This window comes from Candidatus Avelusimicrobium sp. (genome assembly GCF_051874775.1).
GTDB lineage: Bacteria > Elusimicrobiota > Elusimicrobia > Elusimicrobiales > Elusimicrobiaceae > Avelusimicrobium.
This window is the reverse complement of the sequence record NZ_JBJEGE010000023.1, coordinates 1-48,350: the sequence shown is the minus strand read 5'-3', so window position 1 is coordinate 48,350 and position 48,350 is coordinate 1. Positions and strand designations below refer to the sequence as shown.

Below are 48,350 nucleotides of genomic sequence, written 5' to 3'. Positions count from 1 at the left end.
ATGGAATTGTTCGGATGAAAAGAAACCCCGGGCGTGAGCCCGGGGAGTTTCATTTATATTCGTTGTAACTGACGATTTCGTCAAACGTCTCGCGGGGCCGCGCGTTCGGTTCTTCGGCGGGATAGCCAAGCGCAATCAAGTGTTCAATTTTTTTGCCTTTGGGGAGTTTGAAAAACTTTTCGGCCTTGTCGGAATTTAACCACCCGATCCAGCAGGATCCCAAACCTAAATCCCACGCGCGCAGTACCAGATGTTCGCAGGCAATGCCTTGGTCCACCAAATAAAATTCCGTGCGGCGGAAAAAATTGCCGATGCGGCTGGTAAATGAGCCTTTGTCCGACACGGCGGCAATCAGGACGGGGGCTTTTTCGGCCCATTTGGTCATACTGTATACGCCGGAAAAGGCTTCTTTGCAAAACGCTTCTTTCACTTGCGGGTCGTCAATGACGATAAAATGCCACGGCTGCGAGTTGCACGCGGACGGCGCCAAACGTGCTGCCTCAAGGCAGTCGTTTATTTTTTCCCGCTCTACGGGTTTATCTTGGTATTTACGCACGCTTCTGCGCGTGGCGATGGCTTGCATAAGTTCCATAAAAGTCACTCCTTGTGAAGTATAAAAATATCTTACCAAATTGCTCTCCCGTTTTTATAAAATAAAAATATGCCCGCTTATGTGTATATTTTAGCCAGTCAAAAGAACGGTACGCTTTATGTGGGCGTGACGGCTGATTTGCTTAAACGCGTTTATGAGCATAAAACCAAGTTGGCGGACGGATTTACAAAACGCTATGGTGTTTCTCGTTTGGTTTATTATGAGGTTTTTGACCAAATGATTACCGCTATTGAACGCGAAAAGCAATTAAAACGCTAGCACCGTGCTTGGAAGATTAATTTAGTGGAAAGTAAAAATAAAAATTGGGATGATTTATATTCTGGTTTGTTATAAATTATTATTCTAAGGGAGTGTCATCCTGAACTTGTTTCAGGATCTAATTCGTAAAGAGGAATCTTTTTAAACGACTGGATACTGAAATAAATTCAGTATGACGACTTATAGACGCAGTATGTCATCCTGAACTTGTTTCAGGATCTAATTCGTAAAGAGGAATCTTTTTAAACGACTGGATACTGAAATAAATTCAGTATGACGACTTATAGACGCAGTATGTCATCCTGAACTTGTTTCAGGATCCAATTCATAAGGATTTACAACTATGCAATTTACCAAATACACGGGACTGGGCAACGATTTCGTCTTTTTAGACGGCGCGTCTGCCCTGTCCGTAAAAGACCCTTTTTTATTGGCTGTAAAAATGTGCGACCGCCGCTTCGGCGTGGGTGCGGACGGCCTTGTACTCCTCCTGCCTTCGGACAAGGCGGACGTGCGTATGCGTATCATCAATTCGGACGGTTCCGAAGCCGAAATGTGCGGCAACGCGTCTCGCTGTGTGGCGCTGCATTGGTTTACGCGTAAACGGGCGAATAAAAAACAGATTTCGCTTGATACGCTTGCCGGAATTATTCGTACGGATATTATCGATTTAGAAAAAGGACTTGTCCGCGTGGATATGGGGCAGCCTCGTTTGACGCGCAGCCAAATTCCGATGACAGGCGCAGCGGATGAACGCGCCGTCAATGTTTTGCTGGACGTTAACGGTATACAAGTGTACGGTACAGCCGTTTCGATGGGAAATCCGCATTTTGTGACGTTTGTGGAAAATGCCCAAACCGCTCCTGTGGTCGAGTTGGGACCGGTCTTAGAAAAACACTCCGCTTTCCCGCGCAAAACAAATGTGGAATTTGTGCAAGTTTTGGACGATAAAACCGTCCGTATGCGCGTGTGGGAGCGCGGCGCGGGCATTACGAGCGCCTGCGGAACGGGCGCGTGCGCGACGGCGGCCGCGTGCGTATTAAACGGAAAAACGGGGCCAAGCATAACCGTCAAACTGGACGGCGGAGATTTGTTTATTGAATGGCCGGAGCAAAAGAATATTTTTATGACGGGCCCCGCCCGCGAGGTTTTTACGGGTGAATGGCCGGAGAATTAAATGACGACGATTAATAACAATTATCTTAAACTGCAGGGCAGTTATTTATTTTCCACGGTAGCCAAACGCGTAGCCGCTTTCAAAGCGGCCAATCCGACGGAAACCGTCATCAGCTTAGGCATTGGCGACGTTTCGCGCCCGCTTGTGCCCGCCGTAGTGGAAGCAATGCATAAAGCGGTGGACGAAATGGGCGAGGCTGCCACGTTCCGCGGGTACGGGCCGGAACAGGGATATTCTTTTTTGCGTGAAGCCGTTTTGAAGGGGGATTATTTGTCCCGCGGAATTAATTTGTCGGCGGATGAAATTTTTATCAGTGACGGCGCAAAAAGCGACGTCGCCAACTTTCAGGAGCTTTTTTCATCCGAAAGTAAAGTGGCACTCCAAAATCCCGTTTATCCTGTTTATTTGGATACGAATGTGATGGCCGGCCGCACGGGCGCGTTTGAAAACGGCCGTTACGGCGGTATCGTTTATTTGCCGTGCGTAGAAGCAAATAATTTTGCGCCCGAACTGCCCAAAGAACACGCCGATATCGTGTATCTGTGCTCTCCCAACAATCCGACGGGCTCGGCCTTAACGCGCGCGGAACTGAAAAAATGGGTGGACTGGGCCCTTGAACATAACAGCGTCATTTTATTTGATTCCGCCTATGAAGCCTTTATTTCAGATGATGACATTCCTCATTCCATTTACGAAATTGAAGGGGCGGAAAAAGTGGCGGTGGAGTTCCGTTCGTTCTCCAAAACAGCTGGTTTTACGGGTACGCGCTGTGCGTATACCGTGGTGCCCAAAGCGCTGGAAATTTCGGACGTGCGCGGCGGAAAAGCGTCTTTAAATGCGCTGTGGCTGCGCCGCCAGACCACTAAATTTAACGGCGTGCCGTATATCGTGCAGCGCGGAGCGGAGGCGGTTTATTCACCTGAAGGGTTTAAACAAACGCGCGAAGTCATCGCAGGATATAAAGAGAATGCGCGCGTGATTTTGGACGCCTTGAAAAACGCCGGCATTACCGCGTACGGCGGGGACAACGCGCCGTACATTTGGCTTAAAACGCCGGCGGGGCTTGATTCGTGGGGCTTCTTCGATAAATTGTTGACCGAAGCCCGCGTGGTCGGCACCCCGGGCGTGGGATTTGGTTCGTGCGGCGAAGGGTTTTTCCGCCTGACGTCGTTTAACACGCCCGAGCTTACGCGCGAAGCCGCCGCCCGCGTGGCCGCTTTAAAATTTTGATTTTTGCTACAATACTAAATATAGGAGAAATTATGAACAGAAAGGGTTTTACCTTAATTGAATTGCTGACGGTCGTGCTCATTATCGGGGTGCTGACGGCGGTGGCGCTGCCGCAGTATATGCGTTCTATTGAACGCTCGCGCGCCACGGAAGCGATGGCCGCTATAAAAGCGCTTAATGATGCCGTGTACGCGTATGCGGCCGGACGAACGGGCGACAACGCGTGCCCCGTATCTTTTAAAAAATTGGCTACACAGCTGTCCGGAAATATGAGTGCCAACGGCAGTACGCTTACGACGAAGGATTTTGTCTATACAATTAATTCCGCCACAAATGCCGTTATCCCGGGGACGGACTGCGCCGGCGTAACGGCCCGGCGTAACGCCGCGCCTAAGTACGATTATATCTTGTGGAATCCGTACCAAAAAGGAACGGGCGGAAAAAGTTCTTCCTTGCGCTGCACGGCCGATACGGCGAAAAGTATTGCCGTGTGCGATTCGCTTGATTTATACGAGGAAGGCGACAAACCTTTCTAACTTTACTTGCTTTACAAAAAACCTCGCTTTTGCAGCGGGGTTTTCTTGTTTTCGCGCAACGTGGCGGGATAAATTTTGTAAAATATATTGAAAGATTTATTTTTCATAGGAGACCAGAATGAGCTGCGAAAAATGCACCCCTGAAGTACAGAATATGTGCTGCGTTTGCAAAGGCGCTAAGCACGATCCGGCCCCGATTCCCGAAGAAGGAAAATGGGTCAAAGCCAAACAGATTACCGACATCAGCGGCCTTACCCACGGCGTAGGCTGGTGCGCCCCGCAACAAGGCGCGTGCAAACTGACGCTGAACGTCAAAAACGGTATCATTAAAGAAGCGTTGGTGGAAACCTTGGGTTGTTCCGGTATGACGCACTCCGCCGCTATGGCTGCCGAAATTCTCCCCGGCAAAACCATTTTGGAAGCTTTAAATTCCGACCTCGTGTGCGATGCCATTAACACCGCTATGCGCGAACTGTTCCTGCAAATCGTTTACGGACGCACACAGAGCGCTTTCTCCGATGACGGTCTGCCGATCGGCGCGGGTATGGAAGACCTTGGTAAAGGCCATCGCAGCCAGATCGGTACGATGTACGGTACTGAAGCCAAAGGCGCACGCTATTTGGAAATGGCCGAAGGTTATGTGCTCGAAATCGGCCTCGATAAAAACAGTGAAATCATCGGATACAAATTCGTTAACTTGGGCAAAATGATGGATGCTATCAAGAAGGGTGAAGATCCGAAAACCGCGTTTGAGAAAAACGTCAGCAAATACGGCCGCTTTGACGAAGCCGTCAAGAAAATTGACCCCCGCAAAGAGTAAACCAAGGAGAACAATTAAATATGATTACGTTTGAAGGATACGAAAGAAGAATTGATAAAATCAATTCCGTTTTGAAAGAAAACGGCATTGCTTCCTTGGAAGAAGCCAAAGAAATTTGCACCAAAAAAGGTATCGACGTGGAAGCCATCGTAAAAGGCATCCAGCCCATCGCTTTTGAAAACGCCGTTTGGGCCTACACCGTGGGTGCCGCCATCGCTTTGAAATCCGGCGTGAAAACCGCCGCCGAAGCGGCCGAAAAAATCGGCGTGGGTCTGCAGAGCTTCTGCATTCCCGGTTCCGTCGCCGACCAGCGCGCCGTAGGCCTCGGCCACGGTAACCTGGGCGCCATGCTGCTGCGCGAAGAAACCAAATGCTTCTGCTTCCTGGCCGGCCACGAAAGCTTCGCCGCCGCCGAAGGCGCCATCGGTATCGCCCGCACCGCCAACAAAGTGCGCAAAGAACCCTTGCGCGTTATTTTGAACGGCCTCGGTAAAGACGCCGCTTACATCATCTCCCGCATCAACGGTTTTACCTCCGTGGAAACCGAATATAATTACAAAACGGGCGAACTGAAAATCGTCAGCGAAAAAGCGTTTTCTAGCGGCGACCGCGCCAAAGTAAAATGTTACGGCGCCGATGACGTCAACGAAGGCGTAGCCATTATGCGCCACGAAGGCGTGGATGTGTCCATTACGGGCAACTCCACCAACCCGACCCGCTTCCAGCACCCGGTAGCCGGCACCTATAAGAAATGGGCGACCGAAAACGGTAAAAAATATTTCTCCGTGGCTTCCGGCGGCGGCACGGGCCGCACGCTCCACCCGGACAACATGGCCGCCGGCCCTGCCTCTTACGGTATGACCGACACGATGGGTCGTATGCACGGCGACGCGCAGTTTGCGGGTTCTTCCTCCGTTCCGGCCCACGTGGAAATGATGGGCTTAATCGGTATGGGTAACAACCCGATGGTTGGCGCGACGGTAGCTGTTGCGGTGGCTGTAGCTGAAGCCAAATAACAGTTGTTTTTCAAAAACCCGCCTCTTGTAGGGGCGGGTTTTTGTATATGCTGCTCTAACTATATTGGGGCGATAAAAATTACACTGTTAAGGAAGATGGAAAAACTCCTTTTTATAATAAATTACCTGTGAAAGCAGGTAATTCAATCAAAGAAAGTCATTGTACAGATTCCTCACAAAATACTCCGTGCAGATGCAAGGGCATATACTAAAATAAATTTTCGTCCTACAGGGTTATTTTCCCCAAATCAGATGTGCGCGTTTGTCGTCTGGCTCTACAGTTCCTTCCGTTACGTTGACGTTCCATAATCCGCACGAGAAAGTGGACGCCCGCAGGTGTTGTACGTCAAGGCCCGTGCGCGCCTTGGCTTGGCAGGAGACGGCATACAAGTCCGGATCGGCGGTTTTGCGCGCGTGTAAAATGCGTTCGCTGAGCAAAAAAACCGCGCCCTGTTTTTTATAGCTTTTGTCCATCTGATAAAAATAGGTGTCGATTTTGGCTCCGGCTTGGCGTTGTACCAACGCTTTGGCCGTATCGGACTCTTTCGGTGTAGACGATTGCTTCGGTGTTTTAACGGCGCGGTTTTTTACGGTTTGGCGTTTCTCTGCGGGCGCGGCGGCAAGGCTGTTTGCCAACGCTTGGGCGTTTTTGGCAATTTGCGCCAAGCGCGCCGGATTTTCATATTCTTTGTAAGAAAGGTTTACAAGCCCGTTATTGGAAATAGCTCCTTTGGGGGAAACGGTTACTTTGGTGGTATTAAGTAAATTGGAGTGATCAATTTGCAGGGTAATGCGTTCGGGGGAATACTTGCGTGCGCGGCCGTGGATAAGCATATCTGCGTCAAAATTTCGGTTAAAGTCCAGCACGACTTCTTCCTTCTCCGACCGCCAACAGCAGGCGGAAATGCACGTTTCTTGCAGGTTAAGATTATCTGCGGCTTCCTGCGGCCAGAAACGCAGGTTGAAGCGGTAACAAGAATCGTATTGTTTCCCGTCAAATCCTATTTTTTTGCCGGAAACTTCCAGCCACGGCTTGGTGGTGGCCACGCCGGAGTTATTCATCGGTGTATAGCAGCCGCCGAGCAGAAAAATTAAAATTGCGCCGCAAAGAGTTTTTTTCATACACTTTATTATAGTAACTTTTTAAGGAGATGGATTATGAAACTTATTTTGTCTTACGTAGAGCAGATTTCCTGTATTCCGCAAACCTATCATACATTAATCGCTCAGACTGTGGCGGCAATTCTGTTTTTAGCAATTCTGTATGTTTCTGCGCGTGTTTTTACGTGGTTTTGTAATAAGTATCTAGCCTATCTTTTTGCTAAATTAAAAGCCGATAAATGGGTAAAGGCAATGACGGCGCACCGTTTTTTTACCGCGCTTGGTGTGGTGACCGCCGCTATGCTGGCCATCCATCTTCACCCCGTGTTTATTATGGAAAATGTGGGGTGGATCTCTACGCTGATGGGTAAAGTGACGGGATTGTTTGTGGTGCTCAGTTTTGCGTGGTTGATTAACTCGTTCTTGAATATGCTTAACCATTTATACGGACGCAACCCGAACATCCCCGTAAAAGGATTGGTGCAGGCCGTCAAAATTGTAGTATTTTTAATCACGGGGTTATTTGTGCTGTCCTTACTGCTCGGGCGCAAACCGATGTACATCATTACGGGCTTGTCCGCTTTGGCGGCAGTTTTTTCTTTAATTTTTAAAGATCCTATTTTAGGCTTTGCCGCCAGTATCCAGTTGACGACGAATAAACTTATTAAAATCGGCGACTGGATTACTGTAGACTCCGCCGGCGCGGACGGCAACATTATTGATATTTCGCTCACCAGCGTGCGCGTGCAGAATTTTGATATGACGATTGTCAGCGTGCCGACGTATGATATGATTTCCAAACCGTTTAAAAACTGGAGCGGTATGTATGCGGCCAAAGCGCGACGTATTCAGCGCAGTATCGTCATTGACGTGGACAGCGTAAAATTTTTGGACCGCCCGATGTTTGAGCGTCTTAAAAAAATCAAACTGTTAAAGAATTATCTGGAAATGAAAGAAGCCGAAATCAAAGCGTTTAATGCCGAGCGCGACGTAAAAGAAAACGTGCTGAACGGGCGCCATTTAACTAATATCGGTACGTTTCGGCACTATGCAGAGCTTTATTTGCAGTCGCGGCCGTTTGTGGTATCGGGCGACCCGAATTTTACGCTGATGGTGCGCCAGTTAAAGCCCGAGGCACAGGGGATTCCGCTGGAAGTGTATTGCTTTTTAAATACTACCGTGTGGACGGATTACGAAGCCTTGCAGAGCGATATTTTCGACCACTTGTTCTCCGTCTTGCACGAGTTTGGCCTTTACGCCTACCAACAGCCCAGCGGACGCAATATTGCGTACGGAATACGGGAAATTGCCAAGGCCGAAGAAAAAATAAAATAAAGCCGTTTTTTGAGAGAGGATAAGCCCTGCGGAATTTTTTGTTCCGCGGGGCTTTTTGCAGCCGGATGCGAAATGCGTTTATACGTGGGCAGCCCCCTCCATGCTGGTTTATGTAGAAGAGGGGCTATATCCAAAACAGTGTGGCTCAGTTAATCAGAGGAGCGCGGATAAGTTGCCCGACCCTGCTTGGGGGCTTGACCCGTTTTTTTTTTTTGATACGATAGGGGTATTCCGTGGTGTTCCTGTGAGGGGGTCTACCAATTGAGATTTATTTCGTCAAAATCGCTAGATCCTGAACAGAAGCGACTCTGGATGACTTTGTTTGATAGGAGAATGTGATATGAAGGGTTTTACGCTGATTGAATTGTTGGTTGTTGTATTAATCATTGGTATTTTGGCTTCGGTGGCACTGCCGCAGTATACCAAGGCGGTGGAAAAATCCCGCTTGGCTGAGGCTCGCACAATGTTAAAAACATTGTACGAGGCGGAACGGTCGAGAAATTTGGAAATGGGTACAGAAGGCGTCGTCTATCCCTTAGACGAGTTAAGTGTTTCGGTTTCGGGTGCGAACGGAACGGCTGCTGCGTTTCCCTTTACTACCAAAAATTTTAGATATTCCTTGGAGTCCGGAAATCCGGGAGGTGTCGGGGGATAATGGCTACTCGTTTAAATGCCTCTTCTTATATGCTAATAATCCTTGCTGATGACGGGCGCTTTTATTGTTCAGATCCGAGTAGTAGGGGGGAGTGTAAGCGTCTTGGCTTTTCTATTTCTCCTTCTGACTGCAACCGAGCCCCTGCTATTTCTATTGGAAATTGTTATACGGAATAGTTGTGTATTTTTAAAAACGCCTCCGGCTTTTTTCGGGGGCGTTTTTATATATTGTGAACTTTTCCGTGCAGAGGAATTATTTTACCCTTTCGTATTGTCAAAATGTTGTTTGTTGACAAACATTTCCGATTGGTCCGACGCCCAGTTTAGCTGTTCTTCCAACTCTTTGGCGGCGCGTTCCATATCGGCGTCGTCCTTTACGCGGACGGTTTTTCCGTACGTCAGCGCGGTTTTGCCAAACGGCAGCGGCACGCGCATTTTATCCCAAGAGCCCACTTTAATTTTGTGGCTGAGCGCGGTGCCTACGGGGATAATCGGAAATCCGGTTTTTTTAGCCAAAAATAAAATACCGGATTGTACTTTGTAAATCGGGCCGCGGGGACCATCGGGTGTGAGCATCGGGCGGTAGCCGTCGCGCGCGGCGTGCATTAAGTGGATCAGCGCGCGCGCACCGCCGCGGCTTGACGAACCGCGTACCGCCAACATTCCGAATTTAGGCAGACATCGTGCAATATATTCTCCGTCGCTGGACTGGCTGATGAGCGGAGCGATTTTCTGCCCTTTATAGGGATATAATAAAAAGAGCTGTTGGTTGTGCCAAACGGCATAAATGACGCCTTTTCCTTCCTCCTCTAACCGTTTGCCTTCTTCGGATTTAAACCAGTAGATACGGGTGGTCCAGCCCAAAAAAACGGTATACCAGTAGGCTAAAGTGGAGCCGGCGGCGTGTTTCCAGTCGGTATATTGGATATCGGGCATTATTTTTTTCCTTTTTTGCGTATTTTTTGCCACGGCACTAACAATACGGTCGTGTAAGCGGGCGATAAAACGCCGTCCGCCAGTGTTACCTCAATTTTGTCCGCATTGATTTTTTCCAAAATAAGCGGTAAAATTTTTTCTGCCAATGTTTTTTCCAGCCGGACGGATTCTCGCAGCAGTTTGGGCGGCGCATACAAACCGAAGGGGGGAAGATAAACAAATTGCGGATCTAATGTTTCGTATTCTTCTTTTTGCGCCTGTTCGCGTACCAAATCGGTTACAAAACTGATTGCGTTTTTTAAAAATTCCAAAATAATACTGCCCGCCACGATGTTTCTCGGTTCTCCGTGGGTTTGGGCTTCCCGTAAAAACGGTTCAATTTTATTCCCCAACGTAACGGCGCAGGCGGTAAACATTTCTTTATGGACGGCGCTTTCGTCGTCCAGTTCCCAGTGTGCGTCCTGATTAAATTCGTACACGACGCCAGGGTCCAGCAGGGTAAATGCGTTTAAAATATATTGAGTGACTTCCATTTCGCTTGTAAATCCCGCTTGGCGCAAGAGGCCGCCGCCGCGCAATAATTTGCGCAGAATTTCTTTTTGGCGGGGGGCGATTTTAAAGCGTTTGATTTTTCGCATACGGTTTTTTTTAACGGCTTAAATAAATACGGGGAACTTTTTTACGATTTGGAAGGTTGAAATTCTGCTCCCGCGTTTATTTAAACCGCCGGACGGAGTTTTTTATACTCCGTCCGGCAATAGAACTAATTCTTTCTGTTTCTGCGCGTGCGTTTAATTTTAGTTATAACCTTTTTGGGTTTGGCAGGCGCATAACCTTCGGCGGCGCTTTCTTCGCGCTTTACTTCCGCGGAGATTTTTTTAGCGGCCGGTTTGGCGGCTGACTTAACGGGATTGGATCCGTCGTTGAGTTGGCCGCGGCTCCACGTATACACGAGCGGCGTGGTCAGCGCGATGGTGCTGTACACACCGGAAATGCAGCCGATCAGCATCGCAAACGCAAACGAGTTAATCACTTCCCCGCCGAAGAAATACAATACCACGAGCGCAAACAATACCGTTAAGGTGGTGATAACCGTTCGGGATAAGGTTTCATTGATAGAGAGGTTGATTAATTCTCTAAACGACATTTTGGGGTGGAGGCGGATGTTCTCGCGCATACGGTCAAAGATAACAATCGTATCGTTAATGGAGAAACCGGCCACCGTTAAGAACGCGGCCACGACCACGAGGTCAATTTCGCGCTGCGTGAGCGAGAACGCCACCGCCATTGCGAACAAGTCGTGGAACAGGGCGACAACACCCGAAACGCCCCACAAAATGTTGCTGAATCGGAACGCCACGTAAATGATGATGAACACCAAAGACAGCAAAATCGCCCACAAGGCTCTTTCCGTCATACTTTCGCCGACGGCCGGCCCCACGGAGTTCGTTTGCAGTACGGTGTAGGGTACGTTCAGCGTATCCAACGCTTTTTCAATACGGGCCTGTACAACGCCGACTTCGTCGGCGGTGCTTTTTTCGCTGATGGCGTAGGAGTTGTCCCCGAAAGATTGGAGTTCGGAGTTTGCCCCCGTGGCGGACAGAGCGCTGCGTACTTGTTCCATTTCCACGGCGCCGTCAAACTTTACCTGCACCATAGTGCCGCCGGTAAAGTCAATGCCCATATTAAACCCTTTCGTGCAGAAGCTGATAATACCGCCCACCAAAAGCACGGCAAACAACGTGTAATATACTTTTCTGTATTTAAGGAAATCAATGTTTGTTTTGGGTAGTAAGTGCATCATAAGCTGATCTCCTTTGTGTTAGAAGTTAAAACCAGCTCGTAAATAGCGCGCGTAACGAATACGGCGGTAAACAAGCTGACCAAGAGGCCGATGATAAGCGTTACGGCAAAGCCTTTCACGGGGCCCGTTCCAAACTGCAGCAAACACGCGCCTACGATAATGGTAGTGATGTTGGAGTCAAAAATAGCCGACCACGCTTTATCGTACCCTAAGTTAATAATTTCGTACACCGGTTTGCCTAACAGTTTTTCTTCGCGCATACGTTCAATAATCAGTACGTTGGCGTCGATAGCCATCGCCAAGGACAGAATCATACCCGCGATACCGGGCAAGGTCAACGTAGCGGAAAAATAGCTCATAATCGCTACGGTAAGCACAAAGTTTAACGCCAAGGCAATATCGGCAATGAAACCGGCCGCTTTGTAGTAAACGAGCATAAACGCCAAGATGATGACGAACGCATAGAAAGAAGCGGACAGACCGGATTTAATGGAGTCTTCCCCCAAGGTCGGTCCGATGGTTTTCTTTTCGATTACTTTTACGGGAGCGGGCAGCGCACCGGCTTTAAGCACGATAGCCAAAGCGCGGGCTTCTTCGGCGGAAAAAGTACCGGAGATTCGCCCTTGTTTGGTGATACGGGCTTGAATGGTGGGCGCGGATTGGACGGTGTTATCTAGCACAATCGCCAGATTTTTGCCAATGTTGGCGCCGGTCAGCTGGCCGAATTTTTTGCTGCCTTCGGCGTTAAATTCAAAGGATACTTCGGGGTAACCGTTTTCGCCCATCATTACGACGCGGGCATTTTCAAGGTCCGCGCCCGTTACGGGAGCGGTATCAGTTAAAAGGGTATAACCGCCGTCTTTATTGCGCATAATTTGGTATCCGGCCGGCACCAGTTGGGCCACTTCGGGTACTAAATTACCATTTTCGTCAAACGGTTTGTCCATAGATTCCAGTTTTTCAAAGGCTTGTTGGGCAATGGAGGTATCGTTCTTTACGATGCGGAATTCCAGCATAGCGGTTTTGCCGATCAGTTCTTCCGCGCGCTGCGGGTTGGATACCCCGGGCAGCTGTACCATAATCCATTTGTCGCCCTGTTTTGTAATGGAGGTTTCCGCTACACCGTATTGGTCAATGCGGTTACGGATGATTTCAATCGCGCGGGCCATCGCTTCGTTAAGCGGTTCCTTGGCGTTTAATTTGGAAACTTCCAGTTCCAACAGCAGGCTGGATCCGCCTCTTAAGTCTAGGCCCAAGTTCAGCATACGTTTGGGGCGTTCGCCGAGCGCATCAAGCGTTTCGCGTTCGGTCAGTGGTTTGGAATACCACTTGTAGTTGGGGTAAATCAGATATAAGGATCCGAGTAAAATGGCAATGATGAGTCCCCACTTTACGGCTAGTTTGTTGGACATTACTTTGAGCCTCCTTCTTTGGCTGCAATTTCGTTTACAAATCCTACGACAGCGGTTTTCAGCACAGTCAGTTTAACAGACTCTGCGATTTTGATTTCAATCGCATTATCCTTAAAACCGGCCACAGTGCCGATAATTCCGCCGGAAATGATCACCTGATCGCCTTTTTGCAGCGCGTTGACTTTGTTTAAGAGTTCCTGCTCGCGTTTCTTTTGGCTGCGCGCGGGCAGTATAATCATAAATACAAAGACGAACGCCATCAAAAGCACCCAGAAGAACATTCCTCCTCCTTGGGCCGTCGTTTGCATAGTTAAATCCTCCGGTTAAGAATAGAAATACACAACTCTATTTTAGCATATTTCCGTCATAAAATCAGAGATAGTTTTTGGTTTGTTCGGTTGAGTATTTTAAAATCCTTGGCCGCGGCGCAAAGTGCGTATGTAATGGTGAACGGTACTCCGGCACATCTGCAAAATATTACTACTTGTATGGCTTGCGGGAAAGAAAATAACCGCGCCCATAAAGTTTGTATTTCTATCGGAGGCAAGTGGAGATCAAAGGGTAATTGTGATGTGTATAACTTGCCTTAGTTTTTGGTGCTTTTTTATGGAAACTCCCCTGCTATGCTGGGGCTGCTAAGATTTTACCGCGGGGCATAATTAAAATTAAATTACCTGCGACAGCTGGTAATTTAAAGAACAAGGATGTCATTACTATGACTAATGACATCAATAATTTATCACATACGACTTGGAACCGCAAGTATCACCTTAAATGAGAGCGTCTATGAACTCCCGCGTTGCGGGAGTCTTTTGTTCTAAAATTCCTGCAGCGATTGATTTTCCCGCCGTAAACAGACTAAAACACGCTGCTTTTTTGCAGCAGAATTTGCCTTTATTTCCGTGCGAGGCCCAAGGTGTTCGGTAAAATATGAAAAATCCGTATAGCTTTGGCTTCGCAAAGCTATACGGATTGAAAATCTCTTGTCTATCAGAGTTATACTCTTTATTTTTGGGGATGTGATTTACTGCAAATGTGTTTTGTACCGTGGTATTTTTCGTCAACCGTATATTTGTGCCCGCATTTGGAGCAGAAATTTTCTTGAGTATCTGGATTGTTATTTTCAACGGTCTGTTTTTGTTCGGAACAAATTCCCACTCCGTCTTGAGCAGAACAATGTTGGTACGATTCGATAATTTCTTCTCCGCAATAAGCGCACACTGGTTTCTGCTTTGTGCAGACGTGTCTTTCGCCGTGGTATTTTTCATCAACCGTATATTCGTGTCCGCAGGCGGGGCAGCAATCTGCTTGCACTTTATGGGGATCATTTTCCGTGGTCTTTTTTTCCTCGGAGCATATTCCTACGCCATTTTCAGCAAAACAATGTTGATAGGATTCAATAATTTCTTCTCCGCAATAAGCACATACTGGTTGCTGTTTTTTGCAGACGTGTTTTTCGCCGTGATATTTTTCGTCAACCGTATATTCGTGCCCGCATTTGGGGCAGAAATTTTCTTGAGTATCTGGGTTGTTATTTTCAACGGTCTGTTTTTGTTCGGAACAAATGCCCACTCCGTCTTGAGCAGAACAATGTTGGTATGGTTCAGTAATTTCTTCTCCGCAGTAAACACAAGAATGGTGCCGCCGCGTATCCGGTTGGTTCTTTTGAGATGTAGCGTCCGAATGTCTTTGCGCTGCAACAGTACGCTGGACTTTGTTGTAGAGCGTCTTGTTCTGGGCCGCCAAAGGTACAGCCGTACCAATGACTAATAAAGCAACGAGTAACATAGATATGTTTTTCATAATTCCTCAGCATTCCAAAAATATCCTTCTTATATTTATTATAATGGATTGTCCGTTGAGATAAAAGGGTCTTTAGACCTAGACTGGTTATAAAAAGGGCCTAAATTTTTATAGGCCCTCGCTGTGGTAGAAAAAATCCCCGTCCGTAGAAAGGACGGGGATAAAAGTGCTTATTCTTCTTCCGTGCCTGCTCCCAAAAAACCTGCCAGAATGATTTGAGCGGCTTGTTCGGAAATCAAGTCACATTGGACGGCGTACTGAAAGGCTAAAGAAAGCGTAATTAATTTTGCAACATCCAGATTAAGCATATTAGCCGGATAGAGATCTTGATAGGTCATCAGCGTTTGGGCTAAAGCAGTAACGGCATTTTCCATTTCAGTGCCTAATTCCTCACTGGGCTCCTCTACGCGGTTAAAGATACCCGGCAGCGTGGTATTTAAAGCGGTTTCGATGGCGCGGTCGGTATCGTTTAATTTATTTTGCGCTTTATGGGCGTCAAAAATCATCAGCGATTGCGTAATGGCCTGTTCGGTGTATTGGCGGGTTTTCTTGTCTATTTCTTGCGCGAGAGCTAGAGTAGAGCAAAAAAGTACGGCGGCCACTGCGGTAAAACATTTTTTCAGGTTCATAATATATCTCCTAATTAAGATTTCTATACATAGTGTAATAAATTGTGAGCGAAAAGCCATAGGTCCTTGGACCTATTTTTTATGGAAAATTGGCCCCCTTTTTTATAGGCCCTGTGTTTGAAAAAGCCAAAATATACTACAATATACTATATGATTATCCCTACTATTATTGAAAAAAACGTCGGTTACGACATTTTCTCGCGCTTGTTGAAAGACCGCATTATCTTCGTTGGAGGACGTGAAGGCGAAGTGGATACTGCCAGCGCCAATATGATTATCGCCCAGCTTTTGTATTTGGACGCGGATGATTCCAATCGGGAAATTAACCTCTACATTAATTCCCCGGGCGGAATGGTTACGGCGGGGCTTGCTATTTACGATACGATGCAGTTTATCAAAGCTCCGATTACCACTATCTGTATGGGACAGGCGATGAGCTTCGGCGCGGTATTATTGGCGGCCGGTTCCAAAGGCAAACGTTATGCGCTGCCTCATTCGCGCATTATGATCCACCAGCCTTTAATTTGGGGCGGCGGAATTTCCGGACAAGTGACAGATATTGAAATAGAAGCCCGCGAACTGCGCGACAATAAAGAACATCTGCTTGATATTTTGGCCAAACATACGGGCCAGCCGAAAGAAAAGGTTCGCCAAGACAGCGAACGCAACTATTATATGTCTGCTCAAGAAGCCAAAGAGTACGGCCTTATTGATGAAGTGCTGGAACTTACCAAATAGTTTTTTTCGTTAAGTACGAAACCGCTCCGTTCAAAACTGGGGCGGTTTTTTTGTGGTTTGCGCGGGAAACTTAATAGGGGTTGTATTGTTTTTTTTTTTTGATACCATGAGAATAAATCATGTATAAGGGGGGATATATCTCATGTATCAAAAAGATGTCATTCCGGCCGTGGAGCCAGAATCTAGGTTGTTAAATAGAAGTTGTAAACCTTATTGTAAACTGGATTCCCGGTTCACCGTGCGGTGCCCGGGAATGATAAACAGAGGTTTTACGCTTATAGAGTTGTTAGTTGTTGTTTTAATTATCGGTATTTTATCCGCCGTTGCGCTGCCTCAATATGAAAAAGCCGTTCTAAAAGCCCGTTTTTCTACAATGCAGCAGATAGCGGAGAGTATGAAAAAAGCTGAAGAAGCCTATTATATGGCAAATGGGAATTATATTGCCGATACGGATAGTTTGGATTTTGATTACAAAGGACGTTGCAACGGCAATGATTTTTTAAATTGCGGTTCCGGGATATTTGTGGATTTATTGGGGGGTAGTGATATTGTTACGATTAAAGGTGGATTATATATTAGTGCTTATTACTGTCCGGAATGTTCAGGTTGGAGTGAAGCCGGCTCAAAGAACATTTTTTCATATATTGTGTGGTTAGATTTTTCTGCGAATCCCGGGAAGAGGGCATGTACTTCAAAAACGGAGAAAGGAAAAGCTTTTTGTAAAACGCTGAAACTGTAACTATAAAGGACCCTGTAGCGGGCCTTTTTGTCGTTTTAAAATTAGCAGACTTATTAAATATTTGCTAATTTTAATACAATTTGCTACAATATCTTTGGATAGGAGCGGGGGAAAAGTATCAAATCGCTCCTTTTTATTGACCCATTAGGATGAATAGGGAGAATACAATGGAAGAAATTAAAAAAACAACACTTTCGTTACCGACGGTAGTGCCGGCAGTTGCCATACGCGATGTGGTGATGTTTCCGGGGATGAGCCTGCCGCTTTCGGTAGACAGGGAAAAGTCGGTTGCCGCGGTGGAATTGGCGCTTGACACATCCGGCAAATATATTTTAGCTGTATCGCAAAAAGAAGCCGAGGTGGAGAATCCCAAAGCTTCCGATATTTACCATTTCGGTGTGATTGCGCAGATTACACAGAACTTAAAAATGCCGGATGGTTCAATGAAAATTTTTCTTCAGGGGCTGGCCCGTGCGCGCGTGACGAAACTGGAACTTAACGAAGCGGCCGGAGCGTGGTTTGCCACGGTAGAATATATTGAGGAAGAGGATGACGACTCTCCCGTTGTGCAGGCGCTTATGCGCAAGGTGCTTGACGAGTTTGACCATTACGCCCGCGTGTCGCACCGGATTGCAGTAGAAGGGGTGTCGTTTTTGCGTCAAATTAACGACGCGTCCAAACTGGCCGATACGGTGGCGTCCAATATGCTTGTCAAAACGCCGCAGCGGCAGGAAATTTTGGAAGCCGTGCATATTAAGGACCGCTTAGAAAAGATTTTAAAATTAATCACGAGTGAAGTGGAAATCTTGGGATTGGAAGAAAAAATTCATTCCAAAGTGCGCGCGCAAATTGAGAAAAACCAAAAAGAGTACTATTTGAACGAGCAGATGAAAGCCATTCAAAAGGAGCTCAGCCAAAAGGACGATTTTCAAAAAGAATTGGACGCTATGCGTACCAAAATCAAGAAAAACGGTCTGCCCAAACACGCCAAAGAAGCGGCCGAAAAAGAATTGGACCGCTTGGCCAAAATGGCGCCGTTTTCACCGGAGGCTACGGTCTCGCGTACGTATTTGGATTGGCTGATTAATATGCCGTGGAATGTAACCACCGAAGACGTTTTGGATTTGAAAGAAGCTAAGAAAATTTTAGATGAGGATCATTTCGGCTTGGAAAAACCCAAAGAACGTATTTTGGAATATCTGGCTGTCAGCAAACTGACGCATTCTTTGCGCGGCCCCGTCTTGTGTTTTGCGGGCGCCCCGGGGGTGGGCAAAACGTCTTTAGCCAAATCCATTGCGCGCGCCATTGGACGTAAGTTTGTGCGGATGTCACTTGGGGGCGTGCGGGACGAAAGCGAAATCCGCGGCCACCGCAGAACCTACATTGGTTCTATGCCCGGGCGTATTATTCAAGGAATCAGCAAAGCCAAAAGTTCTAATCCTGTGTTTTTGCTCGATGAAATTGACAAAATGGGTTCGGACTGGCGCGGTGATCCGGCAGCGGCGCTGTTGGAGTTATTGGACCCCGAACAGAATAAAGAGTTTTCCGATCACTTTTTAGACGTTCCGTTTGACGTTTCCAAAGTGATGTTTATTACGACGGCCAACTCGCTTTCCAACATTCCGCGTACTTTGCGTGACCGTTTGGAAATTATTGATTTTGACGGGTATACAGAATACGAAAAGCACGACATTGCGGACAATTATTTACTTCCCAAACAGATGAAAATCCACGGGTTGAAAGAAGGCCAGCTCAGCGTATCGCGCGAGGCGGTAGCGCTCTTAATGCGCGATTATGTGCGCGAAGCGGGGGTGCGTAATTTAGACCGCGAAATCGGTTCTTTATGCCGCAAAGCCGCCAAAATGATTGTGGACGGCGCGAAAAAGGTGACCGTTACTAAAGAAAATCTGCACGAATTTTTAGGAGTGCCGAAGTATTCTAATTTCGCGGCGGAAGAAAACGGAGTGGGGATTGCGACGGGGCTCGCGTGGACGAGCGTCGGCGGTGAAACGCTGTCTATCGAAGCTACAAAGCTGCCCGGCAAAGGCCAGTTGATTTTAACGGGTATGCTGGGTAACGTGATGAAGGAATCCGTCCGTGCTGCACTGACGTATGCGCGCAGCCGCGGTTACGGTGAAGGCTTGGATTTTGATAAGACGGATTTTCACGTTCACTTTCCCGAAGGTGCCGTACCGAAAGACGGGCCGTCTGCCGGCAGCGTCATTACCACGGCGTTAACCAGTCTTTTGACGGGTCTTCCCGTTAAAAAACAGCTTGCGATGACGGGCGAAGTGACGATTACGGGCCGCGTGCTGCCGGTAGGGGGGATTAAAGAAAAGTTCTTGGCTGCGTACCGCGAAGGCGTAAAGACGATTCTTTACCCGCATACGAATGAAAAAGACGTGTCCGAAGTTCCACAGCGTGTGCGCCAAGAATTAAACTTGATTCCCGTCAAAAATATGGACGAGGTGCTGCCCTTGGCGTTGGAAGGCTGGGAAGAATTCGCGGCCCGATTGCAAAAAAAGATCGGGAAAAAGAAAGGAAAAGCCGCAAAATCTTCCGTCAAGCTGTCCGCTAAAAAAGCGGTTAAAACGGCTGTAGGTAAAAAAGCCATTGATAAAAAAACGCCGAAAGCGACGGCTAAAAGAAACGTTCGTTCATTAAAAAAAGCTGTAAAAGCAAAGAACGGAAAACGTAAATTTTGAAGGCAAATTCGGACAAGCCCCCTGCCTGAGCAGGGGGTATTTTTTTTGCATATATTGAAATTATCTCCAAGATTTTATCCCGCAAGATTGTATTGGTAGGGTTAAAGAGGAACTCGCCGTACGCAGATCCGTACAAAAGCAAAAGAACTACTTACCCGCAGATTTAAAAAATCCCCAGCCGAAAAGCTGGGGAAGATAATAAGTGACGGACGGTTATTTAGCTTTCTTCTGTTCTTTATGTAGACGCATTGCTTGGCTGCCTACGATATTGCGCAAGTTTTGGCGCGTGGTTTTAATAATTACTTTACGTAAACACCATAACGCCCAGATATTGGGCAGCGTCATCATTGTCATTGTCAAAATGACTAGAGCCCACATAAACCGCGTGGACATATTGGCTTCTGCCGTGCGGGATACAGAGTCGGCAATCGTCAAATCCCACGAAAAACTCGTTCCAATCCAGCCGCCGACAAATACCAGCGCGATAAACAATACGCGCGCCGGTGTTACGAGCTTATTCGCTCCCTTGCATAAAAACTGCAGTGCTTTTTCAGTATAATATCCCCAGCCGATGATGGTGGTAAACGAGAAAATCACCAGCGAGAAAATTAAAATCGGCGTACCGATATACGGCACCGTCTTAAACGCGCTGTTGCACAAGTTGGCGGCATATACGTTGGGATTTTGCCAATCGCCAGCCAAAATGATTACCATACCCGTCAGCGAGCAGATAAAAATTGCCCAAAATACGGAGGTGGCTGATACGATAGCCATTTGTGTGGCCGAACGGGTTTTTGCCGCGGCGGCGGCTATAGAGGCGCTGCCAAGGCCGGCTTCCGTAGCCAGTACCGCGCGGGTAATTCCCGCGGTCAGCGCGGGCACCATTGCCTGTACGAGTGCCATAATCCCTACGCCAACGGCGCCGCCCGCGGCGGCTTTTCCCGTAAAAGCGCTTTTCAAGACGACGGATACCGCTGCCGGAATAGAGGTAAAATTCATACATACCACAATAGCGGTAAGCAGCAGATACAGGCCTCCCATAATCGGCACCAGCCATTCGGAGTAGGCCGCAATGCGTTTTACTCCACCGATAATGACGATTGCCGTCAGTAGCGCTACCGCAGCCCCAATATACCACGGATTTAAGTTGTACCCTTCGCGCAGCGCATCGGCAATTGCGTTAGACTGCAATGCACTTCCGGCCGTTAAGCCCATTAAAAGCGTACCGAGGGCGAAAATGAAGGCCAGTTTTTTGTACTTTAAAATATGGGAAAGATAGTACATCGGCCCGCCTACATATTCGCCGCTTTCCAGTTTGATGCGGTATTTAAACGCCACCAAACATTCGCAGTATTTAATGGCAAAGTTAAAAAATCCTGCCACTACCATCCAAAACAGGGCCCCGGGGCCTCCTTCGGCCACTGCGGTTGTTACGCCAATAATACTGCCCGTACCTACGGTTGCGCCAATCATTACGGCCAGCGAGCCGAAACTGCTTACCATTCCTTCCGAGTCCACCTTTTGGACGGAAAGCCGCATTGCCGGCCAAGTGTATTTTTGCAAAAAGCGTAATTTAACCGTGAAATAAATACCGAGAAACAGCAATAGAAAAATCATCGGCGGGCCCCAGATCAGGGCGTTGAATCCGTTCATCAAATCGTAAGCTGTTGGAACGGAGGGCGCAGAAAAAAACGCGATTACCGCGCTCCATAACTCAAGAATACTTTGCATTGGTATTTTATTGCCTCCCAAAAGGTATAACTCTATTATTCTACCAAATATCTGCTGGTTAGAGAAAAATTCGTCTAAAAATCTTTTCAAGTACGTTTAATATGATATATAATAAAAATATGCGCACGGACGCCGCGCACTTTTCTAAAAGGAGACGGATATATGAAGAAAATTTTAACCGTAATCTGTTTTGCTGCGTTGGGTGCGGCTTGTTCTTCCTCGGGGTCTAATGTGAAAACGGCCGCTAACGGTAACGCCACGGGAGGAAAAAACGCCAAATACCAAATTATTGATCAGGAATTTGATAATCTCCTCGCGCCGGAAGCCGATTACGATACGCTGCCCGCGTATGAATTGCAAGCCTGCGGAGATTCATATCTTCCTCCCGCTGAAACGAAACTGAGAAACGCTGTTAAACCGGCTGTTAAAAAGACCTCTAAAACCGCTGTTAAAAAAACATCGAATGTTAGCGAAAACAAAGAAGTAGTAAATGTGGTCAACATTGTTGAAGTAGATGGCCCTGCGCCGGTTCCGGCTGGCACCGTTTCGTCTTCTACTACCACCACGACGACTACCACTTATAATAATTCCGGCAATGATTTGCCCGATACACTGTAATTTTTATGTTTGACACGCTGGAGAAAGAATCTTTGATTGTAGAAGAAGCCCATAGATTATATGGGCTTCTTCACTCTGTTTCCAAAACCAAATCGGCCAAGTGGGCAATGGCGGATTGCTTGGCTGCCGCTCCTTACACGCTGGCGATTAACCATTTTAAAAAAGAGCAGAATGCTGTGATATTGGCACATTCGTACACAACTCCGGATTTAGTTTACGGCGTGGCCGACTATCGGGGGGATTCGTATGAATTGGCGTTAAAAGCGCGCGACTCGCAGGCGGATGTGATCGTGTTTGCGGGTGTGTGGTTTATGGCGGAAACGGCAAAAATTATCAACCCGTCCAAAAAAGTACTAATTCCCGCTGGCCGCGCAGGTTGTACACTGGCCGATTCTATGACGGGAGAGGACGTAAAAAAACTGCGGGCTTTACACTCCGGTGTACCCGCTCTGTGCTACATTAACAGTACTGCTGAGGTCAAAGCTGAGTGTGATTCTTGCGTGACTTCCGGCAACGTTTTTGACATCGCCCAGAAGATGAAGGGTAACGAGTTGATTTTTGTGCCGGATATGCTGATGGCGCAAAATTTGGAGGCGGAACTCAAACGCCGCGGCACGCCCAAGAAAATTATTTCTTCGGGCGGATCGTGTTGTGTACACGATAAGTACCGCCCCGAACACGTGGAAAAACTCCGCGCGGATTATCCCGATATTAAAGTTGTTGCACATCCGGAATGTCCTATTGAAGTGTGTGAAATGTGCGATTATGTAGGCAGTACCAAAGCAATGGCCGCATATGTGGCGGGATCGGAAGCGAAAACCTTTGGTATGCTGACGGAATTCGGCCTCGTTAACCGGATGGAAGCGGAACATCCGGATAAACAATTTATTTGGCCGTTCGGCGTGTGCAGCTATATGAAGAAAAATACGTTAATCAACACATGGGAAGCGCTTGTTGATCCCCGCCCCGAGCAGGTGGTGGAAGTGGACGCGCAGGTTGCGGCGGCCGCCAAAAAATCTATTGAAAAAATGTTTGAGCTTGCCAAATGATAACCGATAAAATTATAGAACTTGCCCTACAGGAAGATTTGAGTTTGGGGGATATTACCTCCGACAATATTTTTACGCACGAAGAACAAGCCGAGGCTGTTATTACCGCCAAGGAAGATTTAGTGCTTTGCGGTATGAATGTAGCCAAAGAAGTATTTTCTGCGGTAGACCCGTCGGTTAAATTTCTGCCGCTAAAAAAAGACGGCGACGCAATAAAAAAAGGCGAAAAAGTGTTGGAGTTAAAGGGGGCGGCTTTATCCATTTTAAAAGCGGAGCGCACCGCGCTTAATTTTATGCAGCGTATGAGCGGTATTGCCACCGCTTCGCGCGAGTACGCCGAAATCGGCAAAAAATACGGCGTGATGATTGTGGATACGCGCAAAACCCAGCCCGGTCTGCGCCGTTTGGATAAATACGCTGTCCGCGTCGGCGGTGCCCGCAACCACCGCATTAGTCTGGCTGACAGCGTGATGATTAAAGACAATCACATCGCGGCGGCCGGATCCATTACGGCGGCGGTAAACAAGATTAAAGCCGTCATCGGTCATACCCCTAAGGTGGAGGTGGAAACCACTAGTCTAGACGAAGTAAAAGAAGCTTTAAACGCGGGAGCCGATATCATTATGCTGGATAATATGACGCCTGCGGAAATTCTGCGATGTAAGGCGGAAATCGCCGGCCGTGCGGTAATTGAGGTGTCCGGCGGAGTCAATAAGTCCAATTTAGAAAGTTACTGTCAAACGGGGGTAGACGTTATTTCAATGGGCGCGCTGACTCACTCCGTTCCCGCTAAAGATTTGAGTTTAAAAATAGTAAAATATACTAAATAAAAAAGCAAGGATAAAACTATGGATTACAATAAGTTGTTTTCGAAGGTGGTCAGCCGCTCCAAGGCTTCCGCCATCAGAGAGCTTTTAAAAGTTATTTCCCGCCCCGAAATTATTTCATTTGCGGGGGGCTTGCCGGCGCCCGATTTGTTTCCGGCGAAAGAAGTGGCCGATATTATGCAGGACGTATTGGATAAACACGCCAAAGAAGCGCTGCAGTACGGCACGACCGAAGGCCAGGACAAGCTGAAAAAAGAACTGATTAAACTGATGAAAGAAACGGAAAATATTACCGTCACGCCGGAACAGTTGCTGGTGGTTTCCGCTTCCCAACAGGCGCTCGATATGACGGCCCGCATTTTTATTAATCCCGAGGACAGTATCATTACCGCCGCCCCAACCTATTTGGGGGCTCTCCAAGCGTTTCAAGTGGCGGGGGCGGATATCCGCGGTGCAGAAAGCGACGGATACGGTATTTTACCTGAAGATTTGGAAGCTAAGTTGGAAGAACTAAAGAAAGAAGGCAAACCGTGTAAATTTATTTATGTGGTGCCGGATTTTCAAAACCCGACGGGTACCACCATTCCCGAACAGCGCCGGTTGGAAATTTTGGAAATTGCCAAGAGATATGGCACATTTATTTTGGAAGATTCTCCGTACCGTCAAGTGCGCTTTGAAGGCAAAGCTCCGCGTACGTTTTTTGAACTGGATAACGGCCAAGGCAACGTGATTACGATGTTTACGTTTTCTAAAGTATTTACGCCCGGGTTCCGCTTGGGCTACATTATCGGGCCGGAGAGCGTTATCCGCAAATATGTTATTCTAAAACAGGCTATGGATTTGTGTTCTTCGCCTATTTTGCAGCTGGCTACGGCGGAATACCTGCGCCGCGGTCTCTTAATGCAGCACGTAAAGGACATTATCGTCTGCTACCGGGAAAAGCGCGACTTAATGCTCAAAACGCTGGCCGAATATATGCCCAAAAACATTTCTTGGACGAGGCCGGAAGGCGGTCTGTTCTTGTGGCTGTCTTTACCTAAACATATGAATGCGACGGATCTTTTGCCCAAAGCCATTGAAAATAAAGTGGCGTTTGTGGCAGGTGTGGATTTTTATCCGTCCGGCGACGTACATAATGATATGCGCTTAAACTTTTCCTACTCTACTAAAGAACAGATTGTGGAGGGGCTCAAACGGCTGGCGCAGACGATTAAAGAGAACTTATAAAATTAACGGCTGATGTTATCTTCCGTTTTACGTACAAGGGATAAGAAGGTTTCTTATCCCTTGTTGCTTATTAGGGGCACATTGTCCATATTGGGCTAATTTTGCGTTTCCTTGCTTTTGACGGGGAACCGCATAATAAAAAACGCCTTGGAAATTCCAAGGCGTTTTTTATAAATGAGCTTTTTATTGTGTTCTTTAAAATAATCCTTTAATGAGACAGCAGACGGCTGAAATCAGCGCGGCAGCGGGAATTGTAATAAACCACGCCCACACAATCCGGTTAGCGACGCCCCAGCGTACACACGAAAGACGGCGCAGCGAGCCGATCCCTACAATCGCACCCGTAATCGTGTGTGTAGTGCTGACGGGTACCCCCAAAGCAGAAGCGATAAAAATGGAAATACCGGCCGAAGTTTCGGCACAAAAACCGTCCACGGGGCGCAGACGCGTAATTTTCTGGCCCATTGTTTTAACGATTTTCCACCCGCCCGAAAGCGTGCCGAGTGCAATTGCTCCCTGACACAAAAGTACGACGGACAGCGGTACGATAAATTCCCCTTGCGCCACGGCGTGCATTTCTTCGTGAGACAAAAGAAAATCACGTATGGGAGCAGCCTCTTCTCCGGCAAGTCCGCCGAGTAACAGCATACTGATGATACCCATTGTTTTTTGTGCGTCGTTTCCGCCGTGTCCTAAGGAATAAGCGGATGCGGAAAACAGCTGGGCTTTGCGGAAAAAAGAGTCCACTTTGCGCGGCGTAAAATGATTGCAGATATTAAAAACCATCGTGCCAATCATTCCGGCAAGCAGGAATCCCAGTAAGGGGGACAAAAAGATGAATAGCACCGTTTTGAAAATTCCTCCGGCCACTAATGCTGTTGTGCCGCCCTTTACGATTGCTGCACCGATTAATCCTCCAATCAGTGCGTGGGAAGAGCTGGAGGGGAGTCCCCACCACCACGTAATCAGGTTCCACGCGCACGCGCCGATGAGCGCGGAAAATACGAGGTCCGCGTCCACAATATGAATATCCACAATGCCCGCACCGATGGTTTTAGCTACTGCGGTGTGGAAAATCAAGAACGCGATAAAGTTGAAGAATGCCGCCCACGCCACCGCAATTTTTGGCGACAGTACACGGGTGGACACCACAGTCGCCACGGAGTTAGCCGCATCGTGGAATCCGTTTAAGTAATCAAAAAACAAGGCTAAAACGATAAGGAATAAAATCCAAAACATAGTTTTCCTTAATTGCTCTTCACCAAAATGGATTCTACCAAGTTAGCCACGTGTTCGCAGTAGTCTGTAATTGTTTCGGCCAGTTCGTAGAGTTCTTTTTGTTTGATAATCATTACCGGATCTTTTTCGTTTTCAAAAAGGAATGTAATTGCTTCGTCGCGCAGGACGTCGCCCTCGTTTTCCAAACGGTTGATTTCCACGCATTGAATAAGAGTTTCTTTCATTTTCTTATTGCTGCGCATTGTTGCTAACGTTTTTTGCAAAGCTTTGGCTGTTTGGTCGATAGTATTGGCCAAGCGTTTGCTATAGTCGGTAGGTTTGGTAATCTTATACAAGTAAAAACGGTTGGTAAGCAAGTAGATGGCGTCAATAATATCGTCTAATTTATTGGCCAATTCCAAAATATCCTCGCGGTCAAACGGGGTAATGAATGTTTCGTTTAGGGTGTTAATGGTGGTGTGGGTCAGCTCGTCGCCGTAGTGTTCTTTTTCGTGCATTGCGCGCACATTTTCGGGCGTAAAGGAACCGTCGTCCACTAACTTTTTATAAAAATTCGCCGCTGAAACGATGTTTTCGGCTTGTTTATCAAACAGGTCAAAAAATTTTACTTCTTTGGGTAAGAACATAGCTGCTCCGTGTATGAAAGCGTCTTGGTCTGTTGCTGCTGGCCCGCGGGAGTTTTTTCCGGCTCTCTAGCGGGGAGTAAAAACGCCCGTTTGCACAGACAAACGGGCGTAGGCAAAGTCTATTTCTTCTCTTGCTGTTTCAACGGTTCGGGCAAGTTAACGGCTGCCTTTAACAAGAAAGGCCGCTTTTTAACTTCCTCGATAAATGCCGCGTCGCGCAGTTTATTGCGGTAATCTTTCTCTTGAAAGATATAGCGGAATTTAGTGTATACATCGTACGTGCCGGCCAAAAGGGCGACAATGTCCTGCACTCCCACGATTTCTTCATCCGTCGGAATAACAAAGATTTTTACTTTGGATTCGGGGGCGGAAATCAGACATTCAGCCTTGTTGGTATCGGCACAGTTGTTGCGTTCTTCATCAAGAACAATACCGAAATTTTCAAGCCCGCTTAGAATCATTTCGCGGATGTTTGTAGCGCGTTCGCCTACTCCGGCGGTAAATACGATCGCGTCCAACCGGCCCAACGCGGCCATATACGCGCCGATATATTTTTTAATGCGGTAACATTCCACGTCCAGCGCCAGTTTACATAGTTCGTCACCGTTGGCGGCGCCTTTACGTACGTCGCGCTGATCGGCAAAACGGTCTCCGGTCAGGGCGAACATACCGCTTTGTTTGTTTAAAATTTTATACATTTCATCCGGTGTAAGGCCCAATTTGTTCATCATATAGAAGCAGATGGACGGGTCCATATCGCCGCAGCGCGTACCCATTACTAGGCCCTCAAGCGGCGTAAGGCCCATACTGGTGTCGAGGCATTGGCCGTTTTTGACGGCGGTCGCGCTGGCGCCCGCCCCGATATGGCAGACGATTGTATTGACCTCGTCTACATTCTTGCCTAAAAGCACAGCAGCGCGGCGGGAGGTGTACAGTACGGACGAACCGTGAAAACCGTAACGGCGGATTTTGTAATCTGTGTACCATTTGCGCGGCAGCGCGTACATATAAGAAGAAGCGGGCATCGTCTGGTGGAAAGCGGTGTCCATTACGCAAACGTGGGTGACATTGGGCAGTAACGTGCGTGCGGCTTCAATACCCATAATATGGGCCGGATTGTGCAACGGTGCCAAGTCGGAAATATTTTTAAGTTCTGCGATTACTTTATCGTCTACAATTACGGATTTAGCGAATTTGCCTCCGTGTACAATGCGGTGCCCGACGGCGGAAATGACGTTGATGTTTTCAATCACGCCGTGTTCTTTGTTAGTCAGCGTTTCGATAACGAGGTTAATGGCGTCTTTATGGTCTTTGCAGTTCCGTTTGAGTTCAAAAGAAGGGTATCCGTGGCGGTCTTGGGAAATAAAAGATCCGTCAATGCCGATGCGTTCCACCGCGCCGGCGCAGAGGTTTCTCTTCTGGTCCCAGTCGTAAACGCTGTACTTGACCGAAGAGCTGCCGCAGTTTAAAAAGAGTATAATCATAGGGTAATCATCGTCCTTATTAAATCCCTGACAGGGGAGTTTCTTGGAGGAAGAAATCTTCCTTAATATTATTGTAGCAAAAAAACGCTCCGTGCGCGGAAGATGACGGCAGGTATTTGGGGTTGATAAAACGGAGCGGGTTTGTTAGGATATAAATATGAAAAAGAACATGCTTTTATTTTTATTTTTTGTTTTGCCGCTTGCGGCCGCTGCTTTAGGACCGACCAGATCCGGTCAGTTGGATGATGTGGCCGGAACCCCCAATAAGCGCGGTTTTGCCGGAGATGGCGGAGATGCGCTTTCCGCGCGGTTAAATGCGCCGATGGGTATTGCGGTTGACCGCCGCGGAAATATTTATTTTTCCGATACGGCCAATCATCGCGTACGCCGTATAGTGCTTCGTACGGGCGAAATTGAGACGGTGGCAGGTACGGGTGAAAAAGGTTTTGTAAACGACGGCGGTCACGCTACGATGGCGACGCTTAACGCTCCCACAGGTCTTGCGTTTGATACGCTGGGTAATTTGTTTATTGCGGATACGGGCAATCATCGTATCCGTATGTACACACCGAACGGATACTTGTATACGGTAGCTGGAAACGGACGCAAAGGATACAACGGCGACGGGATGCGTCCGGTATCGGCACAGTTAAACAGCCCGACGGGTGTAGCTGTCAGCCTGCATGGGGATCTTTATATTTCCGATACGGGTAATCATCTGGTGCGCAAAATTGACCGTCAAAGCGGTTTTTTAATAAATGCTGCCGGAAGCGGAGTAAAGGGAAATGACGGTGATTTGGGGCTGGCCGTAAACGCCAAACTCAACAAGCCCAGTGCCATTATTTTCGACAAACACGGCAATTTATTTATTGCGGATACGGGCAATCATCAAGTGCGTTGGGTGGAACCGCAAAAGACGCTGATTTTTACGATTGCGGGTACTGGAAAACGCGGCTTTTCCGGAGAGGGAGACCGCCGTTGTATAGACAGTATGCTTAATAATCCGACCGGTCTTGCTATTGATCAATTGGGCCGTTTGTATATTTCGGACACGGACAATCACCGCGTTCGGCGGTTAGTGGTGGACCGCAATTTCGACAGTAAAATAGAAACGGTGGCGGGTACGGGCGAGAAGGGGTATAACGGCGACGCGAAAGACGCGTGGAGCGTAAATCTGGCTTATCCCAACGCGCTTGTTATTACGCCGCACGATTTTATGTATATTGTAGATGCGGGAAATTCGCTCATCCGCCGCGTGCAGGCCGTTTCCACTGTCACTCCTCCTGTGCTTTCTGCGCAAAATGCAGGGGAAGTGTCTGCGGATAAAAAAGGGTTTATGCAGGAACTGTTTGGGCCGCAGGCGAAAGAGTCTGTTTCTTCCGCTGCAGGGGCTGTTTCTCTTTCCGCCCAATAACATAGATTTAAGTTGTGAAAGGAAAAGTGTGTTTTTTGTCGTGTTTTGTGAATGCGAATTAACGTTGCAAGAGCAACAGGACAAAAGGCGTAATAAGCAGACCTATGTCCAAATACAAGCAACTCAAAGAACAAGACCGATATACCATAGAACGTATGTTGGGTCAGGGATATAACATCAGGCAGATTACACGGCCAATGGGAAAGTGATTTAATCATATCTTCCAAGGGCAACAAGCAAGCCTTGCAAACTTGTGTATAACGTAAGAGCCGATATCTGCTCATTACTCCTTTACCCGACAGAAGTGCTAACTCCAATAAACAAGCTCTGATTAACTCCCTAAAACATTTACCTTGCACTAGCATTACCTATTAAACAGAAAGTCTTTTGTCCTAACACTCTTCATCCGTTGTCCTAATCGTTGCACTTGCTCCTTTAACGCGCCAATTCAGAAGAGGGTTGACCCGTTTTTTTTTTTTGATACGATAGGGTTATCCACAGAGGTTTCTGTGAGGGTTCTCCCGATTGGGGTTTGTTCGCTTAAAATCGGTAGAATCTGTGCAGAAACATCGCAGGATGACTTTTTTGAAAGGAGAAACGAATATGAAAGGTTTTACATTTGGCCGTCATCCTGAATTTATTTCAGGATCCAATAAACAAGGTTTTACCTTAATTGAATTATTGGTTGTTGTATTAATTATCGGTATTTTAGCGAGCGTTGCCTTGCCGCAATACCAAAAAGCGGTGCTGAAAAGCCGCACGGCGGAAGTGTGGGCGAATTTAAAGACGCTTAATATGGCCGCCAATGCGTATTGTTTGGAAAACCCGAGTGGATCGGGGTACTATTTTGGCAATCAAAATTCAGATTTGGCGTCTGCGTTAGCTGTTGATGTAAAAAGCTCTAAATATTTTACTTATCAGGGTTATGTAGACTGTTCTTCGTCTACTCCCATCGCTTTTGGTGCTTCTAGCTTTAACGCAAGCCCGAACCCTATTTTCTTGTGGTTAAACGCCAAAACCGGCCGCCGCTCCTGCAGTGATGGTGTGGGAGAAACTACGGGGAGCCATGATTGTGCCAAGATAGGTTTTACCAACTCTTCCTCAAATTCTAGCATTTGCACTTGCGGTGTAGGTTGCGGCGCTTCAAGCTGCTACTACGCCGATTAGTTTTTACCGCTGCACAAAAGGACCCCGACTACCGTCGGGGTCCTTTTGTGTTGCGAAAATTATCTTCCTTCTTTTCTTTTTAAACTCGCTTTGATGAGGCCGTCAAACAGCGGATGCGGGCGAAGCGGGCGGGAACCAAATTCCGGATGGAACTGTCCTGCAATAAAATACGGGTGGTCTTCGCGTTCCACAATTTCGGGCAGTACGCCTTCGTGCCAACCCGTCACTTTCAGGCCAGCGTCGCGCAGCTGTTTTACATAGGCAGGATTAAATTCGTAGCGGTGGCGGTGGCGTTCCACAATTCTGTCCTTGCCGTACAGCCGCCGCGCCAGCGATCCTTCTTCCAAATCCGCAGTGTAGTTTCCAAGGCGCATCGTGCCGCCTTTGTAGACCACGTTTTTCTGCTGGGGGGTTAAATCTACCACCGGATCTTTGGTGGTCGGGTCAAACTCGGTGGAATTGGCGTCGTGCAAGCCGCACAGGTTGCGCGCGGCTTCAATTACCGTGCATTGCATACCTAGGCAGATACCGAGGAACGGAATTTTATTTTCGCGCGCATATTTAACAGTGGCGATTTTACCTTCAATACCGCGGTTGCCAAATCCGCCCGGGATTAAAATTCCGTCCGCTCCTTTAAGCATTTCTTCCACAGGGTCTTTTTCGGTGTTGATGTACACCACTTCCACTTTCACGTCGTTATTCATACCGGCGTGGCGCAGAGCTTCGTGGATAGATTTATACGCTTCCTGAAACTCGGCGTATTTGCCCGCCACCGCGATTTTTACGGATTTGGAGGGGTTCATCGCTTTGTCAAAAAATTCGAACCATTTCGGGTCCACTTCCTGCGTGGGCTTTAAATTTAACAGCGAAATAATTTGTTTGTCCACGTCCTGCTTGTAAAACATTTCGGGCACGTGGTAAATGGATTTGGCATCAGCACATTCAATAACGGCTTTTGCCGGAACGCTGCAAAAGAGCGACAGCTTTTCTTTTAAATGCTGGTTTAAAGGCTGTTCCGTGCGGCAGATGAGCATGCTGGGCTCGATACCCACTTCGCGCAGTTTGTTGACGGAGTGCTGCGTCGGTTTGGTTTTCAGTTCCTGCGCCACCGCGATGTACGGAATCAGCGTAACGTGTACGCAGATGACGTTCTGCGCTCCTTTTTCAAGGCGCAGCTGGCGGGCGGCTTCCAAAAACGGCAGCGATTCAATATCGCCCACCGTCCCGCCGATTTCAATAATGGATACGTCGGTATCGTTTTCAAACGCGGTAAAGCGTTTTTTAATTTCGTTGGTGATGTGCGGAATAACCTGTACGGTGGCGCCCAGATATTCGCCGCGGCGTTCTTTGTCAATAACGGTTTGATAAATGTTGCCCGCGGTATTGGTGTTGGCGCGGGTCATATTCACGTCCAAAAAACGTTCGTAGTGGCCGAGGTCAAGGTCGGCCTCCGCACCGTCGGTGGTAACGAACACTTCCCCGTGCTGATACGGGCTCATTGTGCCGGGGTCCACGTTGATGTACGGGTCGCACTTAATCATATTGACGCGCAGGCCGTTTAATTGCAAAAGTTTACCGATACTGGCGCCGGAAATCCCTTTGCCCAGCGAACTGACGACTCCGCCCGTGATGATAATGAATTTGGACATAGCTGCTTCTCCTTGATAAAATAAAATCCGTTTGCGGCATATTACTGCTTTGCTGCCGCGCCAAAAAGAGGAAGCCCCACCGAGGGGCGGGACTTTTCTCTACTTGGTAAAGTGCGTTTTAAAGTATTCTTCGGCCGCTTTTAAGTCCGCCTCGGTATCAATAGCGGGGCCGCCGGATTCAATTTCCACACATTTAATGGTCATCCCGCTTTCAAGCGCGCGCAGCTGCTCCAGCTTTTCCAGCTTCTCCAGCGGGCTTGGCGGCAGGGAAACAAAGCGTTCCAGGGCTTCTTTTCTGTAGCCGTAAATGCCGCAGTGGTGCCAGTAGGGCACGTTTTTGTTTTCGTCCGTAATTTCCCGTTTAAAGGGTACGCGCGAGCGCGAAAAGTACAGCGCGCGGCCGTCTTTAGCCAGCACCGCTTTTACGCAGTTGGGGTTATCGATTTTTGCGTCGTCTAAGGTGGCGGTAACGGCGGTGGCGATATCGCACGACGGGTCTTCCGCCAACAGCCGCGCCACTTTTGCGATGGTTTGCGGGCGGATAAAAGGCTCGTCGCCCTGTACGTTAATGATAAATTTTTCCGGACGATTTTTTGCCGCTTCAAAAATACGGTCCGTACCGCTTTGGCAAGATTCGCTCGTTAAAACGGCCTGCGCGCCGAATTTGGCGGCCGCTTCTTGTACGAGGGGGGATTCCGTGGCGATAATCACCTCTCCGAGTCCCGTTTTTAAACAAGCTTCGTATACGTGCTGGATAACAGGCTTGCCGCAGAGGTTTTTTAGAATTTTGCCGCGCAGGCGCGAAGAACCGAAACGCGCCGGAACGGCGATTAAAAAGTCGCTCATTGGGGTAAAACTCCTTCGATTTCTTCGCGCGTGGTGGTGGCTGTGCCGGATTTTTCCACCACAATGCCCGCCGCATAGTTGGAAATGACGGCCGCTTCGCGCAAGGTCGCTCCCGCGGCGAGTGCAAGCGTCAGTACGGAAATGACCGTGTCGCCCGCGCCGGTTACGTCGTATACCTCGCGCGCCGTGGCGCGTACGGTAAACGGCGTTTTGCGGCCCTTTTCAAAAAGGGTCATTCCTTCGGCGCTGCGGGTAATGAGGACGGATTCAGCTTCCAGCATATTTAAAATTTTATCGCCCAGTGCCAAAATGGCTTCTTCACCGTGTTTAGGGGATTCGCCCGCGCCTTCCCATGCTTCTTTAGTGTTAGGGGTCATACAGGTAATGTGTTTGTATTTTTTGAAATTATCAATTTTCGGATCCACGCACACGGGAATTTTGTGTTTGCGGCAGGTATCGATAATGGTTTGAATATTGTGGTCAGAAAGCATTCCTTTGCCGTAATCGGATAGAATCACGCCTTTGGCGGTTTTGACAGCCATTTCAAAGCTTTTCATACAGGTAGAAGCTACCGATGGAGAAACGGTTTTTTTGCTTTCGCGGTCAAAGCGGACGATTTGCTGCTGGTCTGCCATCACGCGGATTTTTTGAGTAGTGGGACGATCCGGATCTTCGGCGATACCGTAGATGTTGACGTTTTTCTCGCGTAAGAAACCTTTAAGCATTTCCCCTCCAAGGTCTTGCCCGACGACAGACACCATTACGGGTTTAGCTCCAAGTGCGGCCAGATTGACGGCCACGTTGCCCGCGCCGCCGGCTACAAAAAATTCTTTCTTCACGTCCACTACAGGCACCGGCGCTTCCGGCGAAATGCGGCTGACGGAACCTTTAATAAAGTGATCCAGCATCACGTCTCCTACGACGATAATTTCTTTCCCTTCAAAATCTTTCAAAATTTCTTTTAAACGCTTGGTTGTAGGTTGCATAGGTGCACTCCGTTGGTTGTTTTTTTTATTATAGCTTTAATTTCGTTTATATTCCAGCAGTTCCGCCGACACGCTGCCGATAAATACTTCCGCTTTCATTTTAACGGGCATTTTATATTGGTCGTCTGTCAGCCAAACTTTTAGGCTTTTTCCCTTGCTGACAAAAATTCCCTCACCCCGAAATTGCGGTTCTACGACGATACAGTCAAACTTTCCGGCGGCGGTTTTGATAGTTTCTTTTTTTAGCACTTTTACGAGGAGGGGGTAGCTTCTTTCACGGTTGACGATATCAAACACGATATCCTTGCCAGCCGTAAGCGGTTGGGCCCGTACGAAATATAAAGAGCTTAGCATATCCAACACAGGGTCCTGTAGTTCTCCGGCGATCACGCGCGGCGATTCTTTTTTGCGCACCTCTCCATAATAGAGGTTGTTATCATAATCAAACGTCAGCCATTCGTCGCGTTTGTAATTACCTTCGCGCACGCTTTGGGAGTAGCCGAGCGAGTAAAAAGTTTCCGCGTCCAGCCACGAATAATTGACGTCGCGCACTTTAAAAAACGCATCAATCACAGAGGCCGAAAAGGCGGTGGTTTGAATCAAAAAAGCATTTCTTTTGTTAATTTTCGTCAGGCCGCGCGTTTTAATATAGGCTGTGCCTGCTCTGATAAACGAATAATAAATGCCGTACTTTAAGTTCTCTCCCGTCCACGGGTCGGATTTTTCTGCAGTGGTAACAGGTTCATATACTAAGGGGCTTAACAGCCGGTCTTGCAGCGAGATAGTTGCTTCGTCCTCAAAAGACGGCCGGTCGGGTTGCGGAACGGCAAGCGTTTGAGCTTGGCGCGCACGGGAAATACGCTCTTGCACGGTGTCTTGGCTGTTCGTTGTAGGATTCGTTTGTACGGAGATCCGTTCGGTTTCTTGATTATTTTGCGGCAGCAGGGTATCCGTTTCCTGCGCAGCGGCGGATGAAATGGCGGGCGGCACGGCAGCCGTTTCCTGTACCTGCGCGGGAACAGACGTATCCGTTTGGATTTGCGATGCCGTCTCAAGTAGCGGCGGCTGTTGCAAAGCGGATTTTGCGGCGCAGGCGGCCAAAAGGACGCCCATTAATACGATAACCGCACTACGCGTCATACGCTTCTCCCGCGTGTTTTAAAATAAAGCGCGCGGCGTTAAGCAGGTTGGAAGCCGCCTTGGCGGGGTGCATATCCGGATATTTTTTTAAATGGTTTTTACCGTTGGCGGTAGTCACGAGAACGGGGGTAAACCCGATGGCGCGGCCGAATTTTACGTCCGCCTTTTTATCGCCCACCATATAGGAGCGTGCAGGGTCGATATGATATTTTTTAATCAGTTTCAGTCCTAGCGCAGGTTCCGGTTTGCGGCAGGAACATTTTTCTTCCGGCGCGTGCGGGCAGAAAACGATTTCTTCAATACGGGCGGGTTGTAACAATTTCAGCATACGCGCGTGAACCTTGTTGACTTCTTTTTCGGTAAAATAACCGCGCCCGATGCCGGACTGGTTGGACACAATAAAAAATTTATATCCCGCTTTTTGAAGTAACGCCAAGGCGGGGGCGACGCTTTTATAGAGGCGCACTTTTTCGGGATCGCTTAAATAAGTGCCGGGGTTTTCATGAATAAGCGTGCCGTCCCTGTCAAAAAATACGGCTTTTATTTTTTCGCTCATACGCGTTCCTCCGGATGAGATGCCAAATAGGCGTTGCCTTCGGCTTCGCGTTTCCAGCGGTTATGCGCCCACAGCCACGAAGAGGGGGCTTCGCGCAGCCAAGCTTCGTAATAGCCGACGAGTTGTTTGGTAAATTGGCGTACGTTATCCATGCTGTATTCGGTGGGGGGATATAACGGGTCCATTACTTCGGAAACGATAGCGCCGTCTTGTTCCCGCCACACGCGCACAGGAAAAACGGGTACTTGCATTTTGATGGATAAAAGCGCCGTAATCGGTGAGAAAGCCGCCATACGCCCCATAAACGGAATCCATACCTCTCCGGAAACGGTGTTTTGGTCAAATAAAATGCCGAGCATTTTTTTCTTTTTGAGCCACCGCATACACGCAAAAAAAGGTTTATCTTCGTGGTTGCTATAGAAGGTGCGGCCCGTAAAAATGTTACGCAGGCGGTTGGTTTCTTCATCGATGTATGGGTTATCCACGCGCTGTGCGAGCACCGCTTTGTCTACTCCGTAGACTGCTCCTGCAAGGCCAAAGGCTTCCCAGTTGGTAAAGTGGCCGATGTGGATAATGCCACCCGTTTTATCCTGAGCGTTTAACATTTTTTCCGCGCCGATAATGCGGCTGTGTTTTTTAAATTCGTCGGGATTTTTGAATGTCGTCAGTTTAATAAATTCGGCGAAAATAGCCCCCATATTACGCCACGATTCAAGGGCAATTTCCCTGCATTCTTCTGGGGATTTTTCGGGGAACGCTTTTTGAATATCGCTAACCGAGCGTTCAAAACGCTTGGGCATTACAAAGCGGACGGAACCCGTCGCCAAGCGGCCAGTTTTAACGGCCGTTCGATAGGGCAGCAGTCCGAAAAGCGCGCAAAAAACTTTCAGCGCGAGGTATTGTATAAAATGAAACGGAGTTTTTTGAAATCGGGTGTTTGCCATATTCCCATTATACTAATTTTCGTCTGCGGGCCAAGTCCGGAAATGGTAAAATATCTAAAATATTGTGTAAAGAGGTTTTCCGTATGGATTTATTACAGTTAAAAGAGGAATTGGAACAAAACTTTTTGGGCCGCGTCGTGCTAAAGGCTGCCTCCGCGTTGTACGGGGCGGGCGTAAAACTGAATTTGGCTGCGTACGAACACGGGTGGAAAAGCGCCAAAAGCGTTAACTCCCGCGTGGTATGTATCGGCAACATTACGGCGGGCGGTACGGGGAAAACAACGGCTGTTTTATTGGCCGCCACCGCGCTTGCCAAAGAAGGCGTGCGTGTGTCGATCGTCTCCCGCGGATACAAACGCCAGCAAAAAACCGAAGGCCCCGTGGTGCTGTTTGATAATCCGGACGCCGACTGGCGTATGGCGGGCGACGAGCCTTTTATGATGAGCCGCGTGCTGAGCCAATACAAAGTGCCTATTGTTATTTCGGAAAACCGCGCCGAGGCCGCCACCGAAGCGCTGCGCCGCTTTAAAAGCCAGATTGTTTTGCTGGACGACGGGTTCCAGCACCACCGTCTGCACCGCGACGCGAACATCGTACTGGTGGACGCAAAAAATCCGTTTGGCAATAAAGAACTCTTACCGTACGGGGTATTGCGCGAGCCGTTAAGCGCGCTTAAACGCGCTTCGCTCGTCGTGCTGACGCACTGCGACCAAGTTTCCCGCCGCCAACTGGAGGACGCCAAAGACGTCATCCGCGAATATAATGACTGCGTGGAAATTTTGGAGAGCGTGCACGAACCGGAGTATTATTTTGATATTTGCCGCTCCAAAAAGGTGGATTTAACAGATATTAAAGGGCCTGCGGTGTGTTTTTGCGCATTGGGGCATCCGGCGACGTTTGAGGCCACGCTTGAAAAGTTGGGTTTGGAACTGAAACAGAAATGGCGTTTTCCGGACCACCAGTTCTATACCGAGGACCACCTGCGCACGTTTGAGGATACGCGCGCCGGACTGCCGATTATTACCACGTTTAAGGATTTTGTAAAATTTCCCGACAACTGGCGCGAGATTTTGACGACAGACGTTTACGTGTTGTCCGTCAACCTGAAGATTTTGGGCGGCGAAACGGAAATGAATAAATTTACCGACGTTTTGTACCCTAATTTTTCCAAAATTAAAAACGCGAAATAACCCGACTTGCAGCGCAGTCAACCCCCGTTTGTCCGTTGGGCAGACGGGGGTTGATTTGGTTTTTTTTTTTTGATACAGTACAACTAGCGGTTGTTTTTGGGCAAACAGGTATTTAAACTATTATTAATCCTTAAAACAACGCGCAGAGGAGGTTTTTATGAAAAAAGGGTTTACATTAATTGAACTGTTAGTTGTTGTCCTAATTATCGGCATTTTATCGTCGGTAGCCTTGCCGCAGTATACCAAAGCCGTGGAAAAGAGCCGTATGGCCGGCGTGTGGAGCACAATGGCGACGATGAACCAAGCCTGTCAGGTAAATATTCTGGAGGGCGGCTGGTGTGACTTTAGTCAACTGTCTGTAGATTTTGGTAACTGTTCCGGTGGAAGTTATTGTACTGTACCTTGTCCGTCCAGTGCGTGGAGTAGTTGTGGTTATTATGCCTATACTTCTGGATCAACATTTGATTTTACTAAAGGGGGACATTATCATCAAATCTCGCTAAAACAGGGTGGTTCTCGCTGTTGTTCGGGCCCTGATTGTTCTATTTTTGTTAAGCCGGATGAAATATCAAGCAGCAGTTGTTGGTAGTAACACCTTAATCCTATATGTATTTTTCAAGAACTCCCCCAATATAATTATTGGGGGAGTTTGCTATATGGTGCAAGCTCCAAATGATGCGTAGTGTTAAACATCAATTAATGGAAGGCATTGACTCGTTTTTGATAACATAGGTCATCCCGAGGAGTTTGGCGGCCCGCAGGGGCTCGGGCTCTCCCTAGGGCATAAAGCAACAAGGTTAACGGTGCGTCCACAACGCCCAACGGGCGCGCCACGGATTTTTTGCCGGATAGATCGTTTTTAAAAGGCCGTTTTTGCCCGCCGGATTTACACCGGTAACGGGCGTTAAAATGGGTAAATTGTCCAAGCCGCCCAGCATTTCCGGCGCGGTTTTTTTATTCCATTTTTTTGCAGGCCAGCAGGATACGGCTTGGGGCGACAGGCCGAGCTGTTCTCTCAAACGGAAAAGATTTTCTTCAAGCCCGAAACGGGCTTCCTCTGCGGGCAGACGCGTAATATCCCGCGCTTTTAAATCAACCGCGCCGAAAGATACAAGGCCGCTGTCCGCCAGTTCTTTGAGCTGTTTTTCCGTCAGCAGGTTTTGCCACGGTTCCAAATACGGGTTTTGCCACGCATTGTACGCGCCGACGTATTCCTGCGCCAAAAAAACACAGGCTTTGGCTTTATATCTCTGCAGGAGGGGAAAAACATCCGTATAAAAAGATTGATACCCGCCCATAAACGCTAACAGTATGGGTTTGGCGGGTTGTTTTTTGGTGTTTAAATCCTTGGGGACTACGGTGGTAAAGCCGCGTTTTGCAAGCGTTTTCAGCGTGTGTTCCACCGCTTTTACCAAAGTCCATTCCTGTTTCAAGCGGGATTTTTTGGGCGCGCGGCCGATTTTTTCATAGCAAAGAACCACCAACGCCTGCGGAGAACGGCGGAAAAACGCATAAACGGCGGCGGCGAATCCTAACGCACAAGCGGTATAAATCCAGTTGCTCATTTTTACAGCTTGCTTTGCCCGCGGGTTACTTGGAGGTTGTAATCAAACAGCGTTTCTCCTCCGCGGGGGAAAGCGCGCAGAATGGTTTTTTTAGGGTTCCACGGCCAAGGGTTTACGCCTTTTTTGGTACTGAAATCAAATAAATAGCCGGCTTTAAACACTTGCGGCCGGACGCGTTTGTCAAACCCGCCCGCGCCGAACGGGTAACAAAACGCGGTGACGGGTTCACCCAGTTTTTCTTCAAGCGCTTGTTTGCTCTTGACGAGTTCCTGTACGATTTCTTCGTCGGATAAACTTCTCAGCCTCCGGTGCGAAGCGGTATGGGAGCCGAATTCCGCCAGTCCGCTGTTTTTCATTTCCGCAATTTGCTCCCACGTCAGGTATCCGTCCGTGCCCATTTTATCCGTAATCAAAAAGATGACGGCGGGAACATTATGCTTTTTAAGCAGCGGAAAAAGGTTGTTGTAGGCGTCCGCGTAGCCGTCGTCAAACGTCAGCATTACGGGGTTGGAAACGGCTGCGCCGGACTGCAATTCTTTAAGCGAAATGGGCGTATATCCTTTTTCTTTTAAAAAAAGGATATGCTTTTCCAGCATTTCCGGCTCGACGGTAAATGCGTCAAATTTTTCCGGCGTTTGCGGCGCGACGTGGTGGTACATAAACGCGACAAAGCCCTTTCTCTTGGGCAGATACCACGTTTTGCGCAGATTTGGGAAAACCAAAAAAAGCGTGATGAGGATAACCGCCGCCGTTAAAATTGTCCAGTTCATTTGCCGTTCTCCTGTTTAAGATACCAAAGCTTCATATATTTTACAAATACATAGAATGTGGAAAAAGACGCCCACAACAAGCCGCGTACTCCGTCTAAAAAACCTAATTTTAACAGGTAGCGTTTGGCAAATTCAAACGGCGGGCGTATTACCGTGCCGATGAGCGAAAAGCGTTTGCCGTTTTGGTACATTTGCCGCGCGGCGAGCGTGGTGTAATGGTTAAACTTACGGAAATACGTTTCAATCGTATCATAAGAATAGTGGTTGATTGAATTTTTAAATCGTCCGATAGGGCCGTGCACCTCTAACCCTTCGTGTACGAGGCCGCCGCAGTAGGAGGCTTTGTCCGTGCGCACAAGGCGCAGGTGGGTTTCTTTATTAAGCCCGCTAAAGCGCATTTTCTTTCCCAAAAAATAATTGGAAAAAGGAATATGAAAGCCGTTAAAAGAGGTTTGTTCCACTGTGCGGGCGATTTCCTCCGCCAGTTCGGGGGTAAGCGTTTCATCCGCGTCTAAGTTAAGCGCCCACGGACAGGATACTTTGGAAAGCGCAAAATTCTTTTGGCTGGTAAATCCGTCAAACGGGCGGCTGAACACTTGCGCGCCCAAGTCGCGGCAGATAAGAGCGGTTTTGTCGGTGGAGCACGAGTCCACTACGATAATTTCGCTTACCAGATTTTTTGCGCTCAGAATACAACGGGCAATATGCCGTTCTTCATTTTTAGCAATGATAAAAAGAGAAATCCGTTGATTTTTTTTCATATTTCTATTGTATCATTTGTCGGCGGGAAAACCAATATAAAAAAGGGAACCGCTGTAGCAGGGTTTGGGACTACAGCGGTATAGGATGAAATTTAAATTGTTCTTATATAAAATAGTTTAGCGTTTCCAGCGGGTGAAAAACAGGGTCTTTGGGCCTATTTATCACATAATTTATGCCTAGAAAAAAATAGGACTTTTGTTGTATAATTTCTAGGACTTTTTATGCGGGAGGCTATATATGAAAAAAACAGTTTTATTTCTTATGGGTGCTTTTGTTCTGGCGGGCTGTGCAGGGCTGCGTACGTCGTCTGAGTATTTGTTGCGGGGAGACGGTTATTTTAAAGACGGAAACCCCATCCGCGCACTGGAAGCCTATAACCGCGCGGTAGCAATAAATCCCGATAATTTGGAAGCATACGCTTCGCGCGGCGCAGTCCATTTTTTTCAGGGAAATTACGATTTGGCCGAAGCCGATTTTAAATTTGTGCTAGAAAAAAATCCGTTTCAGGCCGATGCTTATACCGCTTACGGCAGCGTGTTGGCTGCACAAGGGCATTTTGAGGATGCGCTTAAAGTGCTTAATTCTGCTGTTATGTTGAAACCAACCAAGCCGGAAATTTTCTTTTCCCGTGCGGGCGTGTATTTTATGTTGGGCCGCTACAAAGAAGCGGTAGTGGATTATACCTCTGTCATTAATCTTTCTCCCGCAGCGGACGTATACAATGCGCGCGGCGCGGCCTATTTGCGTTTGGGTGAAAACGATTTGGCCCAACAGGATTTTGATACAGCCAAAAACGCCAGAATACCCGCTTCGTTAAACGTATATTCGATGATTGATTAGGTGTTGTCTGAGGGAAAAATAAAAAATCTTGCGTTTTGTTTTGTTGTTTTGTTATAATAAATATATAAGATTTACGTCACCGTAGCTCAGCTGGTTAGAGCGAGCGTTTCATAAGCGCTAGGTCGGTGGTTCGATCCCACCCGGTGACATTTTTTATGCCCTCCGAACGGAGGGCTTTTTTTTTGGAGGTTTTTATGTTTTCTTTCCTAGGTGTATTTATGGGTGGCGGTATGGGCAGTGTGTTGCGCTGGCTGGTATGTGTTGGAGTCCCCGCGCATTGGGGTACGTTTGCCGTGAATGTGGCGGGTGCGTTTTTTATCGGAATGGCATATACTTTTTTTCAACGGTGTACAGGTGTTGCGCCGGAATTAAAATTATTTGTAATGAGTGGCCTTTTAGGCGGTTTCACCACTTTCTCCACCTATTTGTTGGATTTTGCGCGTCTTGCCGGTCAGGGGCGGGCGAGGGAGGCCGCGATATATTTGGCGTGCTCCGTGTTGTTTGGGGCAGCCGCGCTGATTGCGGGAATGAAATGTTTGGGATAAGTTTGCATTTCGGACGTGCAAAAAGCCGTAAAATGTACTATGATTATAGTACGGAGATTTTATGAAAAAAACTTTTGCAGCTTTTTTTGTATTTGTGTCGGTCGCACTGCCGGCTTTTTGTGCGTCCACGTGCGAAACGCGTGTGGATAAACACCAAGACGCTACAACAACTGAACGCGTGAGTTATTGCCTGACGCCGGAACAGGAACTTCCTCCTGCCGCGGGGCCGGAGTTGGTGTATTACGGCGTTTCTTCCAAAGAACCTCAGGTTGATGAGAAAAAATCTTCTGCCTATAAACAAAAATATATAAAGGGGAATGACTTGTCCGTCGCACAAGATTTTATTGGAACGAATCAGTTTCCGGGGTTTGAGAATGGTACGCTTTCCGAGCGGGAACGCATTGAACGGGAAGAAGCCGCAAGAGACGCTCAGAAAAAAGCGCGCGAAGAAACCCGCCAACAAACGCAAGCCACCCGTACTGTCAAAGAGGTTTCTGCTAAATCCAAGGAACAAGAACCTGTTATGTCCAAAGCGCAGCTGGCCAGCCGTAAAAATAAACCGAAACGCTTTATGAAAGAAAAGTCGCCGGAAACGGCTGCGCAGCAAGAAGAATCTGCTCCGGCCGCGCAAGACATATATGCTGATACTGCCCTGTATGAAACCGGTACGCCGCAAGCGGAGATGCAGGACGTGCAGGCCTTAAACAACAATCCGTCGGCGCAGCCTGCTGCAGACGCGGGCGGTGCGGCTCCGGACGGATTTTTAGAGGATAATTTAATGGCGGAGGATCCGTCTTTTGGCTATAACGCAACAGATCCCGCTATGCAGCCGTAGCTTGACAAAAGAGTCCTAGGGAGATTAAAATAACTGTATGCAGAAATTAATCGCTTTCATTAAAAGACCGTATGCCGAGAAAGGCTTTATTGTGGGTACGTTTGACACTATTTTAAAACTGGTCGCCCTGTTTATATGGGGATATTTGACGGTGGTGCTGGGAATGTTGTTTATAGAGTCTATATTGGTGGATTATAATCCTCTTAACAAGATGTGGTGGTTTTCGTACTGCTTTTTGATTTTCTTCGGCGCGACGTGGCTTGCATATATTATCTTGTTTGTGCGCGATTATACGGAAGAAGATTGACGGCTGATGTTACCTTACGATTTACGCACAAGGGATAAGAAAGTGTTTTCTTATCCCTTGTTGCTTATTTTGGACGCCGGCGCCTTCGTCCATTCCCGAAGGGGGCGCCCCGCAGGGGGGCGGGATGCTGTCGTTACGAAACAACGAGATCCCGTACTACGACCTTACGGGATGACGTAACTTTTGGTTTAAGCAGCCAAAATAAAGAATAGACAATCGGTATCTTTCACAAACGGAGTAATACTGAGCAATCGGTTACAACGGAAAGGTAAAATCCTTTAGAGCGGCGCGGGCATCTTCGCGGTCGGATTTCAGCTGCGCCACCAAGTTATCTAACCCGTTAAACTTTTTTTCATCGCGCAGCTTTTGCACGAACCAAAGGGTAATGTTCCGGCCGTAAATGCTTTGCTTGAAATCAAAGATATTTACTTCTACAAGCGGCAGTTTATCGTGAATAGGGTTAACCGTAGGGCGGAAACCGATATTACAAAAACCGTCGTAAATTCTGCGGCCTACGCGTACTTTGACGGCAAATACCCCGAGCGGCAGGATTTTATAAATTCCCGTATCCAAATTGGCGGTCGGAAATCCCAGTTTGCGGCCCAGCTGGTGGCCTTTAATCACACGACCCATAAGTTCGTATGGACGTCCTAAAAGTACATTGGCGCGCGGAATGTCCCCTTGAGCAAGCATTTTGCGGATAAGGGAAGATGAAATTTTTTCTCCCTGTATAAGGGAAAACTCTGCTACGCTAAACGGAATTCCGTATTTTTCGCATTGGGTGCGTAAAAAATCAAGGCCGCCTTGGCGGTCTTTACCGAAGGCAAAATCCGGTCCTGCCAAGAGTCCGCCCATATTGTACTTGTGGCGTAACACGTCAAAAAATTGTTCCGCAGACAAGTTGCGGCACGCGGCAAAATCAAGCGGGCGCGCGGTAATGGCGGATTTTTTAAACAGAAATTTTTTTTCGGCGGGAAGCGTCAGCACCGTCATTTCGGGGTGTTCGCCCAGGAGCGTTTTGGGGGGGAGCGGAAAGTATAAGGCAAGCGGCTTCATACGGTGTTCGGCGGCCAGCATTTCCAACTTGCCGAAAAGCGCGCGGTGTCCGCCGTGTAGTCCGTCAAACGTGCCTACTGTAATAAAATGTTTGGTTTTCTTCATAACGCTTCCGTCTGAACGTGCGTATATAAGTCCGCACCGATTCCTTTCAGCAGGTTTCCGTCAAACGCGTTGTCTACGCAAAACCCGCCGATTTTTTCACGCCTCAAAGACGTTAAATGCCCGACCGTTTTCAGCTCCTGCGCAAGTAGATAACCCAGCGAGCGTACGTAAGTTCCGCACGAACAGCGCACGGTAAACGCAATTTCGTCAGGTGCGGTAAATTCCGCACGCAGCCATTGTACGTCCACTTCGTTATATTTGCGTTCCATTTCCGCGCCTTTGCGGGCCAATTCGTACATGCGGTTTCCGTTGATGCGTTTTGCGCTGAAAAAAGGAATAGGCTGTACGATACGGCCCGATAATTTTTGTACGGCGCGATGTAAATCTTCCGCGGCCAACGGGGGAACATGCCGTGACTGCAAAATATTACCGTAAGCGTCCCAAGAGTCGGTTTCTATGCCTAGTTTTAAGATGGCGGAGTAAACTTTTTCCAGCTTTAAAAATTGGTCTTGTTTTTTGGTGGCTTCGCGCCCGATAAGCAGAATAAGGAGTCCCGTTGCCATCGGGTCGAGCGTGCCGCTGTGGCCTATTTTTTTTGTTTTCAGTTCTCGGCGGCAGATAGCGATAATATCGTGCGAAGAAAAATCCTTCGGCTTATCAATCAGCAGAATGCCGCTTTTGGCGGGTTCAGTGTAAGTCTTTAACGACATTGTACACCACTTCGGCCAAAGCGTCGGCCACGTCACTTACGGTTTTGTCTGTTACTTTAAAGCCGGCGGCCCGCGCGTGCCCGCCGCCGCCAAACAGCTGGGCGATACGGCTTACGTCCGCGGCTCCTCGGGAGCGCAGGTTGACGGAGACTTTATCCGGTTCTTCTTTAATGAGGGCAGACACTTCCACCCCCGGGATCATCGTCGGCTGGCTGACAATACCTTGCGTTTGGGCGGGCGTGGCGCCAAAGGTTTCAAAATCCCGCCGGGTCAAAATGATTTGGCTGTATTTATTGTCAAAGCGCATTTCCATTTTTTCAAGCGCGCGGCCCAATAACTTCAGCTCAATAAAAGATTTGGTGAAATAAATAACTTGGTTGATTTTATTGACGTCCGCCCCGAGCGCCACAAGCGCCGAGCCCACACGCAGCGCTTCGGCCGTGGTGTTGGAATGTACAAAGCGGCCCGTATCGGTCACAAGGCCGGTATACAGGCAGGTGGCCTCATCCGGCGTAGGCAGCAAATTGTCCTCTCCGGAAGCTTCAAACAGTTGGAAAATAATTTCGGCGGTGGACGAAGCGACGGAATCAATATGGTTGACGTGGCCGTACGCGTCGCTTACCAAATGGTGGTCGATGTTTACCAAGGTTTTGGCGGGTTTTAAAACGCTTTCCAAATCGCCGCCGCGCTGGCGGTCGGAACATTCCAAGAGGATGACAGTATCAAAATCCGGATTTTCGGGCAATACGCCCACGTGAATTTTTTCAAGTCCGGGCAGAAATTTTAAGTCGCCCCCAATAGCGGGTGCGGCGTATGCATAAACCGTTTTGCCCAAGCGTTCCAACAGAGAAGTCATCGTCAGCGTGCAGCCCAAAGAATCCCCGTCCGGATTTAAATGTCCGGCGATGAAAAACTTTTTTCCGGCGCGGATAGCCTTCCACACCGCGCGCAGGCTTTCTTCTCTATTTTCCATTTTCGTGTTCCTTTTCTATTACTTGGAAAATGGCTTCCACGCGGGAGGCCTTTTCGGGCGTATCGTCGTATTCAAAACTAAACGACGGAATACGTTTTAAGTGTAACCGTCCGCGCAGCTGCGCACCGATTTCTTTGCGCAAAAGCGACAGGGCTTCCTGCGTTTTTTTGCGGTCCTCGGGGCTTCCGAATACCGAGAAAAACACTTTGGCATTGGCCAAATCTTTAGTTAGGCGCACTGCCGTAATCGTCACAAATCCGCCAAAATCGCCGTTGGCGGCCATTTTGGTAATAAGCGTATTGATTTCTTCTAAAAAAAGGGTTTCCAACCGTTTAATTCTGTCTATCATATTTTTATTATACCATTTTGGCTTTTACAGAGGAGTGCACTTGTTTTTTTTTTTTGAAACAGCTATACTATGAAAGGCAGAAGTTCATTTCTGCACTTAATCTAAAAGGAGATTTTGTTATGCAAAAAGGGTTTACCTTAATTGAATTATTAGTAGTCGTACTGATTATCGGTATTCTGTCGTCGGTAGCATTACCGCAGTATACCAAAGCGGTGGAAAAGTCGCGCGCGACAGAAGCCCTTACGCTTTTGGGCAATTTAGCTACCGGTGAAAAAGTGTACCAAATGAGCACGGGCAGTTTTACCACTGATTTGAGCTTGTTAGACCTGCAACTTCCCGGGGTGGGTTCTACTACGACTTCAACCGTGAGGACTAAAAACTTTATTTTCACTGTGGTAAAAGGGGATACGGTTGTAGTGGCAAAAGCGCAACGTGCCAACAATGGTACTGCTACGACGGGTGATAATGCTTATCATCTTAATATGTATATCGCCAACGACGGAACCATAACCCGCTGGTGCAATACGGCTGCGGCTACTACTTCTTCTACAGCGACACCGCCTACCTCAGGTGTAACGGCTATGTGTAAAAACATTGCGGGTGGTAACTCGTCAGGCTTAATTAAATAAGGTTATTCTAAAAATAGAACCCTGGTTTCCGTTTGGAGACTGGGGTTTTCTATACCATAAAAATCTCCGGAGTTTTAGCTCCGGAGATTTTTATAAACGGTTTGTTAAAAGTACAAATCCCGCTTGCCGGATTTGATGTTTTTTAGGTTCTCGTCAATCATCTTGCGTATCGGCGTACCTTCGGCAAACGCTTCTTTGGCCGTACTTTCTATAAGTGCATATCCCTTGGCTTTTAAATCCGCGGGCGCGAAATCCTCCAGATATTCGGCGAACGTAAACATCGCATTGGGCAGACAATGCGTTTTGATAAGCCCGGGTTTGGCCATATCCATAAAATCTTTGCCGACGCGTCCCAAGCGGTAGCAGCCGGTGCAAAAAGACGGCATATGTTTGGCGTCCACCACCGCGCCGATGACTTCGGCAAGCGAGCGGTCGTCCGTCAGCGTGAATTGGCTGCCGTTTTCTTTGTCATACGAATAGCCGCCCGGGTTGACGCGTGAAGCAGCCGAAATTTGCGATACGCCCAGTTCTAAACAGGCGTTTCGCATAGCGGGGGATTCGCGCGTGCTTAAAATGATGCCCGTATACGGTACCGCAAGGCGCAGGACGGCTACGCACTTTTTAAATTCGTCGTCCGTCAATATGTCATTAGGGTGTTGGCTGAATTCGGAGCCTTCCGCAGGTTCAATGCGCGGAATGGATATC

Annotated in this window: 51 protein-coding genes, 1 tRNA gene and 1 pseudogene; 26 read left to right on the top strand and 27 right to left on the bottom strand. The window is 48.0% G+C overall.

The genetic code is table 11. The features are described 5' to 3' along the window. Positions 1-49 precede the first annotated feature (49 nt). Entirely contained in the window at positions 50-592 is a 543-nt protein-coding gene (locus ACI351_RS04575; protein ID WP_439734077.1) for a nitroreductase family protein, read from the bottom strand. A 69-nt stretch (positions 593-661) separates the two neighbouring features. On the opposite strand from ACI351_RS04575, the gene ACI351_RS04570 reads away from it, so the two are divergent. From ACI351_RS04570 to ACI351_RS04545, 6 genes are all read left to right on the top strand, one after another. Then, positions 662-871, top strand: coding sequence for a GIY-YIG nuclease family protein (locus ACI351_RS04570; protein WP_439734076.1), 210 nt, complete (start codon positions 662-664; stop codon positions 869-871). A gap of 343 nt (positions 872-1,214) precedes the next feature. Further along, on the top strand, positions 1,215-2,048 hold the full coding sequence (gene dapF / locus ACI351_RS04565) for a diaminopimelate epimerase (RefSeq protein WP_439734075.1): 834 nt from the start codon (positions 1,215-1,217) through the stop codon (positions 2,046-2,048). After that, entirely contained in the window at positions 2,049-3,278 is a 1,230-nt protein-coding gene (locus ACI351_RS04560; RefSeq protein WP_439734074.1) for an LL-diaminopimelate aminotransferase, read from the top strand. It abuts the gene before it with no gap. Positions 3,279-3,310: 32 nt separating this feature from the next. Continuing rightward, positions 3,311-3,814, top strand: a complete 504-nt coding sequence (locus ACI351_RS04555) for a type IV pilin protein (RefSeq protein ID WP_439734073.1) — start codon at positions 3,311-3,313, stop codon at positions 3,812-3,814. Positions 3,815-3,932: 118 nt separating this feature from the next. Continuing rightward, positions 3,933-4,634, top strand: coding sequence for an iron-sulfur cluster assembly scaffold protein (locus tag ACI351_RS04550; protein ID WP_439734072.1), 702 nt, complete (start codon positions 3,933-3,935; stop codon positions 4,632-4,634). Between the two features lie 20 nt (positions 4,635-4,654). Beyond that, positions 4,655-5,650 (top strand): GGGtGRT protein, encoded by a 996-nt coding sequence (locus tag ACI351_RS04545; RefSeq protein ID WP_439734071.1) that lies wholly within the window; start codon positions 4,655-4,657, stop codon positions 5,648-5,650. 234 nt (positions 5,651-5,884) lie between these two features. On the opposite strand, the gene ACI351_RS04540 is transcribed toward ACI351_RS04545, so the two are convergent. Next, on the bottom strand, positions 5,885-6,772 hold the full coding sequence (locus ACI351_RS04540) for a hypothetical protein (protein ID WP_439734070.1): 888 nt from the start codon (positions 6,770-6,772) through the stop codon (positions 5,885-5,887). A 36-nt stretch (positions 6,773-6,808) separates the two neighbouring features. On the opposite strand from ACI351_RS04540, the gene ACI351_RS04535 reads away from it, so the two are divergent. Continuing rightward, positions 6,809-8,086, top strand: coding sequence for a mechanosensitive ion channel family protein (locus tag ACI351_RS04535; protein WP_439734069.1), 1,278 nt, complete (start codon positions 6,809-6,811; stop codon positions 8,084-8,086). Positions 8,087-8,426: 340 nt separating this feature from the next. After that, positions 8,427-8,741: a type IV pilin protein gene (locus ACI351_RS04530; protein WP_439734068.1), complete on the top strand. Its 315-nt coding sequence runs from the start codon at positions 8,427-8,429 to the stop codon at positions 8,739-8,741. 257 nt (positions 8,742-8,998) lie between these two features. Here ACI351_RS04530 and ACI351_RS04525 read toward each other — a convergent pair whose 3' ends face one another. From ACI351_RS04525 to ACI351_RS04495, 7 genes are all read right to left on the bottom strand, one after another. Next, on the bottom strand, positions 8,999-9,676 hold the full coding sequence (locus ACI351_RS04525; protein ID WP_439734067.1) for a lysophospholipid acyltransferase family protein: 678 nt from the start codon (positions 9,674-9,676) through the stop codon (positions 8,999-9,001). Next, a complete protein-coding gene (locus ACI351_RS04520) occupies positions 9,676-10,314 on the bottom strand; it encodes a hypothetical protein (RefSeq protein ID WP_439734066.1) in 639 nt (212 codons plus the stop codon). Before ACI351_RS04520 ends, ACI351_RS04525 begins: the two co-directional genes overlap by 1 nt. 125 nt (positions 10,315-10,439) lie before the next feature. Continuing rightward, positions 10,440-11,480, bottom strand: coding sequence for a protein translocase subunit SecF (gene secF, locus ACI351_RS04515; RefSeq protein ID WP_439734065.1), 1,041 nt, complete (start codon positions 11,478-11,480; stop codon positions 10,440-10,442). Further along, entirely contained in the window at positions 11,477-12,892 is a 1,416-nt protein-coding gene (gene secD, locus ACI351_RS04510; protein ID WP_439734064.1) for a protein translocase subunit SecD, read from the bottom strand. Before secD ends, secF begins: the two co-directional genes overlap by 4 nt. Further along, a complete protein-coding gene (gene yajC, locus ACI351_RS04505; protein ID WP_439734063.1) occupies positions 12,892-13,200 on the bottom strand; it encodes a preprotein translocase subunit YajC in 309 nt (102 codons plus the stop codon). Before yajC ends, secD begins: the two co-directional genes overlap by 1 nt. A gap of 697 nt (positions 13,201-13,897) precedes the next feature. Further along, positions 13,898-14,695, bottom strand: coding sequence for a hypothetical protein (locus ACI351_RS04500; protein WP_439734062.1), 798 nt, complete (start codon positions 14,693-14,695; stop codon positions 13,898-13,900). A 170-nt stretch (positions 14,696-14,865) separates the two neighbouring features. Beyond that, positions 14,866-15,324 (bottom strand): hypothetical protein, encoded by a 459-nt coding sequence (locus tag ACI351_RS04495; protein ID WP_439734061.1) that lies wholly within the window; start codon positions 15,322-15,324, stop codon positions 14,866-14,868. 150 nt (positions 15,325-15,474) lie between these two features. On the opposite strand from ACI351_RS04495, the gene ACI351_RS04490 reads away from it, so the two are divergent. From ACI351_RS04490 to lon, 3 genes are all read left to right on the top strand, one after another. Then, complete coding sequence (locus ACI351_RS04490; RefSeq protein WP_439727847.1) at positions 15,475-16,062, top strand: ATP-dependent Clp protease proteolytic subunit; 588 nt, start codon at positions 15,475-15,477, stop codon at positions 16,060-16,062. Between the two features lie 142 nt (positions 16,063-16,204). Continuing rightward, entirely contained in the window at positions 16,205-16,801 is a 597-nt protein-coding gene (locus tag ACI351_RS04485; RefSeq protein ID WP_439734060.1) for a type IV pilin protein, read from the top strand. Between the two features lie 167 nt (positions 16,802-16,968). After that, the gene (gene lon / locus ACI351_RS04480) at positions 16,969-19,506 is read left to right on the top strand and encodes an endopeptidase La (RefSeq protein ID WP_439734059.1); all 2,538 of its coding nucleotides are present in this window, start codon (positions 16,969-16,971) and stop codon (positions 19,504-19,506) included. A gap of 213 nt (positions 19,507-19,719) precedes the next feature. Here lon and ACI351_RS04475 read toward each other — a convergent pair whose 3' ends face one another. Beyond that, positions 19,720-21,237, bottom strand: coding sequence for an alanine/glycine:cation symporter family protein (locus ACI351_RS04475; RefSeq protein WP_439734058.1), 1,518 nt, complete (start codon positions 21,235-21,237; stop codon positions 19,720-19,722). A gap of 162 nt (positions 21,238-21,399) precedes the next feature. Between ACI351_RS04475 and ACI351_RS04470 the strand changes: the two genes are divergently transcribed. From ACI351_RS04470 to ACI351_RS04455, 4 genes are read left to right on the top strand one after another with little or no spacing between them, the layout of a single operon-like run. Beyond that, positions 21,400-21,855 carry a hypothetical protein gene (locus ACI351_RS04470; protein WP_439734057.1) on the top strand — a complete coding sequence of 152 codons (456 nt, stop codon included), beginning with the start codon at positions 21,400-21,402 and terminating at the stop codon, positions 21,853-21,855. Positions 21,856-21,860: 5 nt separating this feature from the next. After that, positions 21,861-22,904 carry a quinolinate synthase NadA gene (gene nadA / locus ACI351_RS04465; RefSeq protein WP_439734056.1) on the top strand — a complete coding sequence of 348 codons (1,044 nt, stop codon included), beginning with the start codon at positions 21,861-21,863 and terminating at the stop codon, positions 22,902-22,904. Next, positions 22,901-23,734: a carboxylating nicotinate-nucleotide diphosphorylase gene (nadC, locus tag ACI351_RS04460; protein ID WP_439734055.1), complete on the top strand. Its 834-nt coding sequence runs from the start codon at positions 22,901-22,903 to the stop codon at positions 23,732-23,734. Before nadA ends, nadC begins: the two co-directional genes overlap by 4 nt. 18 nt (positions 23,735-23,752) lie before the next feature. Next, positions 23,753-24,958 (top strand): PLP-dependent aminotransferase family protein, encoded by a 1,206-nt coding sequence (locus ACI351_RS04455; RefSeq protein ID WP_439734054.1) that lies wholly within the window; start codon positions 23,753-23,755, stop codon positions 24,956-24,958. A 195-nt stretch (positions 24,959-25,153) separates the two neighbouring features. On the opposite strand, the gene ACI351_RS04450 is transcribed toward ACI351_RS04455, so the two are convergent. The 3 genes from ACI351_RS04450 to ACI351_RS04440 form a co-directional block, all read right to left on the bottom strand. Then, positions 25,154-26,197, bottom strand: coding sequence for an inorganic phosphate transporter (locus ACI351_RS04450; RefSeq protein WP_439734053.1), 1,044 nt, complete (start codon positions 26,195-26,197; stop codon positions 25,154-25,156). A gap of 8 nt (positions 26,198-26,205) precedes the next feature. Next, positions 26,206-26,823 (bottom strand): DUF47 domain-containing protein, encoded by a 618-nt coding sequence (locus tag ACI351_RS04445; protein ID WP_439734052.1) that lies wholly within the window; start codon positions 26,821-26,823, stop codon positions 26,206-26,208. 119 nt (positions 26,824-26,942) lie between these two features. After that, positions 26,943-28,307 (bottom strand): acetate kinase, encoded by a 1,365-nt coding sequence (locus ACI351_RS04440; RefSeq protein WP_439734051.1) that lies wholly within the window; start codon positions 28,305-28,307, stop codon positions 26,943-26,945. 157 nt (positions 28,308-28,464) lie between these two features. On the opposite strand from ACI351_RS04440, the gene ACI351_RS04435 reads away from it, so the two are divergent. The 3 genes from ACI351_RS04435 (at position 28,465) to ACI351_RS04425 (ending at position 30,888) form a co-directional block, all read left to right on the top strand. Next, positions 28,465-29,721 carry a hypothetical protein gene (locus ACI351_RS04435; protein WP_439734050.1) on the top strand — a complete coding sequence of 419 codons (1,257 nt, stop codon included), beginning with the start codon at positions 28,465-28,467 and terminating at the stop codon, positions 29,719-29,721. A gap of 104 nt (positions 29,722-29,825) precedes the next feature. Further along, complete coding sequence (locus ACI351_RS04430; RefSeq protein ID WP_439733664.1) at positions 29,826-29,930, top strand: helix-turn-helix domain-containing protein; 105 nt, start codon at positions 29,826-29,828, stop codon at positions 29,928-29,930. Between the two features lie 394 nt (positions 29,931-30,324). Then, positions 30,325-30,888: a type IV pilin protein gene (locus tag ACI351_RS04425; RefSeq protein ID WP_439734049.1), complete on the top strand. Its 564-nt coding sequence runs from the start codon at positions 30,325-30,327 to the stop codon at positions 30,886-30,888. A 59-nt stretch (positions 30,889-30,947) separates the two neighbouring features. Here ACI351_RS04425 and ACI351_RS04420 read toward each other — a convergent pair whose 3' ends face one another. The 6 genes from ACI351_RS04420 to ACI351_RS04395 all read right to left on the bottom strand — a co-directional run bounded on the left by ACI351_RS04420 (position 30,948) and on the right by ACI351_RS04395 (position 37,009). Beyond that, positions 30,948-32,537, bottom strand: a complete 1,590-nt coding sequence (locus ACI351_RS04420; RefSeq protein ID WP_439734048.1) for a CTP synthase — start codon at positions 32,535-32,537, stop codon at positions 30,948-30,950. Positions 32,538-32,636: 99 nt separating this feature from the next. After that, a complete protein-coding gene (gene kdsB / locus ACI351_RS04415) occupies positions 32,637-33,383 on the bottom strand; it encodes a 3-deoxy-manno-octulosonate cytidylyltransferase (protein ID WP_439734047.1) in 747 nt (248 codons plus the stop codon). Beyond that, positions 33,380-34,369, bottom strand: coding sequence for a D-glycero-beta-D-manno-heptose-7-phosphate kinase (rfaE1, locus tag ACI351_RS04410; protein WP_439734046.1), 990 nt, complete (start codon positions 34,367-34,369; stop codon positions 33,380-33,382). The genes kdsB and rfaE1 overlap by 4 nt, the downstream gene beginning before the upstream one ends. A 36-nt stretch (positions 34,370-34,405) precedes the next feature. Continuing rightward, positions 34,406-35,509: a DUF3108 domain-containing protein gene (locus ACI351_RS04405; RefSeq protein ID WP_439734045.1), complete on the bottom strand. Its 1,104-nt coding sequence runs from the start codon at positions 35,507-35,509 to the stop codon at positions 34,406-34,408. Continuing rightward, positions 35,499-36,065: a D-glycero-alpha-D-manno-heptose-1,7-bisphosphate 7-phosphatase gene (locus tag ACI351_RS04400; RefSeq protein ID WP_439734044.1), complete on the bottom strand. Its 567-nt coding sequence runs from the start codon at positions 36,063-36,065 to the stop codon at positions 35,499-35,501. Before ACI351_RS04400 ends, ACI351_RS04405 begins: the two co-directional genes overlap by 11 nt. Continuing rightward, the gene (locus tag ACI351_RS04395) at positions 36,062-37,009 is read right to left on the bottom strand and encodes a lysophospholipid acyltransferase family protein (protein WP_439734043.1); all 948 of its coding nucleotides are present in this window, start codon (positions 37,007-37,009) and stop codon (positions 36,062-36,064) included. Before ACI351_RS04395 ends, ACI351_RS04400 begins: the two co-directional genes overlap by 4 nt. 83 nt (positions 37,010-37,092) lie before the next feature. Here ACI351_RS04395 and lpxK point away from each other — a divergent pair, with 83 nt between their 5' ends. Together lpxK and ACI351_RS04385 are read left to right on the top strand one after the other, a co-directional pair. Beyond that, positions 37,093-38,199: a tetraacyldisaccharide 4'-kinase gene (gene lpxK, locus ACI351_RS04390; protein ID WP_439734042.1), complete on the top strand. Its 1,107-nt coding sequence runs from the start codon at positions 37,093-37,095 to the stop codon at positions 38,197-38,199. A 157-nt stretch (positions 38,200-38,356) separates the two neighbouring features. After that, on the top strand, positions 38,357-38,788 hold the full coding sequence (locus ACI351_RS04385; protein ID WP_439734041.1) for a type IV pilin protein: 432 nt from the start codon (positions 38,357-38,359) through the stop codon (positions 38,786-38,788). 208 nt (positions 38,789-38,996) lie between these two features. Here the strand turns inward: ACI351_RS04385 and ACI351_RS04380 are convergent, their stop codons facing one another. The 3 genes from ACI351_RS04380 to ACI351_RS04370 are packed head-to-tail and all read right to left on the bottom strand — an operon-like array spanning position 38,997 to position 41,295. After that, the gene (locus ACI351_RS04380; protein ID WP_439734040.1) at positions 38,997-39,764 is read right to left on the bottom strand and encodes a polysaccharide deacetylase family protein; all 768 of its coding nucleotides are present in this window, start codon (positions 39,762-39,764) and stop codon (positions 38,997-38,999) included. Between the two features lie 2 nt (positions 39,765-39,766). Further along, positions 39,767-40,534 carry a polysaccharide deacetylase family protein gene (locus ACI351_RS04375; RefSeq protein WP_439734039.1) on the bottom strand — a complete coding sequence of 256 codons (768 nt, stop codon included), beginning with the start codon at positions 40,532-40,534 and terminating at the stop codon, positions 39,767-39,769. Then, complete coding sequence (locus tag ACI351_RS04370; protein WP_439734038.1) at positions 40,531-41,295, bottom strand: glycosyltransferase family 2 protein; 765 nt, start codon at positions 41,293-41,295, stop codon at positions 40,531-40,533. Before ACI351_RS04370 ends, ACI351_RS04375 begins: the two co-directional genes overlap by 4 nt. A 238-nt stretch (positions 41,296-41,533) precedes the next feature. On the opposite strand from ACI351_RS04370, the gene ACI351_RS04365 reads away from it, so the two are divergent. From ACI351_RS04365 to ACI351_RS04345, 5 genes are all read left to right on the top strand, one after another. Next, positions 41,534-42,136, top strand: a complete 603-nt coding sequence (locus ACI351_RS04365; RefSeq protein WP_439734037.1) for a tetratricopeptide repeat protein — start codon at positions 41,534-41,536, stop codon at positions 42,134-42,136. Positions 42,137-42,211: 75 nt separating this feature from the next. After that, positions 42,212-42,285: transfer RNA gene (locus ACI351_RS04360), tRNA-Met, on the top strand. Between the two features lie 45 nt (positions 42,286-42,330). After that, the gene (locus ACI351_RS04355; protein ID WP_439734036.1) at positions 42,331-42,681 is read left to right on the top strand and encodes a fluoride efflux transporter FluC; all 351 of its coding nucleotides are present in this window, start codon (positions 42,331-42,333) and stop codon (positions 42,679-42,681) included. A 61-nt stretch (positions 42,682-42,742) separates the two neighbouring features. Further along, a complete protein-coding gene (locus ACI351_RS04350) occupies positions 42,743-43,516 on the top strand; it encodes a hypothetical protein (RefSeq protein WP_439734035.1) in 774 nt (257 codons plus the stop codon). Between the two features lie 37 nt (positions 43,517-43,553). Beyond that, entirely contained in the window at positions 43,554-43,823 is a 270-nt protein-coding gene (locus tag ACI351_RS04345) for a hypothetical protein (protein ID WP_439734034.1), read from the top strand. A gap of 255 nt (positions 43,824-44,078) precedes the next feature. On the opposite strand, the gene ribF is transcribed toward ACI351_RS04345, so the two are convergent. Genes ribF through rbfA form a run of 4 tightly spaced genes read right to left on the bottom strand, consistent with a single transcriptional unit; the run spans position 44,079 to position 47,016 of the window. Further along, a complete protein-coding gene (gene ribF, locus ACI351_RS04340; protein ID WP_439734033.1) occupies positions 44,079-44,984 on the bottom strand; it encodes a riboflavin biosynthesis protein RibF in 906 nt (301 codons plus the stop codon). Next, positions 44,981-45,694 carry a tRNA pseudouridine(55) synthase TruB gene (gene truB / locus ACI351_RS04335; protein ID WP_439734032.1) on the bottom strand — a complete coding sequence of 238 codons (714 nt, stop codon included), beginning with the start codon at positions 45,692-45,694 and terminating at the stop codon, positions 44,981-44,983. Before truB ends, ribF begins: the two co-directional genes overlap by 4 nt. Next, positions 45,672-46,667, bottom strand: coding sequence for a DHH family phosphoesterase (locus tag ACI351_RS04330; protein ID WP_439734031.1), 996 nt, complete (start codon positions 46,665-46,667; stop codon positions 45,672-45,674). Before ACI351_RS04330 ends, truB begins: the two co-directional genes overlap by 23 nt. Further along, positions 46,657-47,016, bottom strand: coding sequence for a 30S ribosome-binding factor RbfA (gene rbfA, locus ACI351_RS04325; RefSeq protein ID WP_439734030.1), 360 nt, complete (start codon positions 47,014-47,016; stop codon positions 46,657-46,659). The genes ACI351_RS04330 and rbfA overlap by 11 nt, the downstream gene beginning before the upstream one ends. Before the next feature lie 119 nt (positions 47,017-47,135). Between rbfA and ACI351_RS04320 the strand changes: the two genes are divergently transcribed. Next, entirely contained in the window at positions 47,136-47,645 is a 510-nt protein-coding gene (locus tag ACI351_RS04320) for a type IV pilin protein (protein WP_439734029.1), read from the top strand. Positions 47,646-47,749: 104 nt separating this feature from the next. Here ACI351_RS04320 and ACI351_RS04315 read toward each other — a convergent pair. Next, positions 47,750-48,350: pseudogene (locus tag ACI351_RS04315) on the bottom strand ([FeFe] hydrogenase H-cluster radical SAM maturase HydG); the annotation flags it as partial.

Bases quoted from the DNA above. Each gene is read 5' to 3' on its own strand.
- dapF (WP_439734075.1), top strand. From the start codon at position 1,215: ATGCAATTTACCAAATACACGGGACTGGGCAACGATTTCGTCTTTTTA.
- ACI351_RS04470 (WP_439734057.1), top strand. From the start codon at position 21,400: ATGAAGAAAATTTTAACCGTAATCTGTTTTGCTGCGTTGGGTGCGGCT.
- ACI351_RS04445 (WP_439734052.1), bottom strand. From the start codon at position 26,823: ATGTTCTTACCCAAAGAAGTAAAATTTTTTGACCTGTTTGATAAACAA.
- ACI351_RS04440 (WP_439734051.1), bottom strand. From the start codon at position 28,307: ATGATTATACTCTTTTTAAACTGCGGCAGCTCTTCGGTCAAGTACAGC.
- lpxK (WP_439734042.1), top strand. From the start codon at position 37,093: ATGGATTTATTACAGTTAAAAGAGGAATTGGAACAAAACTTTTTGGGC.
- ACI351_RS04345 (WP_439734034.1), top strand. From the start codon at position 43,554: ATGCAGAAATTAATCGCTTTCATTAAAAGACCGTATGCCGAGAAAGGC.
- nadC (WP_439734055.1), top strand. From the start codon at position 22,901: ATGATAACCGATAAAATTATAGAACTTGCCCTACAGGAAGATTTGAGT.
- ACI351_RS04545 (WP_439734071.1), top strand. From the start codon at position 4,655: ATGATTACGTTTGAAGGATACGAAAGAAGAATTGATAAAATCAATTCC.
- rbfA (WP_439734030.1), bottom strand. From the start codon at position 47,016: ATGATAGACAGAATTAAACGGTTGGAAACCCTTTTTTTAGAAGAAATC.
- ACI351_RS04320 (WP_439734029.1), top strand. From the start codon at position 47,136: ATGCAAAAAGGGTTTACCTTAATTGAATTATTAGTAGTCGTACTGATT.
- ACI351_RS04385 (WP_439734041.1), top strand. From the start codon at position 38,357: ATGAAAAAAGGGTTTACATTAATTGAACTGTTAGTTGTTGTCCTAATT.
- ACI351_RS04435 (WP_439734050.1), top strand. From the start codon at position 28,465: ATGAAAAAGAACATGCTTTTATTTTTATTTTTTGTTTTGCCGCTTGCG.
- ACI351_RS04380 (WP_439734040.1), bottom strand. From the start codon at position 39,764: ATGAGCAACTGGATTTATACCGCTTGTGCGTTAGGATTCGCCGCCGCC.
- lon (WP_439734059.1), top strand. From the start codon at position 16,969: ATGGAAGAAATTAAAAAAACAACACTTTCGTTACCGACGGTAGTGCCG.
- ACI351_RS04420 (WP_439734048.1), bottom strand. From the start codon at position 32,537: ATGTCCAAATTCATTATCATCACGGGCGGAGTCGTCAGTTCGCTGGGC.
- ACI351_RS04355 (WP_439734036.1), top strand. From the start codon at position 42,331: ATGTTTTCTTTCCTAGGTGTATTTATGGGTGGCGGTATGGGCAGTGTG.
- ACI351_RS04475 (WP_439734058.1), bottom strand. From the start codon at position 21,237: ATGCAAAGTATTCTTGAGTTATGGAGCGCGGTAATCGCGTTTTTTTCT.
- ACI351_RS04495 (WP_439734061.1), bottom strand. From the start codon at position 15,324: ATGAACCTGAAAAAATGTTTTACCGCAGTGGCCGCCGTACTTTTTTGC.
- ribF (WP_439734033.1), bottom strand. From the start codon at position 44,984: ATGAAGAAAACCAAACATTTTATTACAGTAGGCACGTTTGACGGACTA.
- ACI351_RS04430 (WP_439733664.1), top strand. From the start codon at position 29,826: ATGTCCAAATACAAGCAACTCAAAGAACAAGACCGATATACCATAGAA.
- ACI351_RS04520 (WP_439734066.1), bottom strand. From the start codon at position 10,314: ATGCGAAAAATCAAACGCTTTAAAATCGCCCCCCGCCAAAAAGAAATT.
- ACI351_RS04485 (WP_439734060.1), top strand. From the start codon at position 16,205: ATGTATCAAAAAGATGTCATTCCGGCCGTGGAGCCAGAATCTAGGTTG.
- ACI351_RS04555 (WP_439734073.1), top strand. From the start codon at position 3,311: ATGAACAGAAAGGGTTTTACCTTAATTGAATTGCTGACGGTCGTGCTC.
- rfaE1 (WP_439734046.1), bottom strand. From the start codon at position 34,369: ATGCAACCTACAACCAAGCGTTTAAAAGAAATTTTGAAAGATTTTGAA.
- ACI351_RS04330 (WP_439734031.1), bottom strand. From the start codon at position 46,667: ATGGAAAATAGAGAAGAAAGCCTGCGCGCGGTGTGGAAGGCTATCCGC.
- ACI351_RS04350 (WP_439734035.1), top strand. From the start codon at position 42,743: ATGAAAAAAACTTTTGCAGCTTTTTTTGTATTTGTGTCGGTCGCACTG.
- ACI351_RS04575 (WP_439734077.1), bottom strand. From the start codon at position 592: ATGGAACTTATGCAAGCCATCGCCACGCGCAGAAGCGTGCGTAAATAC.
- ACI351_RS04570 (WP_439734076.1), top strand. From the start codon at position 662: ATGCCCGCTTATGTGTATATTTTAGCCAGTCAAAAGAACGGTACGCTT.
- nadA (WP_439734056.1), top strand. From the start codon at position 21,861: ATGTTTGACACGCTGGAGAAAGAATCTTTGATTGTAGAAGAAGCCCAT.
- truB (WP_439734032.1), bottom strand. From the start codon at position 45,694: ATGTCGTTAAAGACTTACACTGAACCCGCCAAAAGCGGCATTCTGCTG.
- ACI351_RS04535 (WP_439734069.1), top strand. From the start codon at position 6,809: ATGAAACTTATTTTGTCTTACGTAGAGCAGATTTCCTGTATTCCGCAA.
- ACI351_RS04365 (WP_439734037.1), top strand. From the start codon at position 41,534: ATGAAAAAAACAGTTTTATTTCTTATGGGTGCTTTTGTTCTGGCGGGC.
- ACI351_RS04405 (WP_439734045.1), bottom strand. From the start codon at position 35,509: ATGACGCGTAGTGCGGTTATCGTATTAATGGGCGTCCTTTTGGCCGCC.
- ACI351_RS04490 (WP_439727847.1), top strand. From the start codon at position 15,475: ATGATTATCCCTACTATTATTGAAAAAAACGTCGGTTACGACATTTTC.
- ACI351_RS04450 (WP_439734053.1), bottom strand. From the start codon at position 26,197: ATGTTTTGGATTTTATTCCTTATCGTTTTAGCCTTGTTTTTTGATTAC.
- ACI351_RS04395 (WP_439734043.1), bottom strand. From the start codon at position 37,009: ATGGCAAACACCCGATTTCAAAAAACTCCGTTTCATTTTATACAATAC.
- ACI351_RS04550 (WP_439734072.1), top strand. From the start codon at position 3,933: ATGAGCTGCGAAAAATGCACCCCTGAAGTACAGAATATGTGCTGCGTT.
- secF (WP_439734065.1), bottom strand. From the start codon at position 11,480: ATGATGCACTTACTACCCAAAACAAACATTGATTTCCTTAAATACAGA.
- ACI351_RS04560 (WP_439734074.1), top strand. From the start codon at position 2,049: ATGACGACGATTAATAACAATTATCTTAAACTGCAGGGCAGTTATTTA.
- ACI351_RS04540 (WP_439734070.1), bottom strand. From the start codon at position 6,772: ATGAAAAAAACTCTTTGCGGCGCAATTTTAATTTTTCTGCTCGGCGGC.
- ACI351_RS04375 (WP_439734039.1), bottom strand. From the start codon at position 40,534: ATGAACTGGACAATTTTAACGGCGGCGGTTATCCTCATCACGCTTTTT.
- ACI351_RS04530 (WP_439734068.1), top strand. From the start codon at position 8,427: ATGAAGGGTTTTACGCTGATTGAATTGTTGGTTGTTGTATTAATCATT.
- ACI351_RS04370 (WP_439734038.1), bottom strand. From the start codon at position 41,295: ATGAAAAAAAATCAACGGATTTCTCTTTTTATCATTGCTAAAAATGAA.
- secD (WP_439734064.1), bottom strand. From the start codon at position 12,892: ATGTCCAACAAACTAGCCGTAAAGTGGGGACTCATCATTGCCATTTTA.
- ACI351_RS04425 (WP_439734049.1), top strand. From the start codon at position 30,325: ATGAAAGGTTTTACATTTGGCCGTCATCCTGAATTTATTTCAGGATCC.
- ACI351_RS04455 (WP_439734054.1), top strand. From the start codon at position 23,753: ATGGATTACAATAAGTTGTTTTCGAAGGTGGTCAGCCGCTCCAAGGCT.
- kdsB (WP_439734047.1), bottom strand. From the start codon at position 33,383: ATGAGCGACTTTTTAATCGCCGTTCCGGCGCGTTTCGGTTCTTCGCGC.
- yajC (WP_439734063.1), bottom strand. From the start codon at position 13,200: ATGCAAACGACGGCCCAAGGAGGAGGAATGTTCTTCTGGGTGCTTTTG.
- ACI351_RS04525 (WP_439734067.1), bottom strand. From the start codon at position 9,676: ATGCCCGATATCCAATATACCGACTGGAAACACGCCGCCGGCTCCACT.
- ACI351_RS04500 (WP_439734062.1), bottom strand. From the start codon at position 14,695: ATGAAAAACATATCTATGTTACTCGTTGCTTTATTAGTCATTGGTACG.
- ACI351_RS04400 (WP_439734044.1), bottom strand. From the start codon at position 36,065: ATGAGCGAAAAAATAAAAGCCGTATTTTTTGACAGGGACGGCACGCTT.